The sequence below is a fragment of the Commensalibacter oyaizuii genome (assembly GCF_029953265.1).
In the GTDB taxonomy this organism is placed as follows: Bacteria; Pseudomonadota; Alphaproteobacteria; order Acetobacterales; family Acetobacteraceae; genus Commensalibacter; species Commensalibacter oyaizuii.
This window is the reverse complement of the sequence record NZ_JASBAO010000001.1, coordinates 1,613,015-1,670,685: the sequence shown is the minus strand read 5'-3', so window position 1 is coordinate 1,670,685 and position 57,671 is coordinate 1,613,015. Positions and strand designations below refer to the sequence as shown.

Genomic DNA, 57,671 nt, shown 5'->3' with positions numbered 1-57,671 from the left:
TTTGTTCCGATCCTTGGCATTAAGCTTTTATTAGATCGTCAATATTTGCGACTGGAACAATTTTTCTTTTTTACTGTTGGATGCTGTATCCAATTTTTTGTCTGTTATAGCCCTTACGAAGCCCGTAGTTTTCACTTCTCACTGGTTGATTTTTTAACTGTTTTATTTACACGTAATTTTATAGCACCTTTTATAGGTATCCACGATTTTTCAATTCAATATCTTGAAACAATTAATCAGTTAAGAGAAACGAATACTATTCCAATTTTACCATGTATAGGTGGGATAATTATCTTATCAATTCTTATATTTTGTCTATACCAATACCCTAAAACACGTTGGACGCTTGGTATATTATTTCTTTCTCTTTTAAATATACAATTTATTTGTATATATGGCTCGATTGGACCCATCAGTTGGTTTTACCATTTAGCATGGAATCAACGTTATGTTTTTTTAACTGAAACTATATTCGTTCTAATCTTGGTATTTTTATCAACGACCTTACCCAAAAAGGGTCAATATTTTTGTTATGGTTTAGGAATATGGTTATGTATAGTTGGAGCTATCAACTTTTTTGCCCTTAAACAAACTGCCCCCTCTTCATTAACATGGAAAACACAAGTAAGTCTTTGGAAACAAGACCCAAATTATACTTTCTATGCATGGCCTGGCAATCATGTGTGGAAATTTACAATTCCAAAACAATAAATTTAATTACAACAAAAAATAAGATCTTTATTTGATAAATAAAGATCTTAAAATTAAGTTTTATAAATCTAAATCTTAGCTGTCTTTACTAGTTTTGGCTGATCAACTTTGATAAAATAAGTTAAGATGGCAGCAAATACGTAAAGTCCTGCATAAATCCACAACACACCAGAAATACCAACAAAACCGATTGCTAATCCTGCAATTGCTGTCGCCACACTCTGACTAAGCGATGCTGAAAGGTTGTAAATAGAAACAGCTGCCCCTTGATGATGAGGTTCAAGGGTCGTAAATACAGCGGTCATTGGCACAAAAGCAGCGACAGTAATCCCCAACATAATAGCAGGAATCATTGCTGCATAATAATTATGACCAAAATGAAGTGGCACGTAATAGAACGCTAAACAAGAAAATACACCACCGATACAGCCAACCCAACGAACCTGTCTTAACCAGCCAATATGATCACCCATTATTCCCCACAACACATTGGTAAAAATAGTAATGGTTAAAAACAATGCCCATATTTGCTGCCATTCCGTATTTGAAAAACCCAAACCAGCAAGATTATGTTGAGGGTCGCCTTCCAAAAACCAAGGCATAATCACAGCAACCCCAAATAAAGGTACCGTATTAATAATACGAATTAGGGCGGACATAAAAATATATTTATTAGTAAATAAAATTGTAATTGCGCGTGTTAACTCCTGCATCTTTTCTTGCACAGGCAGATTAGCCTTTTCTTCATCTATTTTAACTTTACGTAATGCAAATAGTGCAAGAAGCCCACCAATAACAATCCATATCAATGAAAACCATAAAGTTCCTGTTTCCCCCATAACAGGGTTTGTATAACCAGGTAATAATCCACCAATTGTTCCCAATCCCACCGAATAAGCGGCCCAAAACCATCCCATTGCTGTTGATATTTTTGCCTCTGGAACATTATGGATAATCAAAATAATAAATGAATAAATAAATAAAGGATATCCAAATCCACGCAAGCCATAAAATAATACCATCAGCCAATAACTATGCATACCTATTCCAAAAATCATGAATAGAACGTGAAAAACGACCCAAATGGCAAAACCCATTAACATAGCGCGCTGGGGGGTAACAATCTCTGCAATAACGCCTGAACTCCATGCAGCAATGGCAGCAGCAAAAGCATATACTGTAAAAACAAAAGAAGCCTGTTCCTGAGAAAACCGCATATCCGTGATATATTTGGATAAAAAAGCAATTTCAAAACCATCACCAGCCATAAAAATAGCAATGGCAATATATCCCCAAATCAATGAAATGGGCATAAAACCAAATAAAAGTTTTTTTGAACTCATAAAAAAATCCCTTTAATATCCAATATAACCAAAGAATATGGTTTTCATAATATAACAAATTAAAACGTATAATTTATCGAAAAATAAAGGCAGCACTCATTTCACGACTAAGATACTGCCCTTATGCATTCATAAATCTATTAGTTTATTATTTGGCGCTGTTAATCCAGTTTTTTAATTCACTTACAGTTTGACGAATTAATGTGACAAATTCTGCCTTGCCTGCAATCTTGCCAAACAACGCTTTATCCCCTGCAAAAATTGCAATTGGATCAGCACTGTTAAACATTGCGTGCATTGTATCTGCATTCAATATTCCATCTTGATATTCATAAGGCAAGCGACCATGATGCCACTCTTCCATGAATATAAAGAACAAAGCTGGTAATACAGCTGTTGCTTTCGGCTCTTTACCACGATCGTAACATCCAATTAATGTCGGTGTGATAAACCCTGGAATTTTCGATAACCCGTCAGCTGCTACTCGTTGATTAGTATCTTGAATATTGGGATTACCAAAACGATCTAAAACAACATCTCGGTAATCTTCAAGATCTAATGGACATGGCGTTAAACATGGAATTACATCCTGAGTAACATAATTCCAAGCTAGCTTTTTAATGTCTGGGTTGTGGGTGCCTTCGTGAATATAAGATAACCCAATTAATGTACCTGCCCAAGCAATACAGCTGTGACTTGCATTTAAAATGCGTATCTTTGCTTCTTCATAGGGTTGAACGTCCTTCACCATTTCTACACCAACTTTTTCAAGTTCAGGACGCCCACTAATAAAGTTATCTTCTACAACCCATTGTATAAATGATTCTCCCATAACAGGGGCTTTATCATTAAATCCTGTTTCTTTGGCAACACGTGGTGCCAAATCAGCAGCTGGACGAGGAACAATACGATCCACCATATCATTAGGTGATGTTGTATTTTTCTTGACCCATTCAATTAACTCTTGATCTTTGCAAAGTTCAAGAAATTGAAGAAAACCGTGGCGGAAACGATCACCATTGTGACGTAAATTATCACAGCTCAATAGAGTAACAGGTTTTCCATTTTGTTTAATACGTTCTTTTAAAATCGCCTTGACTGCACCATAAATTGTGCAAATTGTTCCCTTTAATTCTGTTTGAATATCTGCGCTATTGGGATCTAAATTATGACTTGTATCTAAATAATAACCAGCCTCAGTAACGGTAAAGGCAATGACTTTGGTTTCTTCCTTTGCACCTTGTTCAATAAGAGCAGTCATTTTTTCATCCCATGGCAGAACTTTTGCTATGGAAGTGATTTTTTCGTATTCACGGACACCTTGTGGACTGACAGTTTCTAAAATATATTCATTATTTTGTTGTGAAAGAGCAGTAAGAAGAGGTACAACATCATTACGAATACCACCAATTGCGATCTTCCATTGTTCAGCAGCGACCTCTTTTAATAAACGATGTAAATACCACGCTTGATGAGCACGATGAAATGATCCAGCGCCAATATGCATCCATATATTTGTCATAATTCTTAACTCTTTATTAATTATTAAATAATTTTTATTATAAGGTAATATCAAGTGGCAAAGTAACAATATTTTTACAAATCACAATATTGTGAGTTATAATTTAATAACTTAGAAAAATAAGCATTAAAAACAAAAAAGTCTGAAATCATACGATTTCAGACTGCGAAAATATTAATTATCTATCGATTCACTATTTGTACGTTGAAAAATCAATACAAAGAATGATAAAAGTCTAATGGGTCATTGATGTTGATTTTTCAGTATGCGCTTTAACCTTCGCTACGAAATTATCATTTTTATTATCAGTACATTCTTGCACGATAATAGGCACGACTCTCTCGATTCCTTGAACATCTAACATGGGATCCACAACTTTATCTTTTTTAGTAATCCCTTCAGCAAAGGCAACAGCTGTTGGACGATAGCTGCTGTCCAGCATTAAAAAATCTTTACAAGCCCATTTATTGACTGGTTTTGTAGAATTTTTTTGATCGGCAGCGTGTGCTCCAACAACAGTAGAAACTGACATCGCACATGCGGCCAATAATAACATTGCTTTTTTCATAAAACTTTTCCATCTAACAAACAATATAAACACTATATTACATAAATAATGCATAACGTAAAACTATTTATTAGTAAAAAATTGGAAAAACATAATAAATATATTAATAAATAGTTAATTTTTATTTATGAAACACAAATATATTAATGTTCAGTGGAGATCTCTTAGCTTTTTATCTGTTCTCCAATTACTTAAACTATAGACCGCCCAAATCGCTGCAGGTATCCAACCAATTAGCGTAATTTGTAATAGTAAACAAAAAATCCCTTGGAAAGGTTTTCCAATAGTAAAAAAGACAGTAAAAGGTAAAAGTAATGCTAATAACAACCTCATTTTAATTCCTTTTGAATATCCACTATTCACTCTAATTTAATATAGTATATAGTTTTATATTTCAAAGATACAATCGAATCTGTACATTTTAATCTTTTTTTATTTAATATAGAATGTGTATGTATATTTAAATAAAGTAAATATTTATTACTATAAATATAATTTTATTACCATTAATAAACAAAAATATGTTATAATTTAAATATTATAATTTTATTTATTTATACAATATTGAGTTTTATTATGAAATTAAAAAAAATATTGAAAACAACAACTTCGACGTTGTTACTTTCTAATGTACTTTTTATAAATTTTACATTCGCACAGGATTATGTGCCTAGATCCCAAATTAACGCGGCAAATGGAGTAGCAGGTTTAAATGCAAATAAACAAGTTACTGCCGATATTAACAATAATAAAGTCACAACACACGATTTGCAATTAGACAAAAACGGCAATCGCTTGCGTTTTATTACCAATAGTCCAGATACAAATAATAATATGATCGACATGTTTTATAATCGTGACGCAGGTAGTAAAGACGGTCTAGGTAATATATTAGATGCCAATACATTCTATTTTACCAATAATATGTATGGCAACAACTATCGATTTAATGGAACTGTCAAAGCTAATGGTCTGAATATTGCTGGCCATACAATAACAAGTCCAATTCCAGGAGGGTATGAGCCCATTGATCCCTACAATAATGACGACAAAAATTCGAATTTAATTTTTTTAAGTAATTCAGGATACGATTGGGGAAACATAAAACCCAATACCTTGATGATTGGCGGCAGAACACGCAATGCCGTTGTGGGAATTAAAGCCACTTGTCAAAATACAGGACAAGGAGATCAGGGAGGATCTTGTTATCAATTTACAGATATGGCTGGCCCACAATCATTTCATCGTGGTGGTGCTGGATATACTGATGGTATCAATATGGATATGCGCACTGCTGATAATTCCCCTATGGATAGTATCGGGGGAAATACGCTTATTCAAAATTCCGACGGTTCTTATGCAGTAAAAGGTAACGATTATACTCCAACAAAATCAGTTGCTGCGGGTGAAACAAGCTTTTCGGTAAAAGGAGCATTTGCGTGTGGTATTGGTAACGGCGGATCTTTGTCACGTTGTGAAATGAGCGGTACAAGTTTTATTAATACTACAGGTGAAATCGTTAACGTTGTAAAAATCACAGCTGGAAAATACGATCCAAAAACAGACACAACATTGGTTAATCTTGCTTCTGGTTATAAAACAAAAGATCCACTGACCATAAATAGTAAATTAAATATTATCTATTATGCTTCTGATGGTACTGCATATGCTGTTGAGTATAAAGAAGATAGCAATGGTTTGCAATACGCTGCTATTTATCCAGCTTTATCTGAAAAAGAAAAAAATTTGACGCACGCACGTATGGCAGTATGGAGTAATATGGCTAATGGCATGCTTAACGCCGAGGGGGGCACGAATGAAGATAATTCAAATGTCGATGTGCCTAATTATTATTATGGATACGCGGATGGATTTATAGATACAATTCTAAGTCAATCAAATATCAACGCAATAAACAAAGATACTACTAAAACGAGTGATGAAAAAAATTTAGCTATTCGTCAAAATAAACTTACAAAAATTTATATGAGGACATACAGTTATCCTGGTCTTAGTGGAGATATGTATAAATGGAAAACTATTAGGACAGCTCTTAAACAAGATCCAAACATAAAATCCCCAGGGTTAAATATGAATGATCAGTTGGATAACCAATTAGCTTATGCTTGTCCAAGTAAAAATCAGCTGAACAATGCGATAGATTTACAAAGTAAATTGCACATACCAAACCGCCCCAACTGTTATGACAAAGAAAATATTCCACAGGTCGTTAAAAGTGAGTTTTTGAACAATATTCGATATACTTATAATACGAATACCCATCATTACCAAAAACCAACATTGTTTTTAGGAATGATACAAAAGAATTTTAATCTTTATACACAACAATCCTATAATAAAGCACCAGACTCAATAACACGTGAATTTGATAATGAATGGGATTTCCCCATCTATCAAGATCATGACGGCCAAGTATCAGTACGTGGATTAACAATGGTTTTTAGTGGAGGAGGGCATCCTCTAGCAACTGGTAGTTATATGCTTCGAATGGCTGGTTTTAATCACATGCCATTAGGAATGAAAATTGATGGAATTTGGCCATATGGTGGAAAAAATATTGTAACAGATGCAGGATTCTTTTTATACAAATGGGCTTTTTTAGGTGCTGCCCCTTATCTACGAAACACCAATGATACAATGAGTATATCAGGATTGGGTCAAGCAAAAACAAATCAAGGCTCTTATCAATTAATGACCTATATGTCTAATGATGGAAATATTAATAATGCAAAAAACAATTCCTTACATCTAGGACTAACTAAACAAAATTCTTTAGATCCACTACAAAACCTTGGTGGAAACCAATCTCCAACTTGTAATGATGATGGTAAATGTTCAGTATTAGGACAAGTTATTTTTGACCCACTTGGTTATGCTGGTGGTATTGCTTTGGGATTAAACCATGGTGAGAATACAAAGCTTGGTTTAATTGTTGATAAAAATGGTAACGTTACAGTCAATAACCAGATGATTGTTGATGGAAAATCCGTAAATGATGTAATTAATAATGCGCTTGCTAGATCCCAAATTAACGCGGCAAATGGAGTAGCAGGTTTAAATGCAAATAAACAAGTTACTGCCGATATTAATAATAATAAAGTTGTAACACATGATTTACAATTAGACAAAAACGGTAATCGCTTGCGTTTTATTACCAATAGTCCAGATATAAATAATAATATGATCGACATGTTTTATAATCGTGACGCAGGTAGTAAAGACGGTCTAGGTAATATATTAGATGCCAATACATTCTATTTTACCAATAATATGTATGGCAACAACTATCGATTTAATGGAACTGTTAAAGCCAATAGTTTAAATGCAAATAGTTTAAATGCAAATATTATCCAATTAAATGAACATGGGAAACGTTTACGCTTTGTCACCAATAGTCCCGATACAAATAATAATATGATCGATATGTTTTATAATCGTGATGCAGGTAATAAAGATGGTTTAGGTAATATATTAGATGCCAATACATTTTATTTTACCAACAATTTGTATGGCAACAACTATAGATTTAATGGAACTATTAAAGCTGATGGTATGGTAACAGATAATATTACTGTAAAGACAGCCATTTCAGCACCCAAAATTATTGGCAATTTATCTACACCATCCTCATCAACAGCCTCTTGTATCGCAGGCGAATTTAAAGACGATACAAATTATCATTATGTTTGTGTTGCAAAAGATAAATGGAAACGAGTTGCTTTATCTGATTTTTAACTATTTATTCTAATATAATTTTTATAAAAGACCATCCTTTTAGGATGGTTTTTTTTAGCATGAAATGTAAATTATAAAAATTTAGTCACATTGCCAAAAATGATTTATATTCAAAAAATTAAGGATAATATATTGTACATTTTGCTTAAAAATGTCTTTACAAAACTTCTAAATTTATCTGGCTGCATGTAAAAAGAAAACAAAGAAATGAATTTGTAATGCTATCTTTAAGCCTACATAATCTTACATTTATATTGGTGGAGCCAAGGGGAATCGAACCCCTGACCTTCTGAATGCCATTCAGACGCTCTCCCAACTGAGCTATGGCCCCTTAAAGACCCATATACCCAGTACAAAATAAAAAATCAACTTATAATTAAAAAAATCTTACCGTTGAATAAAAACAAAGCTTTTATATTTCTTACTTTGGTCGCACCGCAAAACCAACCCCAAAACGGTTCCATGCATTAATAACAGCAATCATAACTGTAAGTTCTGCCAATTCTTGATCAGTAAATTGTTCTGAGACTTGCTGGTAAATGGTGTCAGATGCCTCTTTTTCAGATAATAACGTTAATGTTTCAGTCCATAACAAAGCTGCTTTCTCTCGTTTATCAAACAAAGGGCTTTCTTTCTAAACACTCACAGCCATTAATCTTAAAACTTCTTCTCTTGCTTTCAACGCATCCTTACTTGAGAAGCTCTTATTCTAATCAACTCTTGTAAAGATGCAGAAAGAATAGATGTCTTGGTTGATTTATCCAGATCCATCATTGCCTTCATCGTATCTGGAGCGGCTTTATAATAATCAATCCGTTTAATTGTCATCATTGTCTTCTTATCGTTTATCAAATATTTAACTTGAAATTATTTTTAATCTTAATTCATTTTAAATCATTCTCTATTTGTTTCTACCAAATTATAAAATCGATTCTTTCGGATTCTAGAAAAACAATTGATAAAAATATGTTTGATTTTTGCCTGTGGTACAATGTGGTACATGGGGATTGTACGAATGAAAAACAAAGGGGGTACCGAGTACTGGGGATTGTACTCTCTTTTTAAAAATCAGTGAGTTGTACACAGGGGTGGTTTGATAATATCTGGATAACTCAAATTTTGATAATAAAATCAATTTATTAAAAATTGTACACTCTGTGAGAAAAATGGGGTACATTTTTGGAAAGATGGGTACCACAGTACTAACAGGGTTCATAAACATAACAACAAAAATTTAAATTTTCTTTTTATTTTAAAGAACATGAAAAAAAGAAAAACTTTTGTTAAACTTTGTTTATGTGAATAATTGGAAATAAAAAGAAAGTTTCTTTTATGCTGTCGACGAACAAAAAACTCTTAACTGTTTTAAATGGGCAATCTATTTGGCCTCCACCAGTGTGGTTAATGCGACAAGCAGGAAGATTTCTGCCTGAATTCAGACTGTTACGACAGCAAGCTGACTTTTTAACTCGATGTATGACCCCTGATTTAGCAGTAGAAATTACCCTTCAACCTATACGACGTTTTGCATTTGATGGTGCTATTTTATTTTCAGATATTTTAATTCTTCCTTGGGCTTTGGGACAAGACTTACAATTTATCGAAGGTAGAGGCCCTGTACTTCCACCTATTCAATCCGAACAAGATTTATTAAAATTAAATCCATATCAAGCAGAAGAAAAAACCGAACCTGTTTTAGAAGCTATAAGACGATTAAATAAGATTGTGAATAGTTTTGACTCCATTGGCACTGCTGCAGCTAAAACAGTTACCTTAATTGGCTTTACTGGATCTCCTTTTACGGTTGCTTGTTACATGGTTGAAGGAGGAAGTTCTAAAGATTTCGCAACTGTTTTTAAAATGATGTATGAAAATCCATCTCTCTTTAAAAAAATTATTAACTTATTAGTTAAAACAACTGCAGATTATTTATGTCGACAAATTGAAGCTGGTGCTGAAGCGGTAAAATTATTTGATAGTTGGGCAGGACTATTACCTGTATCTTTGTTCAATGAATACGTTATTCAACCAACCTGTCGAATTGTTCGAATTATACAACAAAAATATCCTCATATTCCAATTATTGGTTTTCCTCGTTTAGCGGGAACAAAATTACAATCTTATATTGATGGAACAGGGCTTAAAACAGTTGGTATTGATCAAACAGCTGATATTTCGTTGTTAAATAAAACAATTAATCCAACAATTGGATTTCAAGGGAATATAGATCCTTTATGTTTATTACATAGTTCCAAGATGTTGAAACAGGAGATTTATAATTTATGTGTTGAATTAAAAAATAGACCCCATATTCTTAATTTAGGGCATGGGGTTTTACCTTCCACTCCCGTTGAACACGTTTATGAATTAGTGAATACGGTAAGAACATTAGCATAATGAAAGTTAACTTTATGAAGAAAGAATTTATTCAAGCAATACAGCAAGCGCCCAAAGCTGTACATCCAGAAGGTCAACTAAAATTGGTTATTTTTGATTGTGATGGCGTTTTGGTTGAAAGTGAACATGTTGTTGGCGAAGTTTTAGGAGAAGAAGCCCGTAAATATGGTTGGAACATTACAGGGCCTGAAGCCCATCAATTGTTTAGTGGCGTTCAACTTGTTGACATTGAAAAAGAAATTGAACGTCATGTGACCACGCCTTTGCCTTTGCATTGGCGTAAACATACCCATGATAAAATTGTTCAAGCCATGTATCACGATATACATAAAATGGCAGGGGTTGAAACAATTTTACAAACATTAAAGGATTTTGGCATTCCTTATCGTATTGGATCAAATTCTTCACTAGAAGAAATGGATATTAAATTTGCTACAGCAAAATTAACCCATTGGTTTGAGAAAGATCGTACTCATTCAGGGTGTGATATGGAACGTCCAAAACCTTTTCCAGATTTATATCTTTATGCAGCTGAGCAAGAAGGGGTTAATCCAGAAGATTGTATCGTCATCGAAGATTCTGATACTGGATTAAAAGCAGCGTATGATGCGGGAATGGTTTGCATATTGTTACGGGATTTGGACAAACCAGCACCTAATTATAAAGGGCTAATCCGAGTACAAACGTTGGATGAAGCAACCAATTTTATCAAAGATGTTTTACAAACTCAAAAAGGTGTAAAAAACTAAAAATGATACAAGCATTGGTTCCTTATGCTTTATGGTTAAAAGCATTTCACATTATTGCTGTGATTTGCTGGATGGCTGGGCAATTTTATTTGCCCAGACTTTTTGTATACCATTGTCAAACTCAAGTCGGTTCACAAGAAAGCGAACGATTTAAGGTAATGGAACAAAAATTGCTTCGAATGATTATTAATCCAGCAATGATTACTACGTTTATCTTTGGTGTTTTACTAACATTAACCCCAGGAATGGTAGATTTTCATTCAATCTGGTGGGCGATTAAAATTATCAGTGTATTATTATTATTTGCGTTTCATGGTGCGTGTTCGCGGTGGCGAAAACAGTTCTTAAATGATCAAAATAAACATTCAGAAAAATTTTATCGTTATGTTAATGAAATACCTGCTGTTTTAATGATTATTATTGTAATTATGGTTGTTGTGCAGCCATTTTAAGGAATATTTTGTGTCTTTTTGTGTTACCTATCAAGATATCATATTGGCCTCGCAGCGATTAAATAATAAGGCAATATTGACCCCCGTATTTACCTCTAGAACTGCGAATAAATTAGTCGATGCACAATTATATTTCAAATGTGAAAATTATCAGCACGTTGGGGCATTTAAATTCAGGGGGGCATATAATGCAATTGCAAATTTGTCCGAAACCCAACGTAGAGCGGGGGTTCTGACCTATTCATCGGGTAATCACGCCCAAGCAATAGCATACGCCAGTCAATTACATAATATACGGGCACTTATTGTAATGCCCGAAGATGCACCAAAAATAAAGATAGCTGCAACCAAAGGATATGGCGCAGAAATTCACTTTTATGATCGATATTCTCAAGATCGCGAAGTTATCGCACAACAACTTGCTAAGGAACAAGGGTTAACCATTATTCCGCCTTTTGATTATCCAGATGTTATTGCAGGTCAAGGGACGTGCGCCAAAGAACTGATTGAGGAGGTCGGAGTAGTCGATTATTTAATTGTGCCTCTAGGTGGTGGCGGTTTATTAGCGGGATCTTTGATTGCTGCCAAGTCTTTGCTACCGGCTGTCAAAGTCATAGGGGTCGAACCACAACTTGGCAATGACGGACAACAATCCTTGCGCAAAGGTGAAGTTGTTTCTATTTCTGCTCCCAAAACAATTGCAGATGGTGCCGCGACAACGCATTTGGGAATGCATAATTTTCCAATTATTCAGTCTTTGGTTGAAGATATTGTAACAGTATCTGACGATGACCTAGTCTTAATGATGCGATTTTTTGCAGAGCGTATGAAAATGATTGTCGAACCCACGGGTTGCTTAGCCGCTGCGGCTGTAATGAAAAAGGTTGTTTCAGTTGAGCATAAAAAGGTTGGCATTATTATAAGTGGTGGCAATATTGATCTAAAGCAATTTGCTTCTTGGGTTGGATAATTTAAATGTATAAGCCCTAGCGTTAGAAGGGCTAGGGTTTTTATTTACTTTTCAGATGGGCATTGTTTCCATTGATAGGATACTGTGGCTGTTTGTAAATAGCTTTGGGGTAAGATAACTTGCCGTGTTTGACACAATCCTTGTGTCTTTAATAATTCGGTTAATGTTTGCGTTTTTACACAAGCATCTTTTTGTTCTTGATTTCGTTTTGCAGGTTCTTTTTCCTGATCACATATATCTCTAAAGTAAGCTTGTTGGCGAAAAATAGGATATATATTAGAAGGTACAATATTTGGGATTTGCATCGTAGAATAAACATCTATTTTCGCAGAAAAAGGTCGGGGCAAGGTAATGTAATGATTTTTTGCAAATTCTTCCATAGCCTCTATTGCTTTGTCCATGCCATTTAATGATATTTTGATGGTCGTATCATCGCCAGCGTAAATTATAAGATCTTTTTGATCTTTTAATGCATTGAAAAAGAGTAAACTATCCATAGGTTCCAAAGTCGTCGTATACGTGTTTGTCTGACCGACCCTTGTTAACTCGCAATTAAAATCCCCAACATCCAGCTCTAATGTCGGATTAAATTTAGTGGGAAGCTTTTCATAGCTAATATTAATGGTTGAACTATATTGATACGGTTTTATTTCAATGGTTAAAGGAGAGGATCCTTTGACTGAAGCTAAAGAAACATTATTATAAAATTCCGATAAAACCCAAGAATCATATTTATCTTGTTTAATAAAGAATGAATCTTTAGCATAGGCATAAGATGTCATACTATAAGCAATAGCCATGATGGTCGCTAAACATATAGAGTATTTTTTCATTACATTCTCCTTACATTCTATTTTAAATGTTTACAGGGGAAAAAAATAAAAAGCCAAGATAATTTTAGAAATTGAATTTAATTTTTAATTGTTGATCATTGAAATAAGTATTCTTGATGGTTTTATTTAAAAATAGAATTAGTCATTTTATATAGTATGATGATCATTATGCTTAATAATAAATAATTTATATAATTTCGTTATGATTCATTATCATGATAATTATTATTATTTTTTTTAATATCAATAACTATCATGAATTAGTTTGATAATATTAACAGTGAATATCGACTTTATTTGTTAGATCATGGGGAATAAATCCTAAAATTTTACCAAAAAAAGATAATTCTAGTTCTAAAACTTTGACTAGGGTTTCAGGCTGTCTAAAACCATGTCCTTCTTCTGGAAACGTATAATAAGCATGAGGAATATGGTTTTTTTGTAAAGTATTGACGATTGCCTCGGCTTGAGAGGGGGGGACAACCTCATCTTTTAAACCTTGGAATAAAATCAAAGGGGAATGAATTTTGTGAATATGAGTTAATGGCGACAAATCATGGTATCGTTGGTGTTCTTTTGGATATTCACCAATTAATCCATTTAAATAATGAGATTCAAATTTATGCGTTTCTTTGGCTAGGGCTGTAAGGTCTCCGACCCCGTACGAACATGATCCTGCAGCAAATAGCGAGGATTGAATTAAAGCCGTAAGAACAGTAAACCCCCCTGCACTGCTGCCACGTATTACGATCCGTTTTGGATCTACTTTGCCCTGGTCAATCAAAGCTTTGCAAACATAAATACAGTCTTGAACATCCAGAACTCCCCATTGTTTTTGTAATAATTTACGATAATATTTACCAAATCCCGTCGAACCGCGATAATTTACATCAACTACAGCAAATCCTCGGTTTGTCCAAAATTGAATTTTTAGACTGAAACCGTTGGTTGTTTGCCCTGTTGGTCCACCATGAGCCAAAACCAGTAAGGGAGGCAATTCTCCTTGGGTTGGGCAATAGTTTTTATTCGTTGGTGGATAAAAGAAAGCATGTGCTTGTTGATGATCTTGCGTTGGAAAAGTTATGGCTTGCCCATAGGAAATATCCTTTGGACTGAGTTGAATAGTGCTAGAGGAGCGTAAAACATAGTGTTTCCCATCAGCATCTTGCATCATGATTTGAGCAGGGCAGTAGGGGGAGTGATTAATCCATGCAAAACTATTATTTGTTTTCAATGGTACAGGGCAAGATTCTGGATGATCGAGATTAATGTTTGATATTTGCCCATCGTGAATAAATATTGTTTCGGTATTACCTTTGGTGATTGCCTGAGCAATGAATTGATTATGATGAAGTGGATACCAGCTTTGTTGTCCAAACACCCATGCTGGTAAGCCAATTTCAGCATCTATTGGGGCTATGGCATATAGGTTTGGATCATCGATGTTGACCTGATAAAGATTCCAATAACCACTACGATCATTACTGACGATCAAAGTATGATTTGATGTCCATTCAGGTTGGATGAATGATTCTTGATTATTGGTTCCTGCAATGATTTTGATATTGTGTAGGCAGAGCGTTTGATCAATTTCCGCGATACATAAACGTGTTGCTTCCCAAGGCATGTTAGGGTGATCCCATTCAATCCAAGCAAGATGATGTTGGTCTGGGGATAAACGTGGGAAACTGTAAAAATCAGCACCTTTTGCTAAAATAGTGAGTCGCTGTAGCTTGGATAAAGACAAGGCAACAATATAGTTTTCAACAGTATCTTGTTTACGATGTTCAGCTACACAGATGACATATTGATCCATGATACGAAAATCAGCGAAACGATAGTTTTTGTCTTGAAAGATTAAAAGTGGTTGTTGCTCTCTATTTATAAACCAAACAGCGTTTGTTTTTTGGTCACTAAAGATAATTTGTTGGTTATGCACATGATATGCCCCACCACCATACTCATGGACACGTGTACCAACTGAAACGGTTTGTGGGGTTATGTCTGTTATGTTGGTTGTTGAATTCCATTTGACGAGAACGGTTCTGCCTTGCTCTTCTGGACGGCGTTCTAACCAATAAATATCGTCATGATCTGTTTGTAATTCGGAAAAAAAAGTGTTTTTTCCACTGACGATTTGGGGGGTAAAGGGCGATATCCAGCTGCCGCATAGTCGTGGTAATTTTACATTAGTCATCGAATATATCCTTTACCAATATTTATTCACGATCTGCCACTATTGAAATAATACTATATCATAAAACTAATTTTAAGATTTATATAAAGGATCAGCAAATGCCGGAGGACTTTAGAGAATATAATTTAGAGTTGACATCAGGTCAGATATATCAATTTAAACCTGAAGCTGGTCAAGGAAGTTGCTCTATTGGTAATAAAAACATATCGAAAGGGAAATATGATATTTTATTAAAAGAAGATGCTCCTATAAATTGGGATGCTTTTAATGGTTTATTCACTCCGGCAGCAGAAGATCAGTCTGAAGAATATCCTTATGGTAATTTTCCAAGGTTTTTTCATTACAATGGAAATGACACTGGTTTTATAGAATGGTCAAAGAAAAGAAAGATAGAAGAATTTAATTGGCGCCCATATAATGATGTTTCAATCAATTTTGCCAAAGCTCAGATTGCTAATTTATCGATATATTCAGCAGGCAATAAAATAGAGTTGCATAATGCTGATCAGATTTGTTCTTTATCTCTGTCTGGCAATATTGAGACCATTCATATTGTAAATCCTGAAAAAATAAGATCGATAGATATAAGTAGTGAAGCAAATATTATTTTTAATTGTGACTATTTGTTGCCTTTTAAAAATTTAAGATGCTTAAATTTAAATGGAAATGTCAGTAATCTTCATGTGTTAAAACAGTTGACGCATATTGAATCCCTTGGATTACGTTATATGCCTGATCTTTCAGGAATGCCGTCCTTAACCTCTTGGCCGAAATTAAGCAGGTTTATTGCTTATGTTGTCGAAGACAAACAAGGAAAGCTAATTCAAGCTGAGCTGAAGCAACTTCTTAAAGAAAACAAACTACCGAAAACAGAGAATAATTTTTTCTCAGTCAGTAAATTGAAAAGTAAATTATGGTTTATGGGAGAAGCAAATAGTTTTTTTGCCAGTTGGTCAGATAAAAGTGAAAAAAAAGCATCTAAAGCATATAAATTAGCCGTTAAAGTAGTATCCAGCGTTAAAACAGAGAATGAAGTTAAAGATGTTGTTTTTAAATTCATCAAGAGTATTAATATATTACCAGATATTGAAACAACAGAAAGAGAAGATGTGTGGGATGCCATTCAACAGTTAGTAAAAGCGTGTCCTTTTGATATCTCAGAGGAGCAAATTAGGAAATGGTTTGACGAGGCTAGAGATTTTTAGAGCATCCTTTTGTACTTCTGTATTTTTAATTTTTGGTTTCATAAAGCTCGATAATAAGGTAAATAAAATTATTTAAAATGACTTTATGATATATTGATGGGTATAAAACACTGGTAGAACAATTTATGGATTTTATCCGTGATTATAGTTATTACGGGTATTTACTTATTGGTTTAGTAATTATGTTGGAAAGTATGGGGCTGTTGCTGCCTGCTGAGACAATGTTGATTGCTGCCTCTATCTATGCTGCCTCGCCTAATAGTGGGTTGAGTATTCACTTGATTGCATTATTTGCAATTATTGGCGCCATTATGGGGGATAATTTTGGATATTTAATAGGGCATAAAATTGGATATCATGTCCTTAAAAAATATGGCCCCAAGATAAAACTGACTTCAGAACGATTGTTACTCGGTCAGTATTTATTTAAACATCACGGCGGTAAAGTTGTTTTTATAGGGCGGTTTATTGTGTTGTTGCGCTTATTTACTGCTCTATTGGCTGGTGCGAACAAAATGCCTTGGAAAGGCTTTATGTTTTACAATGCTTTGGGCGGTATTGCATGGGCTGGGGGCTATAGTTATGTCACCTATTTCCTAGGCAAGCAAATTTTACAACTCGAAGGAACCATTGGAATCATATTAGGGATTATTGGTGGTGTTATTTTGCTCTCTTTTATGTGGTTCATCCATAAAAATGAAAAAAGATTAATCGAACATGCTCAACAAGAAGCCGAGCGAGAAGCTGCTGAATTAGATAAAGAGTTGGGTTAGTTTATTTTCTAAGCTTGTTATATAAATGATAACGAGCTTTTTTAATGACTTACAACATAATAAAAAACGAATATAAAAGATTACAAAGTTAATAATCATGGAAAAGTGCAATAATAGCATTATTTGACTTTGAATCTGTTCCAAGATCTAACATAATAATTAAGTAGTTTTTTAATATTGAATTATTCTAGATTTGTATTTTATTTGTGACGTTTGACCGTATGACGTATTATAATTTATTGATAATTAAATATATTTTTAAAAAAAAGAAAAAGTGGTAAATAAATTCATTTCAGACCATTGATGAATTAAAGTCGGTCTATCAAATAAATATTAATAGCATGTCCGTGTTTTATTTGAAGGTTTTGATTAACAGGACTGCATTCACACAACTCTGCGGGGAAGAAACTATTTTTGATTAAATATTGCTCTAATTTATAAGTTGCATACCCAATTGTTTCTAAAGATAAGTAGAGAATGATCTTAGATCGGCTCCGATAAACATAATCATTGTTTAAATCTGTGTCATTATATTGAATATGATCTGTTTGTGTTTTAGTGCGAATAGGAATATTAATTTGTTCTTTGATAATTATCTTTTGCAGTAATTTTATTGTTTTCTCGGCATCATCTTGATTGAAATAAATATTTAAAGAGTTAAATCTAAAATCAGCTAATAACATTTATATTATTTCTCTACTTTGCAAGACCAATTTATTTTCAAATATAATATTCAACTTCTGGTGGAATAGGTGATTGTAGTTGTACAACAGCTCTTCTAAGGGTAAAAATCTTTGAGGATAATACGAAAAATCTTCTTAATGCGCTTAGAATTAACTATGTTGTAAAAAAATATATGCTAATTCTAAATACTAAGCCAAAATAGAATATATATGTTACAATGTCCTGTATATACGATTAATAGCTTAATATAAACAAATCATAAGCAAATGCGATATTGGGTCAGAGAATGATTATCATCATCCTGACCCTAGCTTCAGTAAAGTAGAAATATATTTGGAAATTAGAGCGTTAATAAGTTAAATTCTTTTAAATATCCAAAAAATGGGCTGCCTGCCTGCTTGATATGCTTTTTGTTCATATCGCGTAGATGGCCAATCCAAAGGACGTTCAGTTGTTTCAAGGATTTTTTCAAAATAAGACTGATTTTCCATAACCTCTAATACCCACTCTTGATAGGTTGGATCATCACTGGCAACATGCCAATGCGCACCAGAACGTAAAATCCGATGTAGCAAAGGAATGCGATCAGGATGCACAAAACGTCGTTTGGAATGGCGTGCTTTAGGCCATGGATCTGGAAATAATAAAAATAATTTATCTATACTTTGATCGGGAAATTCTCGGATTAAGATGCGTGCATCTTCATTCCATAATCTTAACATAGCTGGGACCGGTGCGGTTTTTTCTTGCTCTGTTTCCCCAAGCAAATTCGATAATAGGGAACAAACCCCATTTTCGAAAACTTCACAGGCAATATATCCTATATCAGGATTGGCACGATGTCTGGCAAGACTATGTTCCCCACCGCCAAATCCAATTTCCATCCATATTTCTTTGGGAATTTGATCAAAAGCACTGCTTGGATTTTTAAAAGCGGATTGTGAAAATTTAATTTTGGGAAGATAGTCATTATATAAACGTTGCTGACGGTCACGTAATGGGTGACCACGACGACGACCATATAAACGTTCAGTTGCTGGCTTTTCATCTTGTAATGAAAAGAGAAGCTCCTTTTCAGAGGAGCTTTTCTTTGATGTATTCATAGTAGTTTTCACAAATTAACGATTAAACGCACTACGTAACGTGTCAACTAGGTCGGTTTGTTCCCAGGTGAAATTGTCTTTTTTCAGGTCTGGGGTACGACCAAAATGACCATAGGCTGCGGTTTCTTTGTAAATTGGACGATTTAGACGTAAATGTTTACGGATACCTCTTGGGGATAAATCCATTACTTCACGAAGAACGCTTTCCAATTTTTCTTCATTAATATCTTTACCGCTGTTGTGTAAATCAACATAAACAGACAACGGATGGGAGATACCGATAGCATACGAAATTTGCAATGTACAATGATCAGCAAGGCCTGCAGCAACGATATTCTTTGCCAGATAACGACAAGCATAAGCTGCTGAACGATCGACTTTGGTCGGATCTTTACCAGAGAATGCCCCACCCCCATGTGGTGCAGCCCCTCCATAGGTATCAACAATGATTTTCCGTCCTGTCAAACCACAGTCACCATCAGGTCCCCCAATGATAAACAGGCCTGTTGGGTTGACATAAAACTCATTTTCAGGACACATCCATCCTTCAGGAAGCGTTTTAGTGATAAGCTCGCGTAAAATATCGCGAATATCACTTTGCTTCATGGTTTCTTCATGCTGGGTGGATAAAACAATCGATGTTGCCCCAACTGGTTTTCCTTTAGCATATTGCAAAGTAACCTGACTTTTTGCATCAGGAAGAAATCCTTTACCCTTTGGATCGTTCGATTTACGTAAATCATTCAAATTTTGCAAAATCTTATGAGCATAGTAAATCGGAGCTGGCATCAAACTGTCAGTTTCAGTTGTTGCATATCCAAACATGATCCCTTGGTCACCAGCGCCTTCATCTTTATTGTCGCCACTGTCAACGCCCATGGCAATGTGGGCAGACTGAGCATGAAGCAGATTTAAAGCACTGGCATTTTTCCATGAAAAGCCCTCTTGATCGTAACCGATTTCTTTAACGGTTTCACGAGCCTTTTCAATAAGCAATTCTTTGGTAATGCTTTCTGGGCCACGAACTTCACCAGCCAAAATAATTTGGTTTGTGGTGACAAGAGTTTCACAAGCTACGCGAGCTTCTGGATCTGCGGCAAGATATGTATCCAAAACGGCATCACTGATTCGGTCAGCAACTTTGTCTGGATGTCCTTCAGATACTGATTCAGAAGCGAACAGAAAATCGCTATTGTTTCGCATAATTTTTCTGCTATCCCATCTAGTTAAAGTGTAAAAATGAATTTGTAAACAGACCCCTTTGAGGCCGTCACGTCAAGAGTAAAAATAAAAAATATTTTTAATTTATAGTGGGTCCAGACCCAAAACATGGGTCATGCCGTATAATTTTGGGGGTTTGTTTACACTCCATAACGCTGAACGAACAGCACCCTTTGCAAAGATACGACGGTCAAAGGCTTTATGTGTTAAAACAATTTCTTCAACATCGGATAGGAAAATAGCACTATGTTCGCCAACAATTTGCCCACCTCGCAACGAGGCAAAACCAATGGCATTTTCTTTACGAGCCCCAGTAACACCATCCCTTCCTGCCTCTTTGACAGATTTTAAATCAACATGACGTGCTTTGGCAATGGCCTCACCGATAGCAATTGCAGTACCAGAAGGAGCATCAACCTTTTGACGATGATGGGTTTCCAGAATTTCAGCATCATATTGATTGGCGGGTAAAGCTTTTGCCAGCTCACCAGCCAAGCGTGTTATCAAAGTGACACCAGGGGAAAAATTGGCAGCCTGAACAACAGGGATCGTCATTGCTGTCTCTTGAACCAATTTTTGATCTATATCTGAAATGCCCGTGGTTCCAATGATCCATGCAACGTTACTGTCTTTAAGTGCTCTTGCATGAATTGCGGTTGTTGATGCGTTGGTAAAATCAATGATTACATCGCTAACTTTGGCTAATTCATCAATGGTTTCAAAAATTATTGTGCCATTGGGTAAATTCTGAATATCTTTTGAAAGGGATGTGCCCCCCGATAAACTTAAATTCTGGGCAATGATTTCTTCAACCAATAACCGGCCAACGCGACCCGTAATACCAGCAATTCCTATTCGTAAAGAAGATGAGGTCATTCTTATGCTTTCTCGTAAATATGAGTGTGATCAAGATTTTCCTTCGAAAAAATCCTTAACTTTTGCAAAGAAACCAGATGTTTCTGGACTTCCTGTGTCATGTACATCTTGTTCCTCCGATGCAAATTCTTCAAGAAGTTCTTTTTGACGTTTGGTCAAGTTTTGAGGGGTTTCAACTTTAACTTCTATATACATATCCCCACGAGAGGAAGAGCGAAGAACAGAAAATCCTTTGCCACGTAAACGGAATTGTTTTCCAGATTGAGTACCAGTAGGAATTTTAACTTTTGTTCGTCCACCATCAATAATAGGCACTTCAATTTCAGCGCCCAAGGAAGCTTGTGTCATTTTGACAGGGATTCGACAGAAAATATTTGCCCCATCTCGTTGAAATATATCATGGGGGATTACGCTGACGTGTACAAACAAATCACCAGGAGGAGTACCATTGCTGCCGGCTTCCCCTTCACCAGAAATGCGGATTCGGGTTCCATCTTCAATTCCAGCAGGGATTTGAACTTCTAATTCTTTTTCTTGGTTTTCTAAGCCGCTACCATGACATTTTTGACAGGGATTACTGATAACTTGCCCAGAGCCATGACAAGTGTGACAAGGTCTTTCAACCAAGAAGAATCCTTGTTGAGATCGAATTTTTCCAGAACCATGACAGGTAGGGCAAGTTTTATTTCCTTGATCCTTGTCAGCGGAACCAGAACCATTGCAACTTGTGCATGCTTTTTTAGTCTGAAATTTAACAGTTTTTGTAACACCAGAGAAAGCTTCGGTTAAGAGGATTTCAGTTTGGACTTGAATATCATTTCCAGAGCGTCTGCGTCCTTCACCTCTGCGCATACCCATCATGTCACCAAACATGTCAAATATGTCGCCAAACCCGCCTGCGCCAAATCCGCCGGCACCAGGTCCCCCATTTTGAAAAGCATCATGACCATATTGGTCATAGGCGGCTCTTTTTTGTTCGTCTTTTAAAACGTCATAGGCTTCGTTAACTTCTTTAAATTTAGCTTCTGCTTCGTCATTACCTTGGTTACGATCGGGATGATATTGCATCGCCTTTTGGCGATAAGCCTTTTTTATTTCAACACTGGTAGCACTGCGGCTAACTTCTAATATTTCGTAATAATCACGCTTAGACATTAATATTCTCAAACAGTTTCTATGGTAAAATAATAAATCAGCCCGCCTTCGATAAAGAAGCGCGGGCCTCATTGAATCTCAGATATATTCAATCACTGATTGAATATATCTGGTTGATTTAGATACCTGCGAAATGATCAGGTAGATTTTTTGTCATTATTGCTGACATCTTCGAAATCAGCATCAACAACATCTTCGGTTGGTTTATCCGAACCCGCTTGTGCGCCTGCGGCATCCCCACCTGTTGCCTTATAAATTGTTTCACCAATTTTCATTAGTAACTGTGAAAGTTTTTCTGTAGATTCTTTCAGCGTGGCTAGATCACCACCATCTTTCTTAGATTTTACATCTTCAACGGCGGCTTCGATTTCAGATTTGGTGCCTGCATCAAGTTTGTCACCATGTTCTTGAAGATTTTTTTCAACCTGAGCAATTAGCATGTCAGCTTGATTACGGGTTTCAACCATTTCTTTCTTGGCTTTATCTGCATCAGCATTTGCTTCAGCATCTTTTACCATCTGTTCAATATCGGCATCAGATAATCCACCTGAAGCTTGGATTTTGATTTGTTGTTCTTTCCCTGTTGCCTTATCTTTTGCAGATACAGAAACAATACCATTAGCATCAATATCAAACGTTACTTCAATTTGAGGTACACCACGAGGAGCAGGTGCAATACCTGTCAAATCAAAGTTTCCAAGCAATTTATTGTCTGCAGCCATTTCACGTTCACCTTGGTAAACTTTGATGGTTACAGCGTTTTGATTATCTTCTGCAGTAGAGAATGTTTGGCTTTTTTTGGTTGGAATGGTCGTATTTCTATCAATTAGACGGGTAAATACGCCACCCAGTGTTTCAATACCCAAAGATAGTGGGGTAACATCCAGCAATAAAACGTCTTTAACATCACCTTTCAGAACGGCACCCTGAATAGCTGCACCAATGGCGACAACTTCATCTGGGTTTACGTTACGAGCAGGTTCTTTACCAAAGAATTCTTTAACGGTTTCGATAACTTTTGGCATACGGGTCATACCGCCTACCAAGATGACTTCGTCGATACCGCTTGCTGACAGTGCCGCGTCTTTTAACGCAGCTTTACAAGGGTCAAGGGTTCTTGTGATCAAGTCAGCAACCAAACTTTCAAGCTTGGCGCGGCTTAGTTTAAGAACCAAATGTTTTGGACCAGAAGCATCAGCCGTGATGAAAGGTAGGTTAACTTCGGTTTCTTTAGAGGATGAAAGTTCAATCTTTGCTTTTTCAGCAGCTTCTTTTAAGCGTTGTAAGGCAAGTTTATCGTTCCGTAGATCAATACCTTGTTCTTTTTTGAACTCATCGGCTAAAAATTCGATGATGCGAGAGTCAAAATCTTCCCCACCAAGGAATGTATCCCCGTTTGTTGATTTAACCTCAATCACACCGTCGGAAATTTCAAGAATGGAAATATCGAAAGTTCCACCACCAAGATCGTATACAGCGATGGTGCCACTGTTTTTCTTTTCCAATCCATAGGCAAGTGCGGCGGCTGTAGGTTCGTTAATGATACGAAGCACTTCAAGGCCTGCGATTTTACCAGCATCTTTGGTTGCTTGACGTTGCGCATCGTTAAAGTAAGCAGGAACGGTAATAACAGCTTGAGTTACTTTTTCGCCAAGATATGATTCTGCAGTTTCTTTCATTTTCCCTAAGATAAATGCAGAAATCTGTGAAGGTGCATATTTTTTATTACGTGCTTCTACCCATGCATCGCCATTGTCACCTTTAACGATTTCGTAAGGGACCAAGCCTTTATCGCGAGCAACCATTTTGTCGTCATAGCGACGACCAATAAGACGTTTTACAGCATATAAGGTATTGGAAGGGTTCGTTACTGCTTGTCGTTTTGCAGATTGTCCAACCAACATTTCGTCACTTTCGGTAAAAGCAACCATTGATGGGGTTGTACGTGCGCCTTCGCTATTTTCGATAACTTTGGTTTCATTGCCTTCTCTGATAGAAATACAAGAGTTGGTTGTACCAAGATCAATACCGATAACTTTACTCATAAATTATAATCTCCTTTTAGCAACTTTTTAAAGACCCGAAGCGTCTTGTAAAAGTCCTTTTGAAATTTTAACCATAAAAGTAGTCCGCCAATTTTGGCCAGGTTACTGTCATGGTGTAAATTAGATATGTATATCTTTTACTTAGGTTTCAAGAATTTTTATCCATGAAATATTATACACGAAAAAATCATTAAGTCAGCAACTTAATCAAATTTTTTGAAACTTATTTACACTTTATTTTTCTTCAGTTTTGGTGACAATAACCATGGCAGGTTTTAATAAACGATTATTTAATGTCCATGTGGGCGTCCAGCTTTGTAAAACTGTTCCCGGCGGATGTTCTGAGGAGGGTTGTTCTGCCATAGCTTGATGTTTATTAGCATCAAAGGGCGCGCCTGTTGGATCTTCGCTTTTAATTCCATTTTTCTCAAGAATTTGAAGGAAAGAACGTTCTGTACTCTCAAATCCCTCACGCATTTTGGTTAGCATAGGATCTTCATTTTCTGAAGGTTTTGGTAGACTGTCAATCCCGCGACGTAAATTTTCGGCAGCTTCTACAACGTCACGTGCAAATTTTTGTACAGCATAAAGGCGTGTATCTTCTAATTCTTTTTTATGACGGTTGCGTAAATTTTGATTTTCTGCTTCAGAGCGCAGCCATTGATCTTTGGCAGCTTGTAATTCTGCTTTTAAATGTTCAACAGAATCCACCTCTGACGCAGTTTCTTCAGTATTTTGAGCACTGCTGTCAGGGGCATCATTGAAAATGCTGTCATGACCAGGGGTCGTTTGTTCTTCAGAAGATGAATTGACTTCTGGGTCTGGTTTAATATTTTCTTCTTTTGTCATATTGTTTCAGTTTGCTTTTACTGTTTAAAACTAAAGTGATAAGGGTAGCCTATAAAGTTACTCACCTATCTATTTTAATAAAATTTATAAAAGATACAAGAAATTCAAGCGAGAATTAAATAGAGGCTCTTGCAAAAATAAAAAAGCCATAAAAAAAACATCTGGATATGTAAACTTTTTTTAATCAACCAGGTCGGTATTTACTATTATGTTTTCAAAAGCGAATAGATTATATAAAGAATAATGAAGTATTTTATAGCTAAATTGATGGAGTAACTGGATGGAAGCGGGTAAATACGTTATTGCTTTGGTTGATGATGATCGCAACATTTTAACTTCTGTTTTTATGATGCTTGAAGCAGATGGTTTTTCTGTGCAAACCTATACAGATGGGGAAAGTGCTCTACAGGGGTTATTGTCGCGTCCTGTTGATTTGGCTGTATTGGATATTAAAATGCCTCGTATGGATGGGATTGAACTGTTACAGCGTATTCGAAACAGATCCCAGATGCCTGTCATTATTTTATCTTCTAAAGACGAAGAAATTGACCAGTTGATGGGATTACGTTTGGGAGCAGACGATTACATTACAAAACCTTTTTCACAACGGTTATTACTTGAACGTATTCGTGCCTTATTAAGACGTAATGAGGTCAATAAAGGTGAAGCCGAAGGGGCTAAGAATAATACAGGAGTAGTGGTGCGGGGAGCACTGACTTTAGATGATTTACGTCACCAGTGTCGTTGGAATAACGAAGATATTCAGTTAACCGTAACTGAATTCCTACTGACCAAGGCACTTGCAACCCGTCCAGGTTTGGTGAAATCTCGTGATCAATTAATTGATGCCGCATATGGTGAAAATATTTATGTTGATGATCGTACGATCGACAGCCACATTAAACGAATTCGTAAAAAATTTCGTCAGGTTGATCCTGAATTCAATAAAATCGAAACGTTATACGGCATTGGTTATCGTTATAAAGAAGATTAAAGGTTAGTAATTACTGAATAATGCCAGTTTTTTTCTCTCGTTTTAATCATAACAATCATTCATCTAATATCAAGTTGAATTATAAGGCTCGGTTTTCATCACCATTAATGCGACGTATCTTACTCGTGAATGCCTTGCCTTTGGTTGTGTTGGTTGCTACACTTTTGTATTTAAATCAGTTTCAAAATAGCCTTCTTGAAACAGAAGTGACGGCTTTGCGTGAGCAAGCAAAAATTTATGCAGGCGCACTGGGGCAAAGTGCAATTCAAACTGTAAAGCAGAGTGACGCTTCTGGTGCTGATTTACAAATAAATACTGTTAAGAGGCCAACCCATCAGCATTACCTTTCCATAGAATTAGCGCGTCCTTTGTTGTTAAGTTTAACTGAACCCAGCCCTAACATACACGCACGTGTATACGCGCCTGATGGACAGTTAATTGTAGATAGTCGAATAGAGGCTAAAGAAGTCTACCAAAAAAAAGTTAAAAATCATAAAAACAAAACACAAGTTAAGGACCATAAAAAATCTGGTAGGGTTATGATACCAGAAGCTAACAAAGAAAATGCGGTTAATACGCGATACGATACTGTTTTAGAACAAGTTTATACACACTTATTAGACTGGATGCCCTATACAGGGGAACGTAAGATCACGAATCTTACGGTAAATGTTGATCCAGAGGTCATTCCAAATGGTATTAAACAGCATACATTGATGTTCAATGATCCAAGTGCTCAGGAAATGCCGCCTTATATTCGTAGAACGATTGACCATCGATTATTAATTACAATCTCAGAACCCATTATTCATCAAGAGCAAACCGTTGGGATCATTCAAATAACACGTGAAGCCTTAAATATAGATCGATCGCTGTTCGCTGTGCGTTCATCGATTTTGATTCTATTTTTGCTGGCTTTGGTTATTACCGTGCTTCTATCTTGGTACTTATCCTTAACAATAGCGAGACCTTTGTTAAGTTTGGCCATTGCCACTCATAAAATGCAAGATACGACTGGTCGCACAGGAATGGTTCCTGAAAATTTGTTGGCTAGGCATGACGAAATTGGTGATTTGGCAAGGGCTTTGCAAGACAGTGCCAAAGCCCTATGGGCGCGGATGGATGGGGTTGAGCGTTTTGCTGCTGATGTTAGTCATGAGTTGAAGAATCCATTATCCTCTATTCGTTCTGCAATTGAATTATTACCAAGGGTAAAGGATACAGAGCATCAAAAACGACTATATTACATTGTAAAGGATGACGTGCATCGGTTGGATCGATTAATTACAGATATTGCCAGTTCAAGCCGAATTGAAGCTGAGATGTCTCGTGCAACTCCAGAACCTGTTGCTGTTCTTCCCATATTTAACTTGCTTGCGGAAATGCATGCGGCAACTTATAAACCTGGCGATCCTCGTATTGTTGTTAATACTGATGATGGTGATGCAAATAATGACTTGAAAGTTTTGGCTGTTGAGGATCGTTTAGTACAGGTTTTACGAAATTTAATTGGAAATGCCTGTTCCTTTTCCCCTTGTGATGGGGAAATTACTTTATCGATGGTTGGAAAAAAAGATAAGGTAGAACTAATGGTAAGCGATCAAGGGCCTGGTATTCCTGAAAGTAAGTTAGATGGAATTTTTGAACGTTTTTATACTGAACGACCTGAAGGTGAGAACTTTGGACAACATTCTGGTTTAGGACTGTCAATTTGTCGACAGATTATTGTTGCACTAAAAGGTAGTATTACAGCACATAATTTGCACGATGCTAAAGGAAAGGTCTTGGGAGCACGTTTCGTGATTACTTTACCACGAGTAATGTAGAAAAGTTACAGTATATATGATGTAAAAATGATACATGTTTAACGATTCGCAAAAGTTATATAAGATTTAAATACATGTATTAAAAATACTTTAAAAATAACCTTTTATGTAAGATTTAAGAGTTTATCAACAAAAAGTTAACATTTGCCTTTGCTAGTATCAGATTAAATATGTTGTTTTAAAGTAACAGTAGAGTTGGTTGAAATTAAAAGGGGGATTTTTTCATTGATTTAGTGACCTAACTGGATTTTATTACATCTTATATAGTCCTTTGCTTAGTTCGGTAAGGTTTTCTTATGAAAAAATCATTAAGTCGTATTGCAGTAGCTGCATCTTTACTTGCTCCAGCTGCAGGTTATGCTCAAAATTATTCAGCACCTAACTTGGGTCCAGCTGTTAGCCCAGCTTCCAACAATGTATCAGTTCCAATGGTAAGAGAAGAAATTTGGGCATCTGGTTGGAGTGGGAAAGTTCAGTATCGGGACGTCCCAATGTATAAACAACCTAAGGCACCTAAGCCTCATTGTGGCGTGTTTCAAACATGCCCAGGGGTTACAAAAATTGGACTAGGAAAAGGTGACTTTATCGTTCGTTTAAGTGCACTGGGTGTCATTCCTAATAATACAAGCAGCCGTACCTCTGTTGGTGGTCACATTACTGCCTCTAATGCGGTGATGCCCGAATTAAGCTTTAATTATTTCGTAACGGATAATTTGGCATTCGAATTGATCGCAGCCAGTACACGTCACAGCATTTGGGCTAAGGATACAGCAGCAGGAAATGTTCACGTTGGTAAGGCTTGGGTCCTTCCCCCCACCCTCACAGCTCAATGGCATTTTCGTCCACATAAAGCATTCAATCCTTATATTGGTGTTGGTTTAACGGTTGCTTTTTGGCACAATATTTCGCCCGGTGGTGGTATTGCTCAAAAAGTTGGTATGGAAACAACTGTCGGTCCTTCTTTCAATATTGGTTTTGATTATCAATTGGTTGGAAACTGGTTCTTTAACGTTGACGCAAAACAAATGTTGTTAAATCAGCGCGTTCATATTAATGATAGTCCTAATAGAATTGATGCTCGCACCTCTTTAAACCCAACTGCGGTAAGTGCTGGTATCGGATATCGCTTCTAATATCTGCGGAGTTCGGAATGAAACAAGCTGTTTCCTTTGACCGTCTTGCGCGGTACGAAGGAAACGTGCCGCGTTATACAAGTTATCCAACAGCTGTACAGTTTTCTGATACAGTAACATTTGAAGATTATAAACAATGGTTACAGGTTCTTCCTCGGGGAGAGCCTGTTTCGTTGTATTTACACGTTCCTTTTTGTGACGAATTATGTAATTTTTGTGCCTGTAATACTCAGGTCGTTCATAAAGAGTCCTTGCGGGCAAGTTACGGGGACATTTTATGTCAAGAATTGAAACGCTTGGCATTTTATCTGGATTCTCGTCGTTCTGTTAGTTTTATTCATTTCGGTGGAGGAACACCAACGACTCTGCCTGTTCAAACGATGAAAAAGGTTATGAATACGGTTCGTGAGTTTTTTGATGTTCAAAGCGATGCGGATATTTCCATTGAACTGGACCCACGCAACGTTTCCAAAGAATATCCACCTTTATTAGACGAGCTGGGATTTACACGGGTCAGCATTGGAGTACAAGATTTAGATCCACAAGTACAAAGAGCATGTGGGCGCATCCAAAGCAAAGAATTGACGGCTCATTGTATTGCTTTGGTAAGAGATCAGCATATTCAATCTGTGAATATTGATTTGATTTATGGCTTACCCAATCAAACAAAGCATACAGTGCGCGAAACAATACAATCTGTTATTGAATTACAGCCTGATCGTTTAGCAGTTTTTGGATATGCGCACGTGCCTTGGAAGTTTAAACGACAAACCTTGTTAGAAGGGGATATCTTACCCGATACTGTAGAGCGATTTCAACAACGACAGATCATTGATGAATTGTTAAGGGCTGCAGGATATCAGGTAATTGGATTTGATCATTATGCTTTGCCTCATGATACGATGAGCAAAGCAGCCCAACAAGGCCTGTTGCATCGTAATTTTCAAGGTTATACAGTAGATGATGCCCCAGCTTTGTTGGGGGTTGGAGCGTCCTCAATTTCGATTGTTCCGCAGGGGATCGTTCAAAATCACCCTTCTGTTGCCATGTATCAAAAAGCAATGCAGCAAGACGGATTACCTGTTGTTCGAGGGGTTAAGCGCAATGCCGAAGATTTGTTACGATGGACGATTATTGAACGTTTAATGTGCGATTTATATATTGATCTTGAAAAGATCACAGCACAATATCATCAACCACTCTCTTTGTTTATGGAGGCTTTGGATAAATTAAAAGAGTTTGAAAAGGATGATTTTGTTGAACTATCAGGATATAAGGTTAAAGTAACAGAAACGGGTCGTCCATTTTTACGCAACATTGCTGTTGTTTTTGATACTTATTACCGTGCAGCCCCGCAACGTCATGCTCAAGCAATTTGAATGGTGAGTCATCATAAAATGAATATAGAAAAGCAATCTTATCAAAATTCTGCTTTGCATGTGCAACAGTCCATTCAACAAGCAAAAGAGTATTCTTTTCCCTATACACATTGGATGTTAGAAGACGTTATACCGTCCTATATCTGTGATTCTTTGTTGGAATGGATGCCTGATGAGAAAGCGATTTCAGGGGATATTCAAGGGCGCAGAGAAAATAATAATCAAAATCGTGTTTTTGTTAATCCTCTGAAACAAGAACAAGATAAACGTTGTGCCGCATTAGCATATGCTTTTAATGTTCAGGAAACTCGAGATTTATTTTCAAAAATGACGGGGACGGATTTATCCAATACGTGGCTGCGTTTAGAGTTGTGTCTTGACAAAGATGGATTTTGGTTAGAGCCTCATACGGATATCGGCGCCAAAAAACTGACTTTTTTAGTGTCTTTGTCGGTAGGTGATGAAGCAACATCTTGGGGAACGGATATTATGAATGCACAAGGGGATTCCTTGGCCAGAAGTTCTGGTAAATTCAATTCTGCACTTTTATTTATTCCAGGTAAAGATACGTGGCACGGGTTTAAAAAGCGCCCAATTAATGGAATAAGACGTACATTAATTATCAATTACGTTGATTCAAGTTGGCATGCAAAACATGAACTTGCGTTTCCTACTTAAATAAAATTAAGATATATTTTATTTGAATTTTAATTTTATTGTAAATGAGATAAGTATTTCAGTTAAAATTTAGAGACAGGGTTGGAAATAGGGTAAATAAGAAATGAATGATATTACACGTGAACAAATGGAATTTGATGTCTTAATTATCGGTGGTGGCCCTTCTGGTCTTTCAGCAGCGATCCGTTTAAAGCAATTGGTTCCTTCTTTAGAAATCTGTTTAATTGAAAAAGCTTCTGAAATTGGGGCCCATATCGTTTCTGGTGCGGTATTGGAACCAACCGCGTTAAATGAGCTGTTTCCAGACTGGAAACAAAAAGGTGCACCTTTAAACACACCTGTCAATCACGAGTGCATGTTCTATTTACCCAACGATGAAAAAAAAATACGTATTCCAATTATAAAATCCTTAATGCCTCAGATGAACAACGAGGGCAATTTTGTTATTAGTCTTGGTGATTTTTGTCGCTGGCTGGCTGCCCAGGCCGAAGCTTTAGGAGTTGAAATTTTCCCAGGGTTTTCTGGTCAAGATTTAATTATCGAAAACGAGCGTATCGCCGGTGTTATAACTGGTGACATGGGTTTGGAAAAAGACGGTAGTCAAGGTCCAAATCATACCCCAGGAATGGAGTTACGGGCAAAATATACCATTTTTGCCGAAGGATGTCGTGGATCTTTATCTAAAAAATTAATGGATCACTTCCAGCTAAGACAAGGGGTTGATCCGCAAACTTATGGACTTGGCATTAAAGAGCTTTGGGAAATTCCCGCTCATAAGCACAAACCTGGTTATATTCAACATAGTTTTGGCTGGCCATTAGATGATCGTACCTATGGCGGATCATGGTTATATCACTTTGGTGATAATTTAGTTTCTTTTGGGTTTGTTATTGGTTTGGATTACAGCAATCCGTGGTTGTCCCCCTTCGAGGAAACACAAAGGGTAAAAAATCACCCTGTGATCAAATATCATTTGGAAGGTGGGCGTCGGATCGGTTATTCGGCCCGTGCATTATCTGAGGGTGGGTTGCAATCTGTCCCCAAATTAACATTTCCTGGTGGATTATTGGTTGGGGATGCAGCTGGGTTTTTAAATATGCCTAAAATCAAGGGCACACATACCTCCATGAAATCAGGAATGGTAGCCGCAGAAGCAATCGCTGAAGCAATGAATACGCAGGAAATCGAGCCTATTTCATACCAATTTCGTATGCATAAATCGTGGGTTTTCAAAGAATTACATGAGGTACGCAATGTGCGTCCTGCATTTGCGAAATTCGGCGCAAGGGCTGCAACATTATATGTTGGTTTTGATTCAATGGTGCGTGGGCGGGTTCCTTGGACATTTCACCATCGTCTAGCGGATAATGATAAATTAAAAGCTGCTGCTTTATGTAAAAAAATTGAATATCCAAAGCCTGATGATCAGTTGACGTTTAGTCGGGAATCTTCCGTTTTCTTGGCCAATCTGGATCATCGGGATGATCAACCCGTGCATTTAAAGCTTCGCAATCCAGCGATTTGGAAAACAGTAAATTGGGACGTATTTAAAGCACCAGAGTCCAGATATTGCCCAGCAGGTGTCTACGAAGCAATTGATATAGATAAAGAACCAAAACTACAAATTAATTCCCAAAATTGTGTTCATTGCAAAACTTGTGATATTAAGGACCCTGCTCAAAATATTAACTGGGAAACACCAGAGGGGGCAAGTGGTCCAAATTATCCTGGTGGAATGTAATTTTTAAGGTTAATGATTGTAACGAAAGGGTGTTATGAAAGTATTAGTTCCAGTAAAACGGGTTGTTGATTCCAATATCAAACCGTTGGTAAAATCAGATGGTTCTGGGGTAGAGATCGGTGGCGTAAAAATGTCCATGAACCCTTTTGATGAAACTGCTGTTGAAGAGGCAGTAAGGTTAAAAGAACAAAAGATCGTCTCAGAAATCGTTGTGATTTCTATTGGTGAAGCAAAATGTCAAGATACATTGCGTACTGCAATGGCTATGGGCGCAGATAGAGCTATTTTAGTAACAACTGATGAACCCATCGAATCCTTGGGTGTGGCTAAAATTGTGCAGCACTTTGTACAAAAAGAGCGGCCCAATTTTGTGCTAATGGGTAAGCAAGCTTCTGATGATGATACGAATGCTATGGGTCAAATTTTAGCTGCAAAATTGGGGTGGGCACAAGGAACATTTATCAGCAAATTGGACATCAATGGCGATAAAGCCTTGGTTGTTCGCGAGGTCGATGATGGACAAGAGGTGTTAGAGCTTGCTTTACCAGCCATACTAACAACAGATTTACGATTAAATGAGCCTCGCTATGCGTCTTTACCCAATATTATGAAGGCTCGTAAAAAACCAATCGATACGGTTGCACTGGCTGATCTTGGGATTGACACTGCTGTCCGCTTAGAAGTCAAATCAGTTAAAGAGTCCTCTTCTGTTAGGGCGGGGGTAATTGTGAATTCTGTTGAAGAGCTTATGGACAAGCTTCAAAACGAAGCAAAGGTGATTTAAACATGGCCGTTCTAGTATTATTAAGTTACGAAAAAGGTAATCAGATCCGTCCAGTTAGTCGGTCATCCATTACAGCAGCCAGCAAACTTGGTGGTGAAGTTCATGCTTTATTGGTTGGTGAAGGTATAGAAGCATTATCACAAACAGCTGCTGCGTTGCCAGGGGTCAGCAAAATATTGGTTGCAGATCATCACGGGTATGCACACATGCAAGCTGAGCCTGTCGCTGAATTAATTGCATCTTTGGCGGATCAGTATGAATTCATCGTGGCCCCAGCAAATGCTGAAGGTAAAGATATTTTGCCCCGTTTGGCTGGTTTATTGGATGTGCAGCCGATTTCTGATGTTGTTGAAATTATCGATGGATCAACTTTTGTTCGTCCTATTTATGCAGGCAGTCTTTTAACAACAGTATCTTCTAAAGACACAAAAAAATTACTATCTGTTCGTGGAACTGCTTTTGAAGCTGTTGCACAGACAGGGGGTAGTGCTGAAATTGAGAAACTAAGCCATTTTCCTGGCGTTGATCAAAACTTGTCTATATTTAAAGAGTTAAAGCTGTCTCAGTCTGATCGACCTGAATTGGAATCTGCACGTGTTGTGGTTTCAGGGGGGCGTGGTATGCAAAGTGGTGATAATTTTGTTTTACTCGAAAAAATTGCAGACCAACTGGATGCAGCCATCGGTGCGTCAAGAGCTGCGGTAGATGCTGGTTTTGTCAGTAATGATTATCAAGTTGGGCAAACAGGTAAAATAGTTGCGCCAGAGCTTTATATTGCCGTTGCAATTTCTGGGGCCATTCAACATTTGGCAGGGATGAAAGATAGTAAAATCGTTGTGGCAATTAATAAAGACCCTGAAGCCCCTATATTTAAAACATCGGATTATGGGATTGTTGGCGATTTATTTGAAATCCTACCACAACTAGAAGCAGCGTTAAAAGCACGATAAGAATTGTTCAGATGTTTTTATTTTAATAAAAAAACATCTGAACATTTAAAAAAACAAAAAGTTGTTATTTAAGTAAAATATTAGCTATAGTAATTGAGGTCACAATGCCATTGGAAATGAAACCACCCAGAGATAAATTTTATGTGCCTGTATTAACACTGAAATGGTTATTTATCCTTCACATTTGTTTAATATTTGTTATTGGTGTAATGATATATGGTGCTTGGCATTTAACATAAATGTTTGCACAGGCGTGATTAAGTATGGTGTACGTAAAAGTTAGATTTTCTATTTTTTGTTTATTTTTTTTCGTCACGATTTTTCTAGCAAATTGTTATATGACTAACCTTGTTTTTGCCTCTCCTCCTATTCAGGTAGTTGCTGGTGAAAATATGTATGGAGATATTGCCTCTCAGTTGGGTGGAAAACGGGTTCAAGTACGTGTTATTTTAAATAATCCTGATCAAGATCCACATTTATTCGAACTGACCCCCAGTATTGGCAAAATGGTGAAGCAGGCTGACTTGGTCATTGCGAATGGTTTGGGATATGACGCATGGCTTGGTCGACTATTAAATAAATCCCAATTGAAATCAGAACAGATCATATCCATCCAAACATTATTATCCAAAAAAGATGGTGAAAATCCCCATCTGTGGTATGATCTACAGGCTATTGACATTTTGTCTAAACGTTTGGAACAAGCATATATTCAGCTTCGCCCTGATCAAAAAGCTTTTTTCTCTCAAAAATTGGATCAATTAAAAACTGAGATTTCATCAATAGATAAACGCATCAAAAAAATACGTGATCATTATACACAGGTAAAGGTTGCAGCAACAGAGCCCGTGTTTGGGTTGATGGCCAAAGCTTTGGGATTTGAAATTTTAGAAGAACCATATCAATGGACAGTAATGAATGGTGGGGAACCCACCCCAAAGCAAGTTGCTCAATTTCAAAATGATTTGAAAACACATAAAATACAAGTTTTGTTTTATAATGATCAAGTTGTTACACCAGCAACAGAACAGTTGAAAAAGATTGCGCAACAGTCATCTGTACCAGTTGTTGGGATATCTGAAACCATGCCTACGGATTTAAACTATCAGCAGTGGATAAATCAGACACTGGATAAAGTAGAAAACGCGTTAAAGAGCATGCCTAAATGAAGGTTATAGAATGTCGGAATTTGGATATTCGGCGTGGTTCTTGTTTGGTTTTATCAGATCTAAATCTTGATATTGAAAATAATCAATTTATAGGCATTTTCGGCCCTAATGGGGCTGGTAAAACCACTTTTATGAAAGCGGTTTTAGGGGTCATTCCTACGTATCGTGGTTATTTAAGTATTTTGGGAAAATCTGCAAAACACGCGCAAAAAGATATTGGATATATTCCTCAATATCGAGATATTCAAAGTTTTCGCCTGAATGGCCGTGATTTTGTTGCAAGCAGTGTTCGTGGTCATCAGTGGGGATTATCTTTTTTAACAAAAAACGACTTTAAAAATGTAGACGAGGCCTTATCTCAGGTTCAGGCAAGGGATTTAGCCAATATTCCATTAAACGAAATGTCAGGAGGTCAACGGCAGCGTTTATTACTGGCGCAGGCATTATTGGGAAATCCAAAAATATTAATTTTGGATGAACCTTTTAGTAATTTAGATCCTAAGTGGGTTAAAGTGATTTTATCGTTAATTAAAGAAATTCAAGAGCAACGACAATTAACAATATTATTATCAACACATGATTTAAACCCTTTGATACATGTTATGGATCAAGTATTGTGTATCGGTAATCAACATGCGGTTTTAGGGAGTGTTGATGACGTTATGACATCCTCTGTATTGACAAAATTATATGGGTTCCCTTTACAAGTTGTAAAAGCAGATCAACATATTTTTGTAACATCATCTTAATAATATCTGAATGGAAAGTTATTTTGGCGATGTTCACCCTTGAATTCATGCACACAGCTTTTATAGCTTCTGGTCTAGTCGCAATTATTTGCGGGCTAATGGGATATTTTTTATTAATCAGGCAAGAGGCATTTGCAGGGCATGCTTTATCCCATGTTGGTTTTGCGGGGGCGACAGGAGCCAGTTTGTTTGGTATCTCTCCCTTTATGGGATTATTGTGTTTTAGTGTATGTGCAGGTGGTATTATTGGGGCCATCGGTCCTAAATTAAAAGAGCGTGATATTGCTATTGGTTTGGTTTTATCGTTATCTATGGGACTGGGGCTATTATTTTTACACTTTTATACGCGCTACGCATCCCAGGTGACAGGATTATTATTTGGTAACATTTTCTCAGTTGATAATCAGACTTTATATGGATTGATTATTTTGAGTGTGATTTGTCTTTTGGCAATGGCTCTTTTTATGCGTCCTTTACTTTTCGCATCATTGCAACCTGATTTGGCCGAGGCAAAAGGCATTTCTTTACGGTGGATTTCTATATTGTTTTTGGCTTTGATTGGGGGGGTAACGGCGGCTTGCGTGCAGGTTACAGGAATATTACTTACCTTTTCCCTAATGGTGGGGCCAGCGGCTGTTGCACGATATTATGGGACCACAATTTGGAAAGGGATTCTGCTTTCTATTTTTTTAGCACTGATGGAGGCTTGGGGAGGAATCATTATTGCATGGATCACAGATTTACCCGTCTCATTTTGGATTAGTTGTCTCAGCTTTTTAATTTATTTCTTTTTTGTTATGTTTCATAAAATAATACATAAATTATTCTAGTAATGAGGATAAGTACGATATTGAATAAGAAGCAAATGTTGCTTAATATATATTTTTACTCGTCACAGAGAATTTTTTAAGAAGACTGATCCTTTTGTAATGCAAGCGTTTCCATTAGATAGTGATATTGCCAAACAACAAGTTCTTTTTGTAACAGGCTTATCTGGGGCTGGAAAATCAACCATTCTGCGTGTTTTGGAAGATATTGGTTATGAATTGGTTGATAATGCGCCTTTGCAGGTTATCAGTGACATTGTTGGTAAAGTTGAGGGTCCGATTGTCATTGGAATCGATTCCAGAACAAATGGGTTCGCAGCTGGTGCTGTTATTGAACTATTGGCACGATTAAGATTAAACCCTGCCCTACATATCGAGTTGATTTACGCAACGGCTGAAACGGATGTTTTGTTACGGCGATATACAGCAACTCGCAGACGGCACCCAATGGCAGCCAATGGCACGGTGAAAGAAGGGATTGAGGCAGAAATCAGTTTAATGGAACCCTTGCGCCAAGTTGCAGACTTGGTGATAGATACATCAGACTTGCCACCATTGGAATTAAGATTGTTGGTTGAAACCCGCTATAACCAAACACAACAACAGGGAAAAAATCATTTTACCCTAACCCTAATGTCCTTTGCCTTTCCCAGTGGGGTTCCGCGCGAGGCAGATATGGTTTTTGACGCACGGTTTTTACATAATCCTTATTATATCCCCGAGTTGTCCAAACTGACAGGACTAGATCGGGCGGTTCAGGAATATGTTGAAAAAGATCCTGATTACAAAAGATATGTCGATCAGATCGAACAAATGTTGAATTTAATTTTTCCCCGTTTCGTATTAGAGGGAAAAAAATATGCGACAATTGCGGTGGGATGTTCTGGGGGACGACATCGCTCTGTTACGATTATTGAAGATTTGGCCAAGCGGATTTTACAGCCTACTGATAATCATAAAGGTATGCCAGTTCTGATTATGCATCGAGAGTTGGCTCGTCAAGGTGTTCAAACTTGGCGCTGGCTTGCACATCCGCAAGGGTCGTAGGTCTTCAATTTAAATTATTTTACACTAAAAGTTTAGGGATATAAGAATGAATCAAATGGTGATTCCTGTTTGTCGGGCTTTAATTTCTGTTTCAGATAAAACAGGATTGATTGAATTAGCTAAAGCTTTGGCTGAACAAAAAGTAGAGATCTTATCTACTGGGGGCACAGCCAAAGCAATTCGCGATGCAGGAATTGAAGTCATCGAAGTTTCAGATTTTACAGGCTTTCCAGAGATTTTAGATGGTCGTGTAAAAACTCTTGTTCCGCAAATTCATGGCGGGTTACTGGGGCGTCGTGATTTACAATCTCACCAAGATCAAATGCAAGCTCATGGGATTTTACCCATTGATTTATTATGCGTTAATTTATATCCATTCGAAGCAACTGTTGCCTCAGGTGCAGGTGAGGAAGATGTAATTGAAAATATTGATATTGGTGGCCCTGCTCTGATCCGTGCTGCTTCTAAAAATCATAGTCATGTTGCGGTTTTAACCAATGCAAAACAATATCAACCTTTTATAGAAACATTACGTACGCAAGGCGGATCAACGTTAAAACAGCGTAAAGAATGGGCACATGCTGCTTATGCCAGGACGGCTGCCTATGATGCAGCGATTGCAGCATGGTTTGCCAAAGAGCATGATGAACTTCTGCCAGAACGTTTTATCATAAGTGGTGAACGCAAGCAGGTTTTACGGTATGGTGAAAACCCTCATCAGCAAGCAGCCTTTTATACGAATGATGAAAAACGTCCTGGGGTAGCAACAGCCATCCAATTACAAGGCAAAGAACTTTCATATAATAATTTAAATGATACTGATGCAGCATTCGAAGCGGTTGCAGAATTTGATGAGCCTTCTATTGTTATTGTAAAACATGCCAATCCTTGTGGGGTGGCCAGTGCTCAATCTTTGTCTATGGCTTGGGATTTGGCATTACGATGTGATTCAGTTTCTGCTTTTGGTGGAATTATTGCGATGAATCGTCCTTTGGATGCTGAATTAGCTAGTAAGATCGTTCATATTTTTAGTGAGGTAGTGATTGCCCCAAAAGTAAATGCAGACGCTTTGGAAATCTTATCTAAAAAGAAAAATGTGCGTGTATTAGAAACTGGTGGCATGCCAGATCCGTTGGCACAAGGGGTAATGATTAAAACCTTGGCAGGTGGGTTTTTGGTGCAAAATCGTGATAATGGACGTCCTGCTGATTTTAAAGTGGTTACAAAAAGACAGCCGACTGCCCAAGAAATGGAAGATATGATTTTTGCGTTCCGTGTAGGTAAACATGTGAAGTCTAATGCAATTGTTTATGTCAAAGACAAAGCAACCGTGGGCGTTGGCGCAGGCCAAATGAGTCGTGTTGATTCCGCAAGAATTGCTGCACATAAAAGTGCAGAGGCTGCACAGGCTGCTGGTTTGTCAGATCCTTTGACCAAGGGTAGTGTGGTGGCTTCTGACGCGTTTTTCCCATTTGCTGACGGGTTACAGGCTGCGATTGCTGCGGGGGCTACAGCAGTAATTCAACCTGGTGGGTCTATGCGTGATGATGAAGTAATTGCCGCAGCAGACGAGGCAGGCATTGCAATGGTCTTTACGTCTATGCGTCATTTCCGCCATTAATTTAAGGTATCACCCGATGAAACGCACAGTTTTTTTAGTTGTATTTGTTTCTTGCTTTTTTGTTTATCAAGGGCAAGCAAAGGATTATAAATTCAAAAGCAGCTTTGATCCGTCCCAAGTTCAATGGTCAAAAAGTATCGGGGATGCCAAAGTTGCAGGTATGGGAATTTATCGTCAAGCAGATGGCACATTAAAAACTTGTGCGGGTCAGCAAATTACTTATTATCCTTACGATGCTTATATTTTGGAATCATTACAGGCCAAGATAAGGGGGGTCAAGAAAGTTAAAAATTTCGACACACGTATGAATTCATATGCTTTTATAGTTTCCTGTGATGCAAATGGGGATTTTAAATTGACAGGAATACCAACAGGAAAATGGATTTTTGTTATGAATATCCCTGTTGTTCAAAATAAAGAAGGTTATTCTTCTTATACGCGATCCTCTGACCTTAGCAATGTCGCTGGTGAAGGAAATGGGATTTTGTATCGAATTGTCGATGTGAGCGCAGGTAAAGTAAATACCGTGCCTCTAGTTCAAGGGGATGTAGAGAGTCATCAATAAATCTCTAAAATACAGACTTTTTTAAGGCATGTATTCTTAAATTACATGCCTTTTTTATTATCGAATTTTTAAATTAATACTCGATCGAACGACTAAATTGATTTTCATATTTATACTGTTTCTGACCATTGTTTAGCAACGGTTGTCAAGTCCTCTTTGGCTCTTGCTAAAGCTTGTTGGCGGGATTCTTGGTCAGAAAATTGAAGGGGCTGGGCGTTAACAAATTCAGGATTGTTGACGCCTAAAAAACCAAAAGATGCTTTTAGCACAGGGGTCATAGCATCCATATGTTCAAACACACCAGAACGCAGATCGGCACCACGTGTCGTTATAAATAGAACTTTTTTGTTTGTTAATTTTCCCTTGGTTGTTCCATCGGGAAAAAGATCATAAGTGACACCCGTTCTAATTATTGTATCAATGAAGGTTTTAAAAGTGGAAGGAATGGTCCAGTTATACATAGGCATAGCACAGACCAAGGCATCAGCATGAATAACACGCTGACACATAGCGTCAGAAGCCATCAAGGCTTTTTTCATTTCAGGTGTTCGTTCATTTTCTGGTTTATAAGTAGCAACAACAAATTCTGGCGTTAAATGCGGCTGTATATCTTTGGTTAAATCTAGATAATCTATTTCAATGTCAACGCCTTGCTCTTTTAATTGTTCTAAGAAAAATTTCCCTAACATACGAGAGCTGGACTTTTCGGCTATTTTTGCACTAGAGTCGATGTGCATAATTTTCATTGAAAAAACCTTTCAAAATGAATTTAAGTTATCAATAAATGATCTTTAATTGTGTTTAAATTAAAGAAAATATATGCGTGTATATTTTGAAAATTATTACTGGTTTGAGGAATAATAAGTGATTTCTATGGGATGAGGGATAGAAAGCATCAGATTATTTTTAAGATTATGAATCAAATACGAATATTGTCTTATAAATTATGTAATACAAAAGAATTGGTATCAAAATTACATATTTATTGTTTATCACAAGTAGGATAATAAACGATTATCTTTGGTATATCACGTAGAAATTTGGAGACAATATTGTGATAGGTATGCGTTATTTTGTTCCTTTTGTAACCCTAGGGGCAATATTATTTTCAAGCAGTAGTAATGCGTGTACAAGAGCAGTCTTTTTAGGGGACGACCATAATGTTATTACAGCAAGATCAATGGATTGGAAAAAAGACGTTGGTACTAATTTGTGGATCTTACCCAAAGGGTTGACACGTGACGGGGCGGCAGGCCCGAATTCTGTGCGCTGGACTTCTAAATATGGCAGTGTGGTTGCCACTGCTTATGATATAGCCACCGTTGATGGGATGAATGAAGAAGGATTGGCTGTTAATTTATTATGGTTGGTCGAATCTCAATATCCAACCCCAACCAAGGATAAAAAGACGTTATCCATTTCAGCATGGGGACAATATGTATTGGATAATTTTGCAACGGTAGATGAAGCCGTTACTGCCTTGCAAAAAGAGCCCTTTATTGTGGTAACAGATAAGGTGCCTGGTGAGCAACGTGCTGCAACATTGCATTTGGCAATTTCTGATAAAACTGGCGATAGTGCTATTATTGAATATATCAATGGTAAACAGGTCGTTCATCATAGTCGTCAATATCAGGTAATGACTAATTCCCCTGCTTTTGATCAGCAATTAGCTCTAGATAGCTATTGGAAATCTATTGGGGGAACTGTGATGTTGCCAGGAACCAATCGGGCAGCAGACCGTTTTGCCAGAGCTTCTTTTTATATCAACGCCATTCCCAAAAATCAGGATAACAAAAAAACCATTGCCAGTGTTTTTGGGGTTATTAGAAATGTATCTGTTCCTTATGGATTAAATACAGAAAATGAACCTAATATCTCGTCTACGCGTTGGCGCACTGTAATTGATCAGAAAAATAAACGTTATTTTTTTGAATCAGCATTAACCCCCAATATTTTTTGGGTGAATTTAAACGATATCGATTTTTCCAAAGAAACAGGCAAGGTTAAAAAACTAGATTTGGGGATTGAGCAAACCAATATTTTTTCCGGAGATGCAACAAAGTCATTTGGACCTGCCAAATTGTTTAAGTTTTTGGGAATTAATTCGTTATAATTCTATTGTGTTTACCAACAGAGCGATTCATTCTGTTGATAAGGGCATGATATCTAAAAATCGTGAATATCATCAAGATCGCTGAAGCGTGTAAATTCCCCTTCAAAGAACAGATCAATTTTACCTGTCGGACCATGACGTTGCTTTTCAAGAATTAATTCTGCTTTATTATGGACCTTATTCATATCAGCCTGCCATTTTTCTAAAGCAATCTGATATTTGTCCTCACTTTCAAAAGTGATGGGTTTTGGCATTCTTTGTTGCAAGTAGTATTCATCACGATAAACAAACATAACCGCATCGGCATCTTGCTCGATTGATCCAGATTCACGAAGGTCAGAAAGTTGTGGCCGTTTATCTTCGCGGTTCTCAACTTGTCGAGATAGCTGAGATAAAGCAATAACAGGAATTTCGAATTCTTTGGCCAAGGCTTTTAACCCTTGGGTAATTTGGGATATTTCCAGGACCCTGCTTTCCGGTCTGTTACCCACAGATGGGCGCATTAACTGCAAATAATCGACGACAACCAGACTAATCCCTTTGGTTCTGGCCAGTCTGCGACATCGGGTTCGCATAACAGACAGACTGATTGCAGGGGTATCATCAATATATAATGGAAGTTGTGACAGTTCGCGGCTGACCTGAACAAAGCGATCGAATTCCTTTTGTCCAATTTCCCCTCGCCTGATTCGCTCGCTGGAAACTCGTGATTCCTCGGATAAGATACGGGTGGCTAATTGTTCAGATGACATTTCCAAAGAAAATATCGCAACACTACCAACTTGCTGGTTGTGGGATTGTCGCTCTTCCATATTACGCAGTAAACTTTTGGCAGCATTAAAGGCGATTTTGGTTGCCAGTGCTGTTTTACCCATAGCAGGTCGCCCTGCTAAAATAATTAGATCGGCAGGATGTAATCCCCCAGTTCTTTTATCGAGATCTTTTAGTCCTGTTGAAAGACCTGCTATACCACTGGTATTGGTAATGGCTTTTTCTGCTATACCAATGGCATCTGTTAATGCACTTTCAAAAGAAACAAATCCACCGTCTTGACCCTTATGGGTTGCTAATTGAAATAATCTTTCCTCGCCCAAACTTATTTGGTCAGAGCCATTAATCGTGGTATTGGATTCAAACGCGCTATTAACAATGTCCTCGCCAATATCGATTAATTGTCTGCGGATCCATGCATCATGAATGGTTTTTCCATAATCTCGGGCGTTAATAATACCAACCATCGATTGTAATAACTGCCCTAGGTAAGCGATTCCTCCAACTTCATTTAAAATACCAGAATGTTCGAATTCTGCCTTTAAGGTAACAGCATCGGCGATTTGTCCCGCTTCAATACGTCGAACAATCGCTTCATAGATTTTTCTATTGATGGGATCTGCGAAATGTTCGCCAATTAAAAAGTCCGCAATTTTGTCATAGGCCTTATTGTTGGTCAATAAAGCCCCAAGCAGGGATTGTTCTGCTTGAATATTTGCAGGAGGTAACCTTTGGGAAATGTTTAAAAGCGATAATTTATTGGAATTCGATTCTGTAATAGTCACGTTTTATAATACCATTATTCAGGTTTATTGTCTGGTGTGGATTGTGGGGAAATCTGTGGATAACGTGGATAAGTTAAGGATTGATGTAATTGTACATATCCACTGACGATATGATACAAGGAGCTTGTTGGAATTTTGGTGTTATTGTAATGATAACAATGAGTTAATTGATCCTGCCATGTTCCTTTGGGGCAATATTGAAAATAACGATATAAAAGGTTATGCAGAATTTTTGAAAGATGTTGATAACTTTTTTCGTCATGCATCAAACTGGTTGCACGAATAGCTTCGGTTTGTACCCAAAGACGTGCAGATTTATCAACTAATGTACCATCACGTCTGATTTTGTCGGCAACAAGGCCAGTCTGTTGGTCGACACTGTAACGTTCGTTGAAATCATACATCTGTTTCATTTCAACAGGGTGTGCGATTCCTGTTAATCGTTCATACTCGGCCAGTAACCAAATCCATTCATATTGATGTCCAGGTTCAACGTTAATAAAGATATTATTAGACGGTGGGGACCAGTTTTCTGTATAGTATTCCTCCAAAACACCCATTTGTTGGTTAAAAAATCGGGTTTTAAATAAATGGATAAGCTTATGCGCCATAACTAGATCTTGTTCAGATTGAGTTGTGTCGTATAAAGCCAATATGGCCTCAAGTAGATGCATATGTGGGTTTTGTTGTCTAAGTCCTTGGGTCAAAGGATAGGTATTTTTATAGCCACCCTTAGGATAGGCCATATAACGTTCAATCCATTGAACGGTTTGTCTGGCTTGGTGTATAGGTGTGGCGTTCCCACTTAGTTTACCATACCATGACAGAGAAAAAATAATGAATGCCAAATCGTAAAGGTCAGCGGTATGATCTAGTATTTTTCCTTCACGGGTTAATGTTTTTGCCCACCACCCCTCACCCTGATATGCGTTTTGCATAAAACGATAAATTCTCTCCGCAATAATATTCCCTGTTGTCCATCCAAATAATGCTGCTTGGGTAAAACTGTATAATTGGCGTGCTTGAACCCTTAATCGTTTGTATCCTGGCAGATCAGGGGTTCCATCTATTTTTAACTGCTCATGAACCCCCCATAGATATGGGTTGCTGTCTGTGCCATCGCATCCAATACTGCCCCAATATGGGAAAGCATAAGAAAAAAGCCAATCGGTAAAGAGATCATATTGCTGGATAATATGATGAGGAGTTTTCATTGCTTTTCCGTTGTAAAATAAGGGGGAATTAAGCATCAATTTTTGGTGATCTTATCAATAATGTTTGTGGTAGAAAAGCCTTCTTGTAAGTCAGCTAAGATAACTTTGCCTCCATTTTGTTCAACAATATCTTTGCCAACAACGTCTTTGTGCAGATAATCCCCACCTTTGATTAAAATATTTGGTTTTAAATGGGAGATCAAAGTTAAAGGCGTATCTTCATCAAAGGCAATAACAGCATCAACATATCGCAATGCAGCGATGACTGATGCCCTGCTTTCTAATATATTAATAGGTCTTTGCGATCCCTTTAGGGCTTGGATACTGCGATCTGTGTTCAGAGCAACGACAAGACGATCGCAGTGTTCGCGTGCAAATTTTAATAAAGAGACATGGCCAGGATGAATGATGTCAAAACATCCGTTGGTGAATCCAACAGTAAGTCCTTGTTTTTTCCATTTTTGAACTTGTTGTTGAAGGTCGCTTAGAGATATTAAATGTGGCGCCATAAGTTCAGGCAAGTTATTGTTTTTTTGTGCTTGCAGTTCTGTTAAAACTTCAGCAATGGTGGCGGTCGAAGTGCCTGCTTTGGCAACAACCACACCTGCGGCAGCATTGGCGATATGCATGGCTTCGGATAAGGTATACCCTGCTGCATAACTAAGCGTTAAGGTGGCAATGACCGTATCACCTGCACCAGAAACGTCAAAAACCTCTCTGGCACGAGATGGAATGGTTTCAACAGTTTTTCCATGTTCAACCAAAGTCATGCCTTTTTCCGATCGGGTGATTAAGATGGCTTGCCCTTTGGTAATATCAAGCAGTGTTTGACCTGCTTGGGCAAAATCCTCGTCATTTTCCAGAGGGTGTTTCACGGCTTCACTGGCTTCTTTTATATTGGGGGTAACACAGGTGGCGTACTGATATAAAGAGAAGTCACTGGATTTTGGATCAACAAAAACTGGAATGTCACAGTTTTTGGCAAGCTGGATGATATGTTCAAGAATTTCAGGATGGCACACCCCTTTACCATAATCTGAAATGATGACAGCATTGGTTAATGGGATTGCTTTATCAATAGAATGTTTAATTCCTGTAATTTCTTCATGTGTCAGTGGGAGAAGGCTTTCTTCGTCTGCACGAATGACCTGTTGATTGGCGGCAATAAAACGGGATTTACAAATAGTGGGCCGGTAGCGTGATTGAACTAAAAAATCACTGGTAATGTTTTTTTTTCGCATCAATGCATGAATAGTTGAAGCATATTCATCATGGCCGACTAAACCAATGAGAATGGATTTTCCCCCCAGTGATAATATATTACTGGTAACGTTTCCTGCCCCACCAAGCATTTCTTTTTTATTATTTAATTGCAGAACTGGTACAGGGGCTTCGGGGGAAATACGTTGTACGTTGGCATAAATAAATCGATCCAACATAACATCACCAAGGCACAAAACCGTAATATTAGAAAAATCCATCTTTTTCAACCTTCAGGGCTATAATGTAAAAGCATTCGTAAAAGAATGTAAGAATGTCTGACGGTTTGTTTTTAAACGTTCAGCGGTCAAAATAGCTTCGGCTTGGGCAATGGCTTCGTCTAGTTTGTTGTTGATAATGACATAATCGAATTCCTTCCAATGCGAAATTTCATCTAATGCGGCTTGCATTCGTTTATGAATTTCTTCTGGATGATCAGATGCACGGTTGGTCAATCGTTTCTCTAATTCTTGTAAAGAAGGAGGTAGAATAAAAATACTAACGACATCTTGGGGAAGGGCTTGACGAATCTGGCGATGACCCTGCCAATCAATATCAAATATCATGTCCTTGCCTTGGGTCAATTGCTCAACAACTGGATCTTTTGGAGTGCCATATCCCCGTTCAAAAACCGTTGCCCATTCTAACAATTTCCCTGTTTCAGAATATTCTTTAAATTGCTCTTTGCTGATGAAATGGTAATGTACGCCATCTACCTCACCTGGGCGGGGGGGGCGTGTTGTTACGGATACGGAAGGATATAAATTGGATTGTGAGGCTCTTAATGCGTTGGCAATTGTCGATTTACCAGCACCAGAGGGGGCGGATAGTACAAAACAAATTCCTTTTCTGATTGCTGGTTGTTTGGACGAAGACAAAGATTCAGACATTATCAATTCCCTTAGTAACGGTTTTTTATTTTCTTATATCAGAAAGGTCTTATTTCATAAATAAGAAGGGAATAGTAAAATAACCAGACACACAGAGATAGTTATTGGACGATTATTGTAGGTAATCTGGTTATAATAACCGATAAAGAAGGAATTTTAGTCGTCAAAATAAATATTTATTGGGTATTTAAATCAAAGATTTTTTGCATAGGAACCCATTTCTGTCCCCTAGGGGTCCAAGGGGTTGGAAGTTGATATTTCCACATTTGTTCTTCCCACTGTGTTAAAATAGGATTATCTGCAGCCATTTGTTCAGAACGTGCAAAGCTAAACTGGCTATTGACGTCCATAATCATGAATAATCTATTTCCAATACGCCATATCTGCATATCAATCACCCCACTTTCACGAATATGTTGGGCGACCTCTGGCCATATTTTTTTATGCATGGCTTCATATTCGGTTATAAAGGCTGGGTCGTCGACCAAGTCCAAAGCTTGGCAATAACGGGTGATAACGCCCATTTTTCCTCCTATTATGCTGTTAAGACACGATCAAGATTAGTATATCCGCCATCAACGATAATCCATTGTCCTGTTGTATGAGATGAACGTGGGGATAGTATGAAAACGGTGGTATCAGCAATTTCTTCGATGGTGGTCATACGTCGTCCCAAAGGAATATTTTTGGTAATATTCTGTAATTTTTCCTTTGGGTTATCAAAACTGTGAATCCATCGTTCATATAAGGGTGTCCAACATTCGGCAACGATGATGGCATTCACACGAATATTATCATCTAGATACGAGGCTGCCCATTCTCGGGTCAAGGATAGTAATGCCCCTTTTGCCGCGGTATAACCACTGGTATTACCTTGGCCAGTTAAAGAGGTTTTTGAGCCAATATTAACGATTGTGCCATGTGTTTTCTTAAGGGCATCTATACAGAAATGTGCCATTGCATAACAATGAATTAAATTATTTTCTAATGATTGTCTAAATTGATCGATCCCCGCCTCTAGAGAAATACTATCATTGCCACCTGCACAATTAACCAGTCCATCAATTCGACCAAATTGATTTAAGATATCTTGTACAGCTTTTTTACAACCTTCTGTATCGGTTAAATTTACCCGAACAAATACATATTTGGGTTGTATTTGTTCTATTTCTTTTTTGAATTCAGGTTTTAAAGCACTGCGACCAAAAATGACAGGAATAGCACCTTCCTTGGCTAAGGATAGTGATATCCCACCACCAATTCCAGATCCTCCACCTGTGATGATGTAAATTTTGTCTTTGATTTTAAGATCCATAAGTCCAATCCTTTATAGGATAAAAGTTGTCGTTAAATTTGGTAAATGCGTGTTGCATTCCCTCCAAAAATGGCGTGTTGTTCAGTGGTGGATAAAGAGGTTATTGCCTTTTCAATAAGATCATAGACTTGATTGACAGTTCCAGCGCATAAACATACCGGCCAATCAGAGCCAAACATTAAGCGTTTAGGTCCAAATATTTCCAGAGCTGTATTAATATAAGGGAGCAGTTTATCCACATCCCATCGATGCCATACAGCTTGGGTAATCAGACCAGAAACCTTACATGAAACGTGAGATAAGGTTGCCAATGGGGCAATTTTATCACGCCATTCACGAAGTGAGGATTTTTGAAGATCAGGTTTTCCTAAATGACAAAGAACCAGTTGCCCATTGTCGTGTTGTTTGCAAAATTGAATAACCTGAGATAAATCTTTTTCGTGTACTACTATCTCATATAATTTTCCAGCTTGCAGGATAGTTTTGACCCCCTGATTAAATGCAGTATCTTTTAAAAACGCCGAAGGGGCAGGTTCGTCTTGTATTAAATGTCTGAATCCTTTTAGTAAAGGTTGATGGTGCCATTGCGCTAACGCATCTTGTAAATGGGCAGAACGTAAATCAATCCATCCAACTACCCCTAAGATATTAGAAGTTGACTGTGCCAGATTTAATAAGAAATCTGTTTCTTGGGGGATAGATCGTGCTTGAACGGCAATAGATCCATCCATTTTATGATTTTGTAAGATGGGGGTTAGTTGGTTGGGTAAATAATCTTGTTTGAGAATGGACATAGAATGATCCATCCATAAATATTGATGAGGATCGTATTTCCAAAAATGCTGATGTGCATCAATACGTTTTACAGGATGAATCATGTCTATGTTCCTTTATTATATTAAAGAGGAAAGAAGCAAATCACCCTTCATTTGCTGTCAATTTGGATGTTGGTGAAAGCAGCTTTTTGTAAAATATCCCGTAAAGTGTTACGATAACAAAGCATATTGCAGGAAGGATAAAGGACGTTGCTGTATCGTTGGTTTTATCGGCCACATATCCCATACAAAATGGCATGACGGCCCCACCTGAAATCGACATAACCATACATGAACTGCCTATTTTTGTTTTTGATCCTAAATGCCGAACCCCAAGTTCAAAAATTGTTGGAAACATAATAGACATGAAAAAGAAACTGGCGATTAAGGCATAGACAGAATAATAGGGAATGGCTTTTGTGATGATTAGGCATAAAATTGTGGCACAGATTCCATAGATAGTAACCATTTTTTCTGGTGCAAATTTAGTGAGTAAAAAGGTGCCAACAAACCGCCCTACTAAGAAAAATAACATGGCAACAGAGAGCAGATACGCCCCATACTGTGATGTAGTATTAGGAAGACATTCAACGGTAAGATTAATGAATAAGGCACCCAAACCAACTTGTGCGGCGATGTAAAAGAAATTGGCGACGACACCAAATATAAACTCCTTATGAGCCCACATAGAGGCTTGTTCTTGCTGTCCAAGGGGAGACGTGTCGTTTTTTTCACGAATATCGGGCAGTGCCGTTTTCCAAATACCAAATGCAAGGCACAAAACAGCCAGCCCAATAATGATATACGTAATTTTGACAGAGTTTAAATCGGTTACACTTCCCTCTGTTGGGGAAAAAAACATATAGCCACCGACAATAGGACCGATAAAGGCCCCTACTCCATTAAAGCATTGGGACAAGTTAATTCGTGTTGATGCAGATTCTTTTGGGCCCAGAGCAATTGCATAAGGGTTGGCAGAGGTTTCAAGGTTACCAAGACCCAGGGCAAGAATAAAAAAGGCAAACAAAAATAATGGGAAACTGTGTAATTGGGCAGAAGGAATTGTTAAAAATGCACCAAGTGCATAAAGACATAAACCTAGAATAATTCCAGTTTTATAGCCAAATTTAGTATTAATTAAACCAGCAGGAATGGCGATACAAAAATAAGCCCCAAAATAGGCAATCTGAATGTAACCAGATTGTGCCTTGTTGATATGAAGTACTTCTTGAAAGTGTTTATTTAAAACATCGACTAATCCGTAGGATAGACCCCACATAAAGAACAGACTGGTAATTAAAATTAAAGCATTTTTAAATTGAGGGGTAGTCATTGGTGAGCCCATAAAACACCTGCGTCAAAATGATTAAAATATTATTTAATTGGAATTTTGATGCTGATGTCATCTCATTTTTTTATCAAGTCACTAATTTCTTTGATCGTGAATGGAATAATTACAAAGATTAAGATGTTTCATTTAAAATTACTTAATTGCCACTCGTGATTAGTAACCATTTGTAAAGATTAATTTGTTGTTTCGAAATTGTGATAATAACAATGTAAATTTATAGGGATATATAATCGTTTTAGTGCAGAATTCGATAAGATTTATGCCCTTATCAAATTCTCGTTATTACATGGTTTTAAAGATATCAAAGCTTTGAAGGGGCGAAGATTTATAATACCCCCTGTGGTTTTGTGCAACTATACAATAAATAGGAAATGCGGCTACGTATATCGTATGACAGTACGGATCGATTTTCCTTCATGCATTAACTCGAATGCTTTATTGATGTCTTCTAGGGGGAGCTCATGGGTAATAAAATCTTCTAATTGGAATTGGCCTTGTAAATAGTCATTAACAATACCAGGTAATTGTGATCGTCCTTTTACCCCACCAAAAGCAGATCCTCGCCACACTCGACCAGTAACAAGTTGAAATGGACGTGTAGAGATCTCTTGCCCCGCCCCTGCTACGCCAATAATAACGGATTCCCCCCAGCCTTTGTGACAACATTCAAGGGCAGATCGCATGACTTTGACATTACCAATACATTCAAATGAATAATCAACACCGCCGTCGGTCATATTAATGATAACAGTTTGAATAGGATCTTGATAATCATGGGGGTTAATACAATCAGTTGCCCCTAGCTTTTTGGCAAGTTCGAATTTTTGTGGGTTAATATCGATGGCTATAATTTTATTGGCCCCTGCATTTTTTGCGCCCATTATTACGGATAATCCAATGCCACCCAACCCAAATACGGCTATATTATCTCCAGGTTGAACGTTGGCTGTGTTGGTAACAGCACCCATACCTGTTGTAATTCCACATCCTAGCAAGCATACCTTTTCCAAAGGGGCCTCTTTGTTAATTTTAGCAACTGCAATCTCAGGAACCACCGTATATTCAGAAAAAGTAGAGGTTCCCATATAGTGGTAGATAGGTTGGCCATTTTTAAAAAAACGGGTGGTACCATCAGGCATTAATCCCTGACCCTGGGTAGTGCGTATGGCCTGACATAGATTTGTTTTTCCAGATAGACAATATTTACAACTGCCACATTCTGGGGTGTATAGGGGGATGACATGATCGTCGACTTTGACGCTAGTAACCCCCTCACCCACAGCTTGAACGATCCCTGCCCCTTCGTGACCTAGTATCGTGGGAAAAATACCTTCAGGATCCGCACCTGATAATGTATAGGCATCGGTGTGACATACGCCTGTTGCAACGATACGAATTAAAACTTCGCCTTTTTGTGGGGGCATTAAATCAACCTCTTCTACTGTTAAAGGTTGATTGGCTTTCCAAGCCACAGCAGCACGTGTTTTAATAAAATCCATAGTACAGATCCTTTAAATATTTCGACTATTTTATCTTTCCTTATAATTAATCATTATAAGGAGGTGAATAGATAGAATTTAAAAGTTTTTGGATTATGAATATGCTCGTATCGTACGATTTGGTTTGATTATACTGAAAGTGACCAAGGAAATAATACAAAATGCGGAGATGCTGGCAACAGCGGCCAATGCAATGCCATAGTTATGGTGATAATGGTCGGCGATATTGATCTGTATGGTCGAATTCATCGAGGCCAACAAATTTCCAAATTGATAAAATAAACTAGGTAGAATGGTACGTGCGTGGGGTGGGGTTAATTCAGTCAAATAAATAGGAACAACCCCCCATGCACCTTGTACCATAAATTGTATTATAAACGCCCCTATTCCTAAGACCATAGACCGCTGGAAAAGGCCCATAATGGTACAAAAAGAATGGCGCCAACGCACGCAATAATAATGCTTTGTGGACGGCCAATTTTTTCAGACAAGTAACCAAAAAATAATCCGCCCATAATGGATGAAATATTATAAGCAATTGCTATCGCGCTGACATAGAAAGGTGAGAAATGATGCTGCTCTTTTAAAAAAAGTGGATAAACATCCCCCGTGCCGTGGCTGAAAAAATTGAAACAAGCCATCAAAATAATGGCATATATGCAAATATTCCAATTGCTGCGAATAATAGGCATAATTGCAATGGTTGTTTTTTGTGCTGATTTATTTTTTAACCAAGTCGATGATTCTTCAACAAAGAAGTAAATAAATACAACCAGCAAAATCGGAAACGTGCCAATGATGAAAAGATATTGCCATCCAAGGCTATTAAAGAACAGCGCATAAATAACCGATGCGGTAAGATATCCCAAGGGGTATCCTGCTTGAAATAAACCCGAAACAAACCCCTTGGCATGTGAAGGTATTGTTTCAAAAGCAAGTGAAGAGGCCACCCCCCAAATACCACCCATTGCAACACCATAGATACATCGTATAAGAATAAATATGGATAATGTTGGGGCGAAAGCCGACAGAGCACTTAGAATGGAAAATGTTGCAACATTGGCCATTAACACAGGTTTTCTTCCGTATTTTTCTGCCATTTTTCCAATGAAAACTGCACCAATAGGCCGCATCGCCAAAGTCAGAAATATCGCGATAGAGACATCAGCATTAGAAGCATGAAAACTATCAGCAATATTGTCGATAACAAAGATCAGTAAAAAGAAATCAAATGCGTCTAATCCCCAACTACTGACAGCAGCAAAAACGGTATTTCTTCGATTCGCAGACCATTTTTTCATGATGGTATACTTTTCTTAAAAATTGGCAGTGGAACAAATAAGCTACGGGAATAAGCTTATTGCTTCAAATCACAAGGCGGATAGGTAAATGATTACGAACACCAAGAAATAAGGGTTTATCGAGGTATATTGATATTTAAATCAATTTTATAACTTTAACGTGACAATAACCTTGCATCATAAAGCTTGTTGAGACGGTTTTTCTTTCACTACAATATCTTTATATCCCAATATAAGGAGAGGTATGATGAGACTTCACAACAAAACAATCTTGGTTACAGGTGCTGCTCAGGGCATTGGTCGTGGTATTGCTTTACGTTTGGCTCAAGAGGGTGCGAATATCGCTTTGGTAGATATTAAAAAGGATGGGGTAAATCAGGTCGCCAAGGAGATCGAAGCATTAGGCCGTAAGGCCGTTGCAATTACAGCCGATATCAGTAATCGTGACGAAGTATTTGCTGCTGTCGATCATGCAGAAAAAACTTTGGGTGGGTTTGATACCATCATCAATAATGCAGGTATCGCGCAAGTTCAGTTTCTGGCTGACGTAACCCCAGAAATTGTGGATCGTATTTTCAAAATTAACGTGAATGGGGTGCTGTGGGGTATTCAGGCTGCAGCTGCTAAATTCAAGCATCGCAAACAAAAAGGAAAAATTATTAATGCAGCTTCTATCGCTGGTCACGATGCGATGGTTATGTTGGGTATTTATTCAGCAACCAAATTTGCGGTACGTGCTTTAACACAAGTGGCAGCCAAGGAATACGCACACGATGGGATTACGGTGAATGCCTATTGTCCTGGGATTGTTGGAACCGATATGTGGGTTGAGATTGATGAAGGGTTTTCCAAGGTTACGGGTAAACCAAAAGGGGAAACATATAAGAAATATGTTGAAGATATTGCCCTTGGACGTGCCCAAACCCCTGATGACGTGGCTGCATTGGTTGCGTTTTTGGCCAGCGAAGATTCTGATTATATAACAGGTCAGTCAATTATTACTGATGGGGGAATCGTTTATCGCTAGGGCTAGTTTTTAACAGATAGATATTTTAAGTAAAAAGATCATCAATAACATCTATCTGTTATCGTCTTGGGTATGATATTGTGGAATTTGCTGGTACAAATGAAGTAAATTTTGCATATTCCATTTGGAAAGTGATGGGCTATATTGAACATTTATTAATCAACAATATTTAATACGAGTATATGTTGATTGGCATAAAGGAGAGAGAAAGCACCATGTTTAATACCGAAAAACAAGACGGCGTTGTTGAAAATCCCGATACCGAAACACAAGGGTATGTGTTTAACCACACAATGCTAAGGGTAAAAGACCCCAAGCGATCCCTAGCGTTCTATACGGGGGTTTTAGGTATGCGTCTTTTGCGCCGTTTAGATTTTGCTGAAATGAAATTTTCATTATATTTTCTGGTAAAGACAGCCGATGAGAATATTCCCGAAGACACAAAAGAACGTCAAATCTACGCTTTTAGTCGCGAGGGTGTTTTAGAGTTTACCCATAATTGGGGAACAGAAAACGATGACACGCAGTATCATAGTGGTAATTCTGAACCCAAAGGATTTGGACATTTGTGTTTCTCTGTGCCAGATATTCGTAAGGCCTGTGCCCGATTTGAAAAGCTAGGGGTAGAATTCCAAAAAAAACTGGATTCAGGCTCTATGAAAGATATAGCTTTTATCAAGGATCCTGATGGCTACTGGATAGAAATTGTTCAGGCGGATCTAAATGGGGATATGGGTCGCTGATAAATAAGGTTATTGATTTTAAGTCGTCATTGAAAAGACAGGTAAAGTCCTGTCTTTTTTATATCCAGGATATAAAGTTAATTTTGTATTGAAAACAACCGGCTTTGTAATAATCTATGGGTTTACTGGAAAAAATAATTATAATATTGGATACAGTAAATAGAAAAGTAACTTTATGACAAATTTGAAATCAGTATTAATTACTGGGGCCTCTTCTGGTATTGGTAAAGCCATTGCATTATCTTTAGCACGTCCAAATATTCGTTTGTATTTGTGTGGTAGAAATTCTGGTGCTTTAACACGGGTTGCAACACAATGTATCAGCCGTGGGGCATCTGTGCAAACCAAGCTTTTGGATGTTCGTGATCAAGAGGCTATGGAACAATGGATACAATCTGTTGGGCAATTGGATTTGGTTTTGGCCTGTGCTGGCGTTTCTGCAAGCACAGTGAATAAAAGCTGTCCCCAACAGTTACCAGAGTCTTCTGTTGTAACGCGTCAGTTAATGAAAACAAATATCGATGGTGTGCTGAACACAGTATTACCTGCAATAGAGGTGATGAAAAGGCAAGAAAAAAAAGCAGATGGATCGCGTGGCAGAATAGCAGCCATTGCTTCGATTGCGGGTTTTGTGAATTCAGTATGGGCGCCATCTTATTGCGCTTCTAAAGCGGCGGTTGATCGATTTATGGTGTCTGGTGGTGGTGCATGGCAATCGCACGGTATTTATTTGACCAGTGTATGTTGTGGATTTGTTCGTACGCCTTTGACAGATTTAAATGATTTTTCAATGCCGGGGATTATGGATCCTGATATTGCTGCAAAAAAAATTATAAAGGGGATAATGTCAAATAAAAGAAGGATAATATTTCCGTTATGGATGGCATGGATCGCCCGTATAACTGATTTATTACCTATTTATTTATTGGAAAAATTTTATTTGCGTTATTCAAAGGAAAAAGATCATAAAAGGTTCTAAGCGTTTAAAGAACTCTGTTTTGATAAGATATAAGGTTATTTTTAAATTATGAAAATGTCTGCTGATGATAAATCTCTTCACAAACCACGTTTTTGTGAGGGGTCAATCATGCGGCATGTTATTGTGATGGCTGGAACGGGTACGGTTGGATTAATGGCCGTATTTATTGTTGATTTTTTAAATCTTTTTTACATATCTACATTAGGCGATCCTCAATTTACTGCAGCAATAGGTTTTGTAAATTCCATTGGTTTTTTACAAATCGCAATTTGTATTGGCATGTCCATTGGTACGGTGGTCATTACAGCACGCTTGATTGGGGCGCGTCAGCATGAAAAAGCAGGGCGGATGGTGACCTCTTTTTTAATGTTCATGACGGTTATAATGGTAATTTTGGGTGGGGTGATGGCCTTATTTCGTCGCCCAATATTATACCATCTAGGAGCCAGAGGGGTAGAACTAGAACAAGCCTGCCATTTTGTAAGTATCGTATCTCCGTTTGTATTTTTGATTGCTTTGGGGATGGTTTTTTCGGGTTTGCTGCGTGCTGTTGGTGACGCGAAACGATCTATGAACGTTACGGTTATCGGGGCTTTGGTTGCTGCTTTTTTGGATCCATTATTTATTTTATGGTTTAATATGGGACTCGAGGGGGCGGCAATTAGTACGGTTTGTTCACGTTTGGCCGTTGCAGTTTCTGGATTTTACTGCTTGCGGTCTTATAAGTTAATTA

Annotated in this window: 54 protein-coding genes and 1 tRNA gene (2 of these 55 running past the window's edge); 27 read left to right on the top strand and 28 right to left on the bottom strand. The window is 37.5% G+C overall.

The window, feature by feature from the left end; all coding sequences use genetic code 11:
* Positions 1–711, top strand: the 3' portion of a protein-coding gene (locus QJV27_RS07495; protein WP_281448308.1) for a hypothetical protein. The gene continues 477 nt to the left of window position 1, outside the view; 711 of the gene's 1,188 nt are visible here — the last part of the coding sequence; its start codon lies beyond the left edge, outside the window; it ends in the stop codon at positions 709–711.
* 68 nt (positions 712–779) lie between these two features.
* On the opposite strand, the gene QJV27_RS07490 is transcribed toward QJV27_RS07495, so the two are convergent.
* The 4 genes from QJV27_RS07490 to QJV27_RS07475 all read right to left on the bottom strand — a co-directional run bounded on the left by QJV27_RS07490 (position 780) and on the right by QJV27_RS07475 (position 4,477).
* Positions 780–2,054: an MFS transporter gene (locus QJV27_RS07490; RefSeq protein ID WP_281448307.1), complete on the bottom strand. Its 1,275-nt coding sequence runs from the start codon at positions 2,052–2,054 to the stop codon at positions 780–782.
* A 148-nt stretch (positions 2,055–2,202) separates the two neighbouring features.
* The gene (dalD, locus tag QJV27_RS07485) at positions 2,203–3,576 is read right to left on the bottom strand and encodes a D-arabinitol 4-dehydrogenase (RefSeq protein ID WP_281448306.1); all 1,374 of its coding nucleotides are present in this window, start codon (positions 3,574–3,576) and stop codon (positions 2,203–2,205) included.
* A gap of 235 nt (positions 3,577–3,811) precedes the next feature.
* Positions 3,812–4,144: an acid-activated periplasmic chaperone HdeA gene (gene hdeA / locus QJV27_RS07480; RefSeq protein WP_281448305.1), complete on the bottom strand. Its 333-nt coding sequence runs from the start codon at positions 4,142–4,144 to the stop codon at positions 3,812–3,814.
* 150 nt (positions 4,145–4,294) lie between these two features.
* A complete protein-coding gene (locus QJV27_RS07475) occupies positions 4,295–4,477 on the bottom strand; it encodes a YqaE/Pmp3 family membrane protein (RefSeq protein ID WP_281448304.1) in 183 nt (60 codons plus the stop codon).
* Between the two features lie 333 nt (positions 4,478–4,810).
* On the opposite strand from QJV27_RS07475, the gene QJV27_RS07470 reads away from it, so the two are divergent.
* Positions 4,811–7,900: a hypothetical protein gene (locus QJV27_RS07470; RefSeq protein WP_281448303.1), complete on the top strand. Its 3,090-nt coding sequence runs from the start codon at positions 4,811–4,813 to the stop codon at positions 7,898–7,900.
* A gap of 255 nt (positions 7,901–8,155) precedes the next feature.
* Here QJV27_RS07470 and QJV27_RS07465 read toward each other — a convergent pair.
* From QJV27_RS07465 to QJV27_RS07455, 3 genes are all read right to left on the bottom strand, one after another.
* Positions 8,156–8,231 (bottom strand) — tRNA-Ala (locus tag QJV27_RS07465).
* A gap of 90 nt (positions 8,232–8,321) precedes the next feature.
* Complete coding sequence (locus tag QJV27_RS07460; protein ID WP_281448302.1) at positions 8,322–8,522, bottom strand: carboxymuconolactone decarboxylase family protein; 201 nt, start codon at positions 8,520–8,522, stop codon at positions 8,322–8,324.
* 56 nt (positions 8,523–8,578) lie between these two features.
* Entirely contained in the window at positions 8,579–8,731 is a 153-nt protein-coding gene (locus QJV27_RS07455) for a carboxymuconolactone decarboxylase family protein (protein WP_281448301.1), read from the bottom strand.
* 501 nt (positions 8,732–9,232) lie between these two features.
* Between QJV27_RS07455 and hemE the strand changes: the two genes are divergently transcribed.
* The 4 genes from hemE to QJV27_RS07435 are packed head-to-tail and all read left to right on the top strand — an operon-like array spanning position 9,233 to position 12,468.
* Positions 9,233–10,297: a uroporphyrinogen decarboxylase gene (gene hemE / locus QJV27_RS07450; RefSeq protein ID WP_281448300.1), complete on the top strand. Its 1,065-nt coding sequence runs from the start codon at positions 9,233–9,235 to the stop codon at positions 10,295–10,297.
* A 14-nt stretch (positions 10,298–10,311) separates the two neighbouring features.
* Positions 10,312–11,046, top strand: coding sequence for an HAD family hydrolase (locus tag QJV27_RS07445; protein WP_281448299.1), 735 nt, complete (start codon positions 10,312–10,314; stop codon positions 11,044–11,046).
* A 2-nt stretch (positions 11,047–11,048) separates the two neighbouring features.
* Positions 11,049–11,498, top strand: coding sequence for a protoporphyrinogen oxidase HemJ (gene hemJ, locus QJV27_RS07440; RefSeq protein WP_281448298.1), 450 nt, complete (start codon positions 11,049–11,051; stop codon positions 11,496–11,498).
* Between the two features lie 10 nt (positions 11,499–11,508).
* Positions 11,509–12,468: a threo-3-hydroxy-L-aspartate ammonia-lyase gene (locus QJV27_RS07435; RefSeq protein WP_281448297.1), complete on the top strand. Its 960-nt coding sequence runs from the start codon at positions 11,509–11,511 to the stop codon at positions 12,466–12,468.
* A 44-nt stretch (positions 12,469–12,512) separates the two neighbouring features.
* Here the strand turns inward: QJV27_RS07435 and QJV27_RS07430 are convergent, their stop codons facing one another.
* Positions 12,513–13,301 carry a hypothetical protein gene (locus QJV27_RS07430; RefSeq protein WP_281448296.1) on the bottom strand — a complete coding sequence of 263 codons (789 nt, stop codon included), beginning with the start codon at positions 13,299–13,301 and terminating at the stop codon, positions 12,513–12,515.
* A gap of 274 nt (positions 13,302–13,575) precedes the next feature.
* Positions 13,576–15,498, bottom strand: a complete 1,923-nt coding sequence (locus QJV27_RS07425) for an alpha/beta hydrolase family protein (RefSeq protein ID WP_281448295.1) — start codon at positions 15,496–15,498, stop codon at positions 13,576–13,578.
* A gap of 98 nt (positions 15,499–15,596) precedes the next feature.
* Between QJV27_RS07425 and QJV27_RS07420 the strand changes: the two genes are divergently transcribed.
* Positions 15,597–16,703, top strand: coding sequence for a hypothetical protein (locus QJV27_RS07420; protein ID WP_281448294.1), 1,107 nt, complete (start codon positions 15,597–15,599; stop codon positions 16,701–16,703).
* A gap of 125 nt (positions 16,704–16,828) precedes the next feature.
* Positions 16,829–17,476, top strand: a complete 648-nt coding sequence (locus QJV27_RS07415) for a DedA family protein (protein ID WP_281448293.1) — start codon at positions 16,829–16,831, stop codon at positions 17,474–17,476.
* A gap of 308 nt (positions 17,477–17,784) precedes the next feature.
* On the opposite strand, the gene QJV27_RS07410 is transcribed toward QJV27_RS07415, so the two are convergent.
* From QJV27_RS07410 to QJV27_RS07380, 7 genes are all read right to left on the bottom strand, one after another.
* On the bottom strand, positions 17,785–18,159 hold the full coding sequence (locus QJV27_RS07410) for a hypothetical protein (protein ID WP_281448292.1): 375 nt from the start codon (positions 18,157–18,159) through the stop codon (positions 17,785–17,787).
* Between the two features lie 357 nt (positions 18,160–18,516).
* Positions 18,517–19,263: a tRNA (guanine(46)-N(7))-methyltransferase TrmB gene (trmB, locus tag QJV27_RS07405; RefSeq protein ID WP_281448291.1), complete on the bottom strand. Its 747-nt coding sequence runs from the start codon at positions 19,261–19,263 to the stop codon at positions 18,517–18,519.
* A gap of 15 nt (positions 19,264–19,278) precedes the next feature.
* Positions 19,279–20,466, bottom strand: coding sequence for a methionine adenosyltransferase (gene metK, locus QJV27_RS07400; RefSeq protein ID WP_281448290.1), 1,188 nt, complete (start codon positions 20,464–20,466; stop codon positions 19,279–19,281).
* A 102-nt stretch (positions 20,467–20,568) separates the two neighbouring features.
* On the bottom strand, positions 20,569–21,360 hold the full coding sequence (dapB, locus tag QJV27_RS07395; RefSeq protein ID WP_281448289.1) for a 4-hydroxy-tetrahydrodipicolinate reductase: 792 nt from the start codon (positions 21,358–21,360) through the stop codon (positions 20,569–20,571).
* Between the two features lie 30 nt (positions 21,361–21,390).
* Positions 21,391–22,515, bottom strand: a complete 1,125-nt coding sequence (gene dnaJ, locus QJV27_RS07390; protein ID WP_281448288.1) for a molecular chaperone DnaJ — start codon at positions 22,513–22,515, stop codon at positions 21,391–21,393.
* Positions 22,516–22,652: 137 nt separating this feature from the next.
* Positions 22,653–24,560 carry a molecular chaperone DnaK gene (gene dnaK / locus QJV27_RS07385; RefSeq protein ID WP_281448287.1) on the bottom strand — a complete coding sequence of 636 codons (1,908 nt, stop codon included), beginning with the start codon at positions 24,558–24,560 and terminating at the stop codon, positions 22,653–22,655.
* Positions 24,561–24,794: 234 nt separating this feature from the next.
* Positions 24,795–25,409 (bottom strand): nucleotide exchange factor GrpE, encoded by a 615-nt coding sequence (locus QJV27_RS07380; protein ID WP_281448286.1) that lies wholly within the window; start codon positions 25,407–25,409, stop codon positions 24,795–24,797.
* 280 nt (positions 25,410–25,689) lie between these two features.
* Between QJV27_RS07380 and QJV27_RS07375 the strand changes: the two genes are divergently transcribed.
* From QJV27_RS07375 to QJV27_RS07310, 14 genes are all read left to right on the top strand, one after another.
* The gene (locus QJV27_RS07375) at positions 25,690–26,403 is read left to right on the top strand and encodes a response regulator transcription factor (protein ID WP_281448285.1); all 714 of its coding nucleotides are present in this window, start codon (positions 25,690–25,692) and stop codon (positions 26,401–26,403) included.
* Between the two features lie 107 nt (positions 26,404–26,510).
* The gene (locus tag QJV27_RS07370) at positions 26,511–28,229 is read left to right on the top strand and encodes a stimulus-sensing domain-containing protein (protein WP_408869638.1); all 1,719 of its coding nucleotides are present in this window, start codon (positions 26,511–26,513) and stop codon (positions 28,227–28,229) included.
* A 296-nt stretch (positions 28,230–28,525) separates the two neighbouring features.
* On the top strand, positions 28,526–29,362 hold the full coding sequence (locus tag QJV27_RS07365) for an OmpW/AlkL family protein (protein ID WP_281448283.1): 837 nt from the start codon (positions 28,526–28,528) through the stop codon (positions 29,360–29,362).
* Positions 29,363–29,379: 17 nt separating this feature from the next.
* The gene (hemN, locus tag QJV27_RS07360) at positions 29,380–30,741 is read left to right on the top strand and encodes an oxygen-independent coproporphyrinogen III oxidase (RefSeq protein WP_281448282.1); all 1,362 of its coding nucleotides are present in this window, start codon (positions 29,380–29,382) and stop codon (positions 30,739–30,741) included.
* Positions 30,742–30,759: 18 nt separating this feature from the next.
* On the top strand, positions 30,760–31,419 hold the full coding sequence (locus QJV27_RS07355) for a 2OG-Fe(II) oxygenase (protein ID WP_281448281.1): 660 nt from the start codon (positions 30,760–30,762) through the stop codon (positions 31,417–31,419).
* A gap of 103 nt (positions 31,420–31,522) precedes the next feature.
* Positions 31,523–33,160, top strand: coding sequence for an electron transfer flavoprotein-ubiquinone oxidoreductase (locus QJV27_RS07350; protein WP_281448280.1), 1,638 nt, complete (start codon positions 31,523–31,525; stop codon positions 33,158–33,160).
* A gap of 34 nt (positions 33,161–33,194) precedes the next feature.
* Positions 33,195–33,944, top strand: a complete 750-nt coding sequence (locus QJV27_RS07345) for an electron transfer flavoprotein subunit beta/FixA family protein (protein WP_281448279.1) — start codon at positions 33,195–33,197, stop codon at positions 33,942–33,944.
* 2 nt (positions 33,945–33,946) lie between these two features.
* On the top strand, positions 33,947–34,894 hold the full coding sequence (locus QJV27_RS07340) for an electron transfer flavoprotein subunit alpha/FixB family protein (protein ID WP_281448278.1): 948 nt from the start codon (positions 33,947–33,949) through the stop codon (positions 34,892–34,894).
* Between the two features lie 338 nt (positions 34,895–35,232).
* On the top strand, positions 35,233–36,063 hold the full coding sequence (locus QJV27_RS07335; RefSeq protein ID WP_281448277.1) for a metal ABC transporter solute-binding protein, Zn/Mn family: 831 nt from the start codon (positions 35,233–35,235) through the stop codon (positions 36,061–36,063).
* Entirely contained in the window at positions 36,060–36,812 is a 753-nt protein-coding gene (locus tag QJV27_RS07330) for a metal ABC transporter ATP-binding protein (protein WP_281448276.1), read from the top strand. Before QJV27_RS07335 ends, QJV27_RS07330 begins: the two co-directional genes overlap by 4 nt.
* Positions 36,813–36,841: 29 nt before the next feature.
* Positions 36,842–37,642, top strand: coding sequence for a metal ABC transporter permease (locus tag QJV27_RS07325; protein WP_281449001.1), 801 nt, complete (start codon positions 36,842–36,844; stop codon positions 37,640–37,642).
* Between the two features lie 99 nt (positions 37,643–37,741).
* A complete protein-coding gene (rapZ, locus tag QJV27_RS07320) occupies positions 37,742–38,686 on the top strand; it encodes an RNase adapter RapZ (protein WP_281448275.1) in 945 nt (314 codons plus the stop codon).
* 46 nt (positions 38,687–38,732) lie between these two features.
* The gene (gene purH, locus QJV27_RS07315; RefSeq protein WP_281448274.1) at positions 38,733–40,307 is read left to right on the top strand and encodes a bifunctional phosphoribosylaminoimidazolecarboxamide formyltransferase/IMP cyclohydrolase; all 1,575 of its coding nucleotides are present in this window, start codon (positions 38,733–38,735) and stop codon (positions 40,305–40,307) included.
* 16 nt (positions 40,308–40,323) lie between these two features.
* Positions 40,324–40,872 carry a hypothetical protein gene (locus tag QJV27_RS07310; RefSeq protein WP_281448273.1) on the top strand — a complete coding sequence of 183 codons (549 nt, stop codon included), beginning with the start codon at positions 40,324–40,326 and terminating at the stop codon, positions 40,870–40,872.
* 110 nt (positions 40,873–40,982) lie between these two features.
* On the opposite strand, the gene QJV27_RS07305 is transcribed toward QJV27_RS07310, so the two are convergent.
* Complete coding sequence (locus QJV27_RS07305) at positions 40,983–41,618, bottom strand: FMN-dependent NADH-azoreductase (protein ID WP_281448272.1); 636 nt, start codon at positions 41,616–41,618, stop codon at positions 40,983–40,985.
* A gap of 317 nt (positions 41,619–41,935) precedes the next feature.
* On the opposite strand from QJV27_RS07305, the gene QJV27_RS07300 reads away from it, so the two are divergent.
* The gene (locus tag QJV27_RS07300; protein ID WP_281449000.1) at positions 41,936–42,988 is read left to right on the top strand and encodes a linear amide C-N hydrolase; all 1,053 of its coding nucleotides are present in this window, start codon (positions 41,936–41,938) and stop codon (positions 42,986–42,988) included.
* A 53-nt stretch (positions 42,989–43,041) separates the two neighbouring features.
* Here the strand turns inward: QJV27_RS07300 and QJV27_RS07295 are convergent, their stop codons facing one another.
* The 11 genes from QJV27_RS07295 to QJV27_RS07245 all read right to left on the bottom strand — a co-directional run bounded on the left by QJV27_RS07295 (position 43,042) and on the right by QJV27_RS07245 (position 54,189).
* Positions 43,042–44,544 (bottom strand): replicative DNA helicase, encoded by a 1,503-nt coding sequence (locus tag QJV27_RS07295; protein ID WP_281448271.1) that lies wholly within the window; start codon positions 44,542–44,544, stop codon positions 43,042–43,044.
* Positions 44,545–44,558: 14 nt separating this feature from the next.
* On the bottom strand, positions 44,559–45,758 hold the full coding sequence (locus QJV27_RS07290; protein WP_281448270.1) for an AGE family epimerase/isomerase: 1,200 nt from the start codon (positions 45,756–45,758) through the stop codon (positions 44,559–44,561).
* A gap of 35 nt (positions 45,759–45,793) precedes the next feature.
* Complete coding sequence (gene rfaE1 / locus QJV27_RS07285; protein WP_281448269.1) at positions 45,794–47,239, bottom strand: D-glycero-beta-D-manno-heptose-7-phosphate kinase; 1,446 nt, start codon at positions 47,237–47,239, stop codon at positions 45,794–45,796.
* An 18-nt stretch (positions 47,240–47,257) separates the two neighbouring features.
* Positions 47,258–47,908 (bottom strand): guanylate kinase, encoded by a 651-nt coding sequence (gmk, locus tag QJV27_RS07280; protein ID WP_281448268.1) that lies wholly within the window; start codon positions 47,906–47,908, stop codon positions 47,258–47,260.
* 176 nt (positions 47,909–48,084) lie between these two features.
* A complete protein-coding gene (locus QJV27_RS07275; protein WP_281448267.1) occupies positions 48,085–48,432 on the bottom strand; it encodes an L-rhamnose mutarotase in 348 nt (115 codons plus the stop codon).
* An 11-nt stretch (positions 48,433–48,443) separates the two neighbouring features.
* Complete coding sequence (locus QJV27_RS07270; protein WP_281448266.1) at positions 48,444–49,223, bottom strand: SDR family oxidoreductase; 780 nt, start codon at positions 49,221–49,223, stop codon at positions 48,444–48,446.
* 32 nt (positions 49,224–49,255) lie between these two features.
* Positions 49,256–50,101, bottom strand: a complete 846-nt coding sequence (locus QJV27_RS07265; RefSeq protein WP_281448265.1) for an amidohydrolase family protein — start codon at positions 50,099–50,101, stop codon at positions 49,256–49,258.
* Positions 50,102–50,141: 40 nt separating this feature from the next.
* Positions 50,142–51,383, bottom strand: a complete 1,242-nt coding sequence (gene fucP, locus QJV27_RS07260; protein WP_281448264.1) for an L-fucose:H+ symporter permease — start codon at positions 51,381–51,383, stop codon at positions 50,142–50,144.
* Positions 51,384–51,766: 383 nt separating this feature from the next.
* Positions 51,767–52,879 (bottom strand): S-(hydroxymethyl)glutathione dehydrogenase/class III alcohol dehydrogenase, encoded by a 1,113-nt coding sequence (locus QJV27_RS07255; protein WP_281448999.1) that lies wholly within the window; start codon positions 52,877–52,879, stop codon positions 51,767–51,769.
* A gap of 102 nt (positions 52,880–52,981) precedes the next feature.
* Complete coding sequence (locus tag QJV27_RS07250) at positions 52,982–53,251, bottom strand: MFS transporter (RefSeq protein ID WP_281448263.1); 270 nt, start codon at positions 53,249–53,251, stop codon at positions 52,982–52,984.
* Positions 53,252–53,277: 26 nt separating this feature from the next.
* Positions 53,278–54,189 (bottom strand): MFS transporter, encoded by a 912-nt coding sequence (locus tag QJV27_RS07245; protein WP_281448262.1) that lies wholly within the window; start codon positions 54,187–54,189, stop codon positions 53,278–53,280.
* Between the two features lie 247 nt (positions 54,190–54,436).
* On the opposite strand from QJV27_RS07245, the gene QJV27_RS07240 reads away from it, so the two are divergent.
* The 4 genes from QJV27_RS07240 to QJV27_RS07225 all read left to right on the top strand — a co-directional run.
* Entirely contained in the window at positions 54,437–55,216 is a 780-nt protein-coding gene (locus QJV27_RS07240) for an acetoin reductase (protein ID WP_281448998.1), read from the top strand.
* A gap of 215 nt (positions 55,217–55,431) precedes the next feature.
* Positions 55,432–55,959, top strand: a complete 528-nt coding sequence (gene gloA, locus QJV27_RS07235) for a lactoylglutathione lyase (RefSeq protein ID WP_281448261.1) — start codon at positions 55,432–55,434, stop codon at positions 55,957–55,959.
* A 175-nt stretch (positions 55,960–56,134) separates the two neighbouring features.
* Entirely contained in the window at positions 56,135–56,938 is an 804-nt protein-coding gene (locus tag QJV27_RS07230; RefSeq protein WP_281448260.1) for an SDR family NAD(P)-dependent oxidoreductase, read from the top strand.
* 48 nt (positions 56,939–56,986) lie between these two features.
* Positions 56,987–57,671: the 5' portion of an MATE family efflux transporter gene (locus QJV27_RS07225; protein ID WP_281448259.1), read on the top strand. The gene runs 677 nt beyond the window's last position; 685 of the gene's 1,362 nt are visible here — the first part of the coding sequence; its start codon is at positions 56,987–56,989; its stop codon lies off the right edge, out of view.

Bases quoted from the DNA above. Each gene is read 5' to 3' on its own strand.
- QJV27_RS07455 (WP_281448301.1), bottom strand. From the start codon at position 8,731: ATGATGACAATTAAACGGATTGATTATTATAAAGCCGCTCCAGATACG.
- fucP (WP_281448264.1), bottom strand. From the start codon at position 51,383: ATGGGCTCACCAATGACTACCCCTCAATTTAAAAATGCTTTAATTTTA.
- QJV27_RS07370 (WP_408869638.1), top strand. From the start codon at position 26,511: ATGCGACGTATCTTACTCGTGAATGCCTTGCCTTTGGTTGTGTTGGTT.
- dalD (WP_281448306.1), bottom strand. From the start codon at position 3,576: ATGACAAATATATGGATGCATATTGGCGCTGGATCATTTCATCGTGCT.
- QJV27_RS07300 (WP_281449000.1), top strand. From the start codon at position 41,936: ATGCGTTATTTTGTTCCTTTTGTAACCCTAGGGGCAATATTATTTTCA.
- dnaK (WP_281448287.1), bottom strand. From the start codon at position 24,560: ATGAGTAAAGTTATCGGTATTGATCTTGGTACAACCAACTCTTGTATT.
- QJV27_RS07310 (WP_281448273.1), top strand. From the start codon at position 40,324: ATGAAACGCACAGTTTTTTTAGTTGTATTTGTTTCTTGCTTTTTTGTT.
- metK (WP_281448290.1), bottom strand. From the start codon at position 20,466: ATGCGAAACAATAGCGATTTTCTGTTCGCTTCTGAATCAGTATCTGAA.
- QJV27_RS07490 (WP_281448307.1), bottom strand. From the start codon at position 2,054: ATGAGTTCAAAAAAACTTTTATTTGGTTTTATGCCCATTTCATTGATT.
- QJV27_RS07420 (WP_281448294.1), top strand. From the start codon at position 15,597: ATGCCGGAGGACTTTAGAGAATATAATTTAGAGTTGACATCAGGTCAG.
- QJV27_RS07425 (WP_281448295.1), bottom strand. From the start codon at position 15,498: ATGACTAATGTAAAATTACCACGACTATGCGGCAGCTGGATATCGCCC.
- QJV27_RS07330 (WP_281448276.1), top strand. From the start codon at position 36,060: ATGAAGGTTATAGAATGTCGGAATTTGGATATTCGGCGTGGTTCTTGT.
- QJV27_RS07355 (WP_281448281.1), top strand. From the start codon at position 30,760: ATGAATATAGAAAAGCAATCTTATCAAAATTCTGCTTTGCATGTGCAA.
- trmB (WP_281448291.1), bottom strand. From the start codon at position 19,263: ATGAATACATCAAAGAAAAGCTCCTCTGAAAAGGAGCTTCTCTTTTCA.
- QJV27_RS07245 (WP_281448262.1), bottom strand. From the start codon at position 54,189: ATGAAAAAATGGTCTGCGAATCGAAGAAATACCGTTTTTGCTGCTGTC.
- gloA (WP_281448261.1), top strand. From the start codon at position 55,432: ATGTTTAATACCGAAAAACAAGACGGCGTTGTTGAAAATCCCGATACC.
- QJV27_RS07410 (WP_281448292.1), bottom strand. From the start codon at position 18,159: ATGTTATTAGCTGATTTTAGATTTAACTCTTTAAATATTTATTTCAAT.
- QJV27_RS07265 (WP_281448265.1), bottom strand. From the start codon at position 50,101: ATGATTCATCCTGTAAAACGTATTGATGCACATCAGCATTTTTGGAAA.
- QJV27_RS07475 (WP_281448304.1), bottom strand. From the start codon at position 4,477: ATGAGGTTGTTATTAGCATTACTTTTACCTTTTACTGTCTTTTTTACT.
- hemE (WP_281448300.1), top strand. From the start codon at position 9,233: ATGCTGTCGACGAACAAAAAACTCTTAACTGTTTTAAATGGGCAATCT.
- QJV27_RS07430 (WP_281448296.1), bottom strand. From the start codon at position 13,301: ATGAAAAAATACTCTATATGTTTAGCGACCATCATGGCTATTGCTTAT.
- purH (WP_281448274.1), top strand. From the start codon at position 38,733: ATGAATCAAATGGTGATTCCTGTTTGTCGGGCTTTAATTTCTGTTTCA.
- QJV27_RS07375 (WP_281448285.1), top strand. From the start codon at position 25,690: ATGGAAGCGGGTAAATACGTTATTGCTTTGGTTGATGATGATCGCAAC.
- QJV27_RS07345 (WP_281448279.1), top strand. From the start codon at position 33,195: ATGAAAGTATTAGTTCCAGTAAAACGGGTTGTTGATTCCAATATCAAA.
- gmk (WP_281448268.1), bottom strand. From the start codon at position 47,908: ATGTCTGAATCTTTGTCTTCGTCCAAACAACCAGCAATCAGAAAAGGA.
- QJV27_RS07240 (WP_281448998.1), top strand. From the start codon at position 54,437: ATGAGACTTCACAACAAAACAATCTTGGTTACAGGTGCTGCTCAGGGC.
- hemJ (WP_281448298.1), top strand. From the start codon at position 11,049: ATGATACAAGCATTGGTTCCTTATGCTTTATGGTTAAAAGCATTTCAC.
- QJV27_RS07275 (WP_281448267.1), bottom strand. From the start codon at position 48,432: ATGGGCGTTATCACCCGTTATTGCCAAGCTTTGGACTTGGTCGACGAC.
- QJV27_RS07335 (WP_281448277.1), top strand. From the start codon at position 35,233: ATGACTAACCTTGTTTTTGCCTCTCCTCCTATTCAGGTAGTTGCTGGT.
- QJV27_RS07305 (WP_281448272.1), bottom strand. From the start codon at position 41,618: ATGAAAATTATGCACATCGACTCTAGTGCAAAAATAGCCGAAAAGTCC.
- QJV27_RS07340 (WP_281448278.1), top strand. From the start codon at position 33,947: ATGGCCGTTCTAGTATTATTAAGTTACGAAAAAGGTAATCAGATCCGT.
- QJV27_RS07380 (WP_281448286.1), bottom strand. From the start codon at position 25,409: ATGACAAAAGAAGAAAATATTAAACCAGACCCAGAAGTCAATTCATCT.
- QJV27_RS07290 (WP_281448270.1), bottom strand. From the start codon at position 45,758: ATGAAAACTCCTCATCATATTATCCAGCAATATGATCTCTTTACCGAT.
- QJV27_RS07250 (WP_281448263.1), bottom strand. From the start codon at position 53,251: ATGGTACAAGGTGCATGGGGGGTTGTTCCTATTTATTTGACTGAATTA.
- rfaE1 (WP_281448269.1), bottom strand. From the start codon at position 47,239: ATGGATTTTTCTAATATTACGGTTTTGTGCCTTGGTGATGTTATGTTG.
- dnaJ (WP_281448288.1), bottom strand. From the start codon at position 22,515: ATGTCTAAGCGTGATTATTACGAAATATTAGAAGTTAGCCGCAGTGCT.
- rapZ (WP_281448275.1), top strand. From the start codon at position 37,742: ATGCAAGCGTTTCCATTAGATAGTGATATTGCCAAACAACAAGTTCTT.
- dapB (WP_281448289.1), bottom strand. From the start codon at position 21,360: ATGACCTCATCTTCTTTACGAATAGGAATTGCTGGTATTACGGGTCGC.
- hemN (WP_281448282.1), top strand. From the start codon at position 29,380: ATGAAACAAGCTGTTTCCTTTGACCGTCTTGCGCGGTACGAAGGAAAC.
- QJV27_RS07350 (WP_281448280.1), top strand. From the start codon at position 31,523: ATGAATGATATTACACGTGAACAAATGGAATTTGATGTCTTAATTATC.
- QJV27_RS07365 (WP_281448283.1), top strand. From the start codon at position 28,526: ATGAAAAAATCATTAAGTCGTATTGCAGTAGCTGCATCTTTACTTGCT.
- QJV27_RS07230 (WP_281448260.1), top strand. From the start codon at position 56,135: ATGACAAATTTGAAATCAGTATTAATTACTGGGGCCTCTTCTGGTATT.
- QJV27_RS07325 (WP_281449001.1), top strand. From the start codon at position 36,842: ATGTTCACCCTTGAATTCATGCACACAGCTTTTATAGCTTCTGGTCTA.
- QJV27_RS07445 (WP_281448299.1), top strand. From the start codon at position 10,312: ATGAAGAAAGAATTTATTCAAGCAATACAGCAAGCGCCCAAAGCTGTA.
- QJV27_RS07270 (WP_281448266.1), bottom strand. From the start codon at position 49,223: ATGGATCTTAAAATCAAAGACAAAATTTACATCATCACAGGTGGAGGA.
- QJV27_RS07415 (WP_281448293.1), top strand. From the start codon at position 16,829: ATGGATTTTATCCGTGATTATAGTTATTACGGGTATTTACTTATTGGT.
- hdeA (WP_281448305.1), bottom strand. From the start codon at position 4,144: ATGAAAAAAGCAATGTTATTATTGGCCGCATGTGCGATGTCAGTTTCT.